We start from the raw sequence: 57,487 nt of genomic DNA, 5'->3' as shown, positions 1-57,487 counted from the left end.
GGGGTATCCACAAACCCCGGTGAGACCAGTGTCACCCCGATCCCCAGCGGGGCAAGCGCCATCTGCTGTGCCTCGGCAAAGCGTTTCAGCCCGGCCTTGGACCCGGAATAGGCGGCAGCGAACGGCAGTGCATGGAAGGCGGCGACCGAACTGATCAGCACGATATGCCCCCGCCCGCGCGTGGCCATGCGTTCGGCCGCCGCCGCCGCCATGGCCGATGGCGTGGCATAGTTGACCAGTCCCAGATGCAGCACATCCTCCGCCCGTTCCACCACGTCACTTCCGCGGCGCATGTCTCCAAGCCCCGCGGCAAGGATGGCGATATCGATCGGATGGCTGTCATCATCCTGACGCAGGGCTTCAATCGCAGCAGCGCCATCAGACAGGTCAAGGATGCGCGTATGCACCGTGACGCCAAGGCTGCGGGCGCGTACAGCCACGTTTTCCAGCCGTTCGGCATTGCGTCCCCACAGGACAAGCGGCCGCCCGCGGGCGGCGTACAGCAACGCCAGTTCCGCCCCGATCCCGCTGGATGCCCCCGTAATCAGCACATATGCACCTTCATCCATGCGTGAACCGGACCTAACCGTCATTGTCTATCTTCCTTTTAAGGGTCCTTCTGTGCCATCAGCACAACAACAGGACGGACCACCGAATCATTTCTTTCAACCCCTGCCTGCATAGCCTGCCCCGTTCCGTGACGGAATGAAGGTCGATGCGGGTCATGTTCAGGATGCAACGAACCGGTCATGAACGAAACCGATCGTCTTACTATCATACCCGTTTCCGGCTTTCGTCAGATGACCACCTTTATCCAGCTGCCCCGCCGCCTGTACGCCGGGTTGCCGGGGTATGTCCCCCCCCTGGACCTGACCCAGCGTGACCTGCTGACCCCGCGCAAGAATTCCTTTTTTTGCCAGGGACGCGCGCAGTATTTCCTGGCCATGCGAGGCAACCGGGCGGTGGGACGCATATCCGCGCAGATCGACCCGGTTTCCATGGAGCATTATGGGGAACCGGTCGGTTTTTTCGGTGCGCTGGACGCCATTGATGATCTGGAGGTGGTATCCGCCCTGCTGGACGCGGCGGGCACGTGGCTGCGCCAGTATGGCATGAAGCTCATGCGTGGTCCGCAGACACTGGACAGCAATGGTGAGTTCGGGATGATGCTGGAAGGTCACCACGCCATGCCCATGGTGGCCATGCCGTGGCACCCGCAATGGCTGCCGGGCATGATGGATGCCTGTGGCGCCACCAAGGTGCGCGATCTTGTCGCCTACCAGATGCGGACCGGCCCCGATGCGGAGGAAGCCCACCTGGTCCCCGCCAGCCTGCGGCTGGGCGAAGGGCGGCTGGGCAATGTCACCACCCGTGGCCTGCGCATGGACCGCATCGATGAGGACGGGGAGATCCTGCGCACGTTGTACAACGATGCATGGCGCAACAACTGGGGATCGATTCCGCTGGCGCGCGAAGACATGCAGTCCATGATCGTGGAGATGAAGCCCATCCTGCGGCCCGAGCATTTCGTGCTGATCGAACAGGCGGGCAAGCCGGTCTGCGTGGCGCTGGTGGTGCCCAATGTGTTCGACATCTCCGCCGACCTTAATGGCGATCCGTCGCCGCTGGGGTGGCTGAAACTGGGCAAACGGCTGCTGCGACACGAATTCCATTCCGCCCGCGTCATCCTGCTGGGCGTCAGTTCCGCGCTGGACGGCACGGCGCTTGGGGCAATCATGCCCGCCCTTGCCATTACCGAACTCATGAAACGCGGTCGCAGCCTGCCCTACCGCACGATCGAACTGGGCTGGGTTCTGGAAAACAACCTGCCCATGCGCCGCCTGATCGAACGTATCACGCCCGAACCGTGCAAGCGCTACCGGGTTTACGACCTGTCGCTGGAAGACTGAGGGAACGGCCCCTCAGCCCCCATCCGCCACGTGGCTCCAGCCACGGCGGGCAAATGCCATTTCGTGGCCTGCCCCATCCATGACCTGCACGCCGTTGCCCGCGACAACCTGCCCGATACGGGTCACTGGCACCCCCGCACGCGCGGCATGATCCAGCAGACCAGCCTCATGCATGGATGGCACGGCAAGCAGCAGTTCATAGTCGTCCCCGCCACTCAGGCAGGTTGGCAGCCATTGGGGACCAAGTGCGCGCACGGCAGGGGACAGCGGCACCTGATCCGCGTGAATCACGATTCCCACCCCGCTTTCACGCGCCATGTGCCCCAGATCCTGCACCAGTCCGTCGGACACATCCATCCCGGCGGACGCGACATTCCCCAGTTCCAGCCCCAGCCGGGGACGTGGCAGCTGGTAACGGCCCGCCAGAAAGCCATCGGGATCGGCCACCTGCCCGCGTCGTGCCAGCAGGCCCATCGCACCATCACCAATCGTGCCCGTGACCCATATGCCGTCGCCCACGCACGCGGTACTGCGCCGTAACGCCCGTCCCGGTGCCACATGCCCCAGCACGGTCAGCGACAGCACCAGCGGCCCGGACGTGGATGTCGTATCCCCACCCAGCAGCGTAATGCCGAACTGGCGCTGGTCACACACAAGGCCTGATGCAAAGCCTGCAAACCATGCCTCATCGCGCGCGGGCGGCATGGAGACCGTCATGAGGTAGCCCAGCGGAGTCGCATCCATGGCGGCAAGGTCCGACAGGTTGCAGCGCAGCAACTTGCGGCCAACGGTATCGGATGGGTCATCGGGCAGGAAATGCACGCCTTCGACCATGGCGTCGGCTGCGATGACCAGTTCACGCCCGGGCGGCGGCATAAACACCGCCGCATCATCGCGCAGGTCAAGCGCCCCGTCCCCCGCAAGCGGCCGGAAAATACGGGCAATGAAGCCGAATTCCGCTGGCAGGCCATTATCCGACAGCGTGTCCTGTCCCATGGCCGTCATGCCTTTCTTTCGGGTTCAGGCGGGCTTGCTGTCGGGGGCGGCATCGGCCACCGGGGCATCGTCCACAACGACAACCGTTTCACTGCCCGTATCCGTCACGGGTGCTTCCGGTTCGTTGATCCGTCGCGACAACGCGTCGAGCACGCCGTTGAGCATGCGCGGCTCATCCCCGGCCAGGAAACCATGGGCAATATCCATGTATTCATTGATGATGACACGGGCCGGTATGGGATCCGCCCCCGTCATCTCGCCCCCTGCGGCATGCATGATCGCCCGCAGGACCGGGTCCAGCCGGGCCAGCGGCCATGACGCGGGCAGGATCTCATGCAGCAGCGTGTCAATGCGTTCCTGCCGGGCCATGGCACCACGCACCACGATACCGAACAGCCGTGCATCGGCGTCGGGTACATGCCCTTCGGCATAATCGCACTGGTCGGATGCGGACGTGCCCAGCCGGTGGCGCATGAACTGGTTTATGACGCGCTCCGGGCTTTCGTTCCCCTGTTCGATCTGGAACAGGGCCTGCACCGCCGCGACACGCGATGCGGTGCGGGAACGGACCTTGTGCTGCCGATCACCGTCTGTCTGTGTCATGGCGCGTTACTCCTGCTGTGGCATTGCTGCGAATTCTGCGTTTCATCGCCTCTTTGCGTGGCGGGGTCCAGTTCAATCTTTATCCCCGGAGCCAGATGGGGGCAGGTCTTCGCCCTTATCGCCCGAGACGGAGGCTGAAATCGTCTCCAGAATATCCGCGAAATCCTTGGTTTCCCGAAAATCCCAGTGCACGCTGGCGAAGCGGATATAGGCCACGGAATCAATTTCACGCAGCGTTTCCATAATCAGCCGGCCGATATCGCGTGAAGGGATATCCGTCTCCCCCGTGGCCTCCAGATGACGGACCAGTCCATTGACGATCCGTTCGATCCGGTCCGCCTCGACCGGGCGCTTGCGCAGCGCAATACGGACCGAGCGCGCCATCTTGTCACGCTCGAACGGGACGCGGCGGCCATCTGCCTTGACTACCACAAGGTCACGCAACTGCACGCGTTCGATGGTGGTGAAACGCTGCCCGCACGACCCGCATATGCGCCTGCGCCGGATGGCCGCGCCATCTTCATGCGGGCGGCTGTCCTTCACCTGCGTATCGTCATTTCCACAAAAAGGGCAACGCATGCAAAACCGTTTCCTGATTACGCGATGAAACAGAACACCCCGTGTAAACCGGGCGCGACAGGCTAGGCACCGACATCGGCCAGTACATCCAGCACCGCCGCACCATAGCGGGCCAGCTTGGAGCCACCCACCCCACGGATCATGCCCAGTTCATCCAGAGTGGTCGGGCGTTCAAGGGCAATATCATGCAGCACGGCATCATGGAAAATGACATAGGGCGGAATTTCCTGTTCCCGTGCCTCACCCAGCCGCCACTGCCGCAGGGCTTCATACCGTGCCGCGGCTTCCGGCGTCAGGTCAGCCATCTGGGGACGTTGCCCGCTGCCTGACACGCGCCCTGCCGTCTTCAGGTCCTCGGTCGCGTCCTCGCGCAGCATGATCTGCTCCTCGCCACGCAATATGGGCCGGGCACGCCCTTCCTCAAGGGCAAGGGCGTTATATTCCCCCGTCACCTTTATCGCGCCGCGTGCGATCAGTTGCCGGATCACGCCACGCCAGAAGGGTTCGGCCCGGTCTTTGCCAATCCCGAACACGCTCAGCTTTTCATGCCCATGACGCGACGCCATGTCCGACGCCTTGCCGCGCAGCACGCCCGCCACATGCACCGCGCCAAAACGCTGCCCGGTGCGATAGATGGCCGACAGGACCTTCTGCGCCGCCACCGTGCCATCAAACGTCGCGACGGGATTGCGGCAGTTGTCACAATGACCACAGGCCGTGGACAGTTCCTCGCCAAAACACGACAGCAGCGCCTGCGTGCGGCAGCCCGTGGTTTCGGTCAGGGCGATCATCGCTTCCAGCCGCGCACTCATGATCCGTTTCTGGGCTTCGGGCGCGTTGGACTGCTCCAGCCAGTACCGGGCACGGGCCATGTCATCGCCGCCATACAGCAGGACGGTCTCGGCCTGTTCGCCATCGCGGCCCGCGCGACCGATCTGCTGGTAATACCCTTCGGGTGAGGACGGCATGTCCAGATGCACCACGGCACGGACATCCGGCCGGTCAATGCCCATGCCAAAGGCGATGGTGGCGACGATCACCACCGGCTCACCCGAACGGAACCGCATGAGGGCGGCGCGCTTTTCCACTGGCGACAGGCCGGCATGGAACGGCAGCGCCGCATACCCCTTGCCCGCAAGCGAACGGGCAATCCGCTCGGTCTTGCTGCGGCTGCCGCAATAGACAATGGAAGCCGCCCCGCGATGGCGGTCCAGTATGCCGGTCAGCTGGCGCAGTTCCGACGTCTTGGGCTTTACGGCAATATCAAGGTTGGGCCGATGGAAACTGGCCTTCAGCACCGTAGCGTCCGGCATGGCCAGCGCGTCGAGGATATCGGTACGCGTGCGCGCATCCGCCGTTGCCGTCAGGGCAATACGGGGCACATTGGGGAAATGCTGCGGCAGGGCCGCAAGTTCGCGGTATTCGGGCCGGAATTCATGGCCCCACGCGGAAATGCAGTGTGCTTCGTCAATCGCGATGACCGACAGCGTCAGCCGTCCCAGCCGTTCCAGCATGCCGGGGGAAAGCAATCGTTCGGGCGAGACATAAAGAATGTCCAGCCGTCCGGCCATAAGGTCCGAACGGACACGGGCGGCGTCATCGGCTTCCTGTTCGGAATGCAGCGCGCCCGCATTCACCCCCAGCTGGCGCAGGGCCGCGACCTGATCGTCCATCAGCGCGATCAGGGGGGAAATGACAAGGCCGGTACCGGGCCGCGCAAGGGCGGGCACCTGATAGCAGACGCTCTTGCCACCACCGGTCGGCATGAGCACAAGGCAGTCCCGGCCTGCCATGACCTCATCCACGGCCTGCTGCTGCAGGCCACGGAAATCGGGAAAGCCGAAGACTTCCGCCAGCACATCACGCGGATTGCGTGATGCGCCGTCACCAGCCATCATATCATCAGGGGATAAGCCGTTATTCAGCGTCCACCAACCTCGATTTCGACGCGGCGGGACGCCAGGGAACCGTTTTCGTTGTTCAGCGGGCCACGCGGCTGCTGGCTGATACGGCTGGCGTCCACACCATCAACCGCCAGCTGGCGGGCCACGATCTTGGCGCGGTCGATCGCCAGCAGTTCATCAGCCGACAGGTCATGGCTGGCGGCGGCATAGCCTTCGACACGTACCCTGGCATGGGTCGATACCGCACGCTGGGCCGCCTGCGTGATCACCGTCTGGGCCGGCGTATCAAGCTGGGTGGAGTTCTGGGTAAAGAACACGACATATTTACCCGGATGGCCACCAGCACATCCTGTCAGCAGACCGAGACCAAGAAGAAGGGACAGGCGACGCATGATGGATTTACTCCTGATTCAGGGATTCAAGACGGATCGCTATCACCCTTCTGGCATGCCCGATCCGGTTTTCCGCTACTTCGTGCCCTGTGGGACTAGCCGCGTCAATCCTTTCCACCGGCATGGCCACCCCGTCATGAATGGGCACTGACCACTTTCCCGCCAGAAATATGCCATATCTTATCCAGATTTTCGACACCTGTCAGGCGATGCGCGATCAGGATGACGGTGCGGCCCCGTGTCACGTCATTCAGGGTCTGGAGGAATTCCTGCTCGGTGCGTGCATCCAGCCCGGTGGCTGGTTCATCCAGTATCAGGATCGGCGCGCGTGACAGCAGCACGCGCGCCAGCGCCAGCCGCCTGCCCTGCCCGCCAGACAGGCTCGCCCCGCCTTCACCCAGCCAGCTATCCAGCCCATCAGGCAGTTCGCGCACCACATCCGCAATCCGGGCCTGTTCCAGCGCGGTCCACAGATCGGCCTCACTCGCGTCGGGGCGGCCAAGCAGCAGGTTGGCGCGAATCGTATCGGCAAACAGGTGCGTGGCCTGCGACAGCCATGCAATCCGTCCCCGCAGATCATCGTCGCGGATGGTTGCGATATCCCGCCCACCCAGCGTGATGCACCCGGCCTGAGGTGCCACCGCCTTCAGCAGTAGCGCCGCCAGCGTGGACTTGCCCGCACCCGACGGTCCCAGCACCGCAATGCGCTGGCCCGCCGGGATGTCCAGGTCCAGGTCATCCAGCACCGAGGCACGGTCAGCACTCCAGCGAAAGGATACATGCCGGAAGCTGATGTCAGTGCCCGCCGGCGCGGGTTCCGTGCCTTCGGGGGGCGCGTGTTCGGGCATTTCGCTCACGGCCACGACCCGGGCCGCAGCCCGGGTAATGCTGCCCGCCAGCGCGCCCGCGCGGGTCAGGCCGCCCACCGTTTCAAACGCCGCGACCGTCAGGAACAGCACCGCCGCCGCAGGCAGCGGGGCAATGCGTGGCAGGCCCAGCCCCAATGCGGCAGCCAGAACCGCCACCACCGCCGCCTGTCCGCACAGATAGGACGCAGCCCCCGCCATGGCCAGCATCCGAGCCTGTTTCATCTGCGCGCGATACAGGGCGTCATCACGGTCACGGACATGGGCCAGCATGCGCCCTTCCGCCCCGAAGGTCGCGATTTCGCGCAGGCCACCCACCATGTCCAGCACACCGATACGCAACTGCGCGCTGGCATGGTTGACCAGCCCGCCCTCGCGCCGTCCCATCATGGCGGCGATCAGGGGCAGGACAAACGCACCGCAGGCAAACAGTCCCGCCACGACAACCGCCAGCACGGTGCTGACCATGTTGATGGCGATGAACAGGAACGGCAGCACCAGGCACGCACCCAGCAGCGGAATGATGATGCGCAGGTACAGCCCGTCCAGCGTCTCGACATCGGATACCAGCCGCGACAGCAGGTCACCCGCGCGACGAAAGCCAAGACCCGCCGCCGCACCACGCGCCAGGTTGCGAAAGAACCACACCCGCACATCCGCCAGCGCACGGAACATGGCGTCATGCGTGACCAGACGCTCGGTATAACGCAGGATGACCCGCGCACCGCCGAAGATACGCAGCGCCCCGGTCGTCACCACGATCATGCCCAGCGTCATCGCGGCCACCCGCATGCCCGCCTCGCGCATCAGCACAAGACCGATCAGCACGGCCAGCAGGGACAACAGCGCACCCGCGGTCAGCAGCGGGGCGCGACGCTGCCATATATGCAGGATCTGCAGCACCGGCCCCATCACGCCTTCACGCCGTGCCTGCCGTGCGAATTCCCGGTTTTCCGAGGATTTCACGATGCATTCTCCCCACTGGTGACAATCCGGCCATGATCAAGGTCCACCCTGTGCCCGCCGAACCCTTCCGCCGCCACGGAATGGCTGGCGAGGATAACCGTGCGATTGGCCGCAAGCGCACGCAGGCTGCTGAACACGTCGGCTTCGGTCTGCGGGTCAAGGTGGGATGTCGGTTCATCCAGCAGGAGCAGCGGCGCGTCCTTGAGGAAGGCGCGCGCGATCGCCACACGCTGCGCCTGCCCGCCCGACAGGCCGAACCCGCCTTCACCAATCAGGGTTTCAAGCCCGTGCGGCAGGTTGGCGATGAACCCGTCCGCCGCCGCCGCCCGGATGGCGGCCTGCAACTGCGCGTCCGTCGCATCAGGACGGGCGAACAGGATGTTTTCGCGCAGGGTGCCCGCGAACAGGACCGGCTTCTGCCCGATCCATGATGTCATGGCCACCAGTGCCGTGGGGTCAATGGTGGTCATGTCAACACCGTTGATGGTGATGCGCCCGCTTTCGGGCTGGATGAAGCCCAGCAGCATTTCGATGATGGTGGACTTGCCCGACCCCGACGGCCCCCACAGCACCACCGTCTGCCCGGCAGGTGCTATAAACGAGACATCATCGAGTGTCGCGCCACGCGCGGGATCCCATGTGAAGCCCACATGCTCGAACGCGACACTGATGCCCTGCCCCGTTTCACATACGGCCTGACCCGCCGCCCGCACCGTCGTGGCATCCGGCAGGATCCGCATGGCCGCAGCCGCACCCGATGCATGAGCACGGTCCTGATACGCCAGCGCAAGGCTGCGGAAGGGGGCGAAGAATTCGGGCACCAGCAGCACGACAAACAGACCGCGCGCCACATGGACCGCCATGATGGCTGCAGGCACGCCCTGATCATGCAGCGCCATAAGCTGCGCGCCATTGCGCAGCGCCACCAGCACAAGGGCCACAACCATCGCACAGTCAATGGAGGCCGAGGACAGGAACGCAACCCGCAGCACCTTCATGGTGCGTACGCGCAGTTCCTCCGCCGCGGCGGCAAGGCGGCGGGTTTCATCTTCCGTCCGGCCCGACAGGACAATGGTGGCGATCCCGCGCACGCGGTCAAGGAAGCGGGCCTGCAGGCGGGTCATGGCCAGGAACTGATTGCGTGAGGCAACCGCCGCCCCGATCCCGAACAGCGCCTGTCCGAACGGCACGGCAATGCCGCATATCGCCATGATCAGCGCCGAACCGGGCTGCACGAATGCCGCAAGGACACCGATGACAAGCGGGGCCGCGATCCACAGCACGGAAGCGGGCAGCCAGCGGGCGAAGAAACCGTCCAGTGCCTCGATCCGGTCAACGGCCAGTGCCGTCAGTTCCCCCGTATGATGGCGGCGCAGCAGCCCCGGCCCGCCACGCAGGATGGCGTCCAGCACCCCGCCACGCAGCCGCGCGCGTGCCTTCATGCCCGCGCGGGCGGCAAGGATGTCCGACCCCATCTGCAAGACAGCGCGCACGATGGCCAGCACCACCAGTCCCGCCAGCGACCACGTCACCGCTGCTTCCCCGCCAGGCACCAGCACGCTGGCCAGTACGCTGGCAATGCACCAGACCTGTCCCACCGCGGTCGCAGACAGGGCCAGTCCCAGCAACACAACCGGCATGGCCTGCCGGCGCCCAAGACGCGACTGTGCCTTCGTCCACGCCTTCATCACTGTCTTGTCATCGTTCATGACCGCTCCCTATACCGAAGGACACGACACAGGGACAGCCATCATCCACGGCTGAAAACCGTCCAGACCATAACTCTGCCATGCATTTTTGCATGGATTCAGCCTGCCGTTTCATCCTGTTCGGGCTGCTTTAGTGGAAAAACAAGGACATACCGTGTCCCGTTTTCCTCAAACATCTGCAGTTCACCGCCCAGTTGCCGGGCAAAGCCACGGATCAGCTGCATGCCGATGCCGCTGCGCCCTTCCTCCGTCCCGGGCTGGTTGCGCACCGCCGCCATGCCCACACCGTTATCAGCGATCCACAGGCATGCCCGACCGCCGGACAGCGCGCGCAGGCCGACTTCCAGCGTACCATGCTGCCGATCGGGGAAAGCATATTTGATCGTGTTGCTGACCGCTTCCGTCACGATCAGCGCAAGGGGCACCGCCTGGTCGGGTACCATCAGCAGGTCATCGACGCGGATATCCAGCGTGATGCGGCTTTCATCGGATTCACCAATGGCATGCATGATCTGGCCACACAGTTCACGCACGAAGCTCTGCATGTTCAGGCTGTACAGTTCGCCATCGGCGTAAAGATAGCGGTGAAGGGTGGCCAGCGCGCGCACGCGGTCACGCGCCTGCGCGAATTCCTCACGCGCGGCGGGCAGGCGGATGCGCCCTGCCTGCAGGTTCAGCAGCGACGCCACGATCTGCAGGTTGTTCTTGACGCGGTGATGCATTTCCTTGAGCAGCAGTTCCTGCCGGGCCTGCGCGCGTTCCAGCCGTTTTTCGTGCCGCGCCAGCTTGCGGGTGGCCTTGCTGAAAGCATGGGCAAGCTGCCTGACCTCCAGCGGCATGGCCCAGTTGGAACGCACATCATACATGCCGCCCAGCTGCCACTGGTTGACCGACGTGGTCAGCTGGCGCAACGGCGTGATCACCAGCACGTCGGCACTCTTGGATGCGCCCAGCAGCCCCATCAGCAACAGCAGTCCGCTGCTGACCAGCGATATGGCGAACATCACCACCGCGTGCCGTTCACCCGCGTTGCGGCGCGTCATGCTCAGCACATGGACGCCATCCTGCACGCGGCCGATCGAAAACGACCCGTCAGGCAGGGTGATGTGGGCATGTTCCTCCCCCATCGCCAGCGTGCCACGCGCCCACTGCATGATACGTTCGGGCGGATGGGTGGCCCAGTTGCAATCCGAACAAAGGGGGGCGGACGCCCGGGCATGACTGTCCAGCAGCCATATCTCGACCGGGCCGTTCTGCTGCACCAGGTCCAGGCGCGGGTCACTGGCCTGCAGTATGGCGCTGCGCCATGACAGCGGCATGATGGCCGTAAGATAGCCGGGGCGGGCGGGCCTGCCGGCATCATCATAAATGGTGGTGGAAACCGTAATGCGGAAATAACCGGGCACATGGGTCACCGGATCGTTCAGCGCGACGATCCCCACATCCCCCTGGAAACGGGGCATGGCGTCCATGGTCAGCGGGGCCGACCCGCCCTGCTGCCCGACAGCGGTCAGGATGTTGCCACGGTCATCCGCCAGCGCGATCTGGCTGTAATGCCGTCCGGTCAGCGACTGCACCAGTTCAAGCATATGGCGCAGGCCCGCATCATCCAGCCGCATGCGTGAGACGGCCTGCAGTAGGGAGCTGAGATGTTCGGCTTCATGACGCAGTTCAAGGTCGATGCGCGATACCGTGAGGTCGGTACGGTCACCGGGCGCCTCAAGCGTGAAACGGTAACTATGCCATGCCTGCACGGCCCCGATCAGGGCAATCGGCATGGCGGCCAGCAGAATGATCGCCATCATCCGGCCACGCACGGCATCGAATACGCGGCCCACACGACTGAACAGGCTCCGATGACGGACCTGCCTGCCGTGGCCGGAAGATGGGAATACGGACATGCGTTATTTTGTCCGTTTCCGGTCTTCCTCAATCAGACGCAGGAGTTCCTCGGGAACGGGCTCTTTCGTCACATCATCAAACAACTGATGCAATCCACGCTTCAGCCATAGCTCGAACGCATCATCCGATCTGGTTATGGACTTCTTTCCTGGTTGCCTGGGAGGACACTTGTCCTTCAGAGCCATCGCATTATCCCGAAGTAAATTCCCACTTCACACAATCCCTGTCTATGTCAGGGCTGCATCTTACCCTGCAGATTCCAAGATACTGATGAAGACATTACTGTCAGTGCCATATTCGTGCCGTAATTCAAAGTGGGAATCCACCCGATCAGACCGGCGCCGCAGGACGGGCCTGTACCCGTGTGCGCAGGCGCTGCACCGCGCCACGCAGTTCGACCGTGGAAATATCGCGTTCCTCACCATAAAGCCATGCAGCCAACTGGCGACGGGCGCGGAAGACACGACTCTTGGCGGTACCGACGGCGCAGCCGGTTGCCGCAGCCAGTTCATCATAGCTCATGCCCTGCATCACCACCAGCACCAGCGCCTCGCGCTGATCGTTGGGCAGGCGGTTCATGGCTTCGGCCAGTTCCTTGACCATCAGGCGTTCGTCATGCGCGCCGCTGCCAGCCATGGCTGATGCGGGCACATCCTCGATATTCCCGGTTTCACGCTTCTTGCGCAGGTCCGAGATGAAACGGTTGCGCAGGATACGGTGCATCCACGCGGAAAAATTGGTGCCCGGCGTAAAGCTGTGCTGGGCAGCCAGTGCATTGCACACGGCGTCCTGCACCAGATCATCCGCCGCTGCACGGTTGCGTGTCAGTGACAGGGCCTGAACGCGCAGACGGGGCAGGATTGCAATCATCTCGTCATGAAAGCTGTTGGTCATGTTCTTCTCCCCTATGTTGTCGTTCATGCCAGTGCAATGAACGGCAGGGGCAAAAGGTTACATCCACCCACATAACGAAAACGCGAGCAGGCGACCGATGGTTCCCTCAGCCGCCATCGGGGCGGGTGTTCATGTATTCCATGATCTGCGCGCGTGCGCGGGAAACGCGGGCCTTGATGGTGCCGACCGTGACCCCGCAGACATGCGCCGCCTCCGCATAGGTCATTTCCTGCACGCCAACCAGCACCAGCGCCTCACGCAGGCGGGGGGACAGCTGCCAGATCGCGCCGTTGAGGTCACGCAGCACGTCCGCCTCCCCTTCCCCCGTGCCGCTTTCGGGCTGGTCGGGACGATGGGCATAGTCGGACAGGACATCACGTTCGCGCTGGCCATGGCGGCGCTGTTCGTAAAAAAGGTTGCGTGCGATCGTGTACAGCCACGCCTTCATGCTGCTACCCGGCGTGAACTGGTCCAGGGCAGCCAACGCGCGCAGCACGGTTTCCTGGACAAGGTCGTCCGCCTGCGCGGACTGCCCGGTCAGAAAACGGGCAAAACCACGTAATTGCGGCAGAAGGGACAGGATCTCCCCACGCAAGTGCGTGACCGCTGACGGATCGAGTGGTATTCTGGATTCCAGTTTGTTTACTCTTCAACTCTTGCAGCACAGTCTAACGCTGTCATGATCCGGAGTGTAACAGTTTATCTGGGGAGATGAATGCCTCATGCCGCTATCACGGCGTCAAGACCTGCTTCGCGCCCTGCCCTATGCCCGGCGTTACGCCCGGGCGTTATGTGGCAGCCAGTCGAGTGGCGACCTGCTGGTTGCCGAAAGCCTGCGCGAACTCATGGCGGTGGATGATCCATCCCTGCCACCAAGGCTGCGCCTTTACCAGTGGATATCCCGCCACCACGCCGAACATGGCAGCAGCGGGGACGCCGCGGGCGGCATGCCGCCGCTGGGGCGCAAGCTGCTGCTGCTGACCTCGCTTGAAGAACTGTCGGTCAATGACGCCGCCCGCGTCCTGTCACTGTCCCCCGAACAGGCCGCCACCATACTGGAGGACGCCCACGCCCGCCTGCGTTCATGCGCGCAGACCAGCGTGCTGATCATCGAGGACGAGCCGATCATCGCGATGGATATCGAGGAACTGGTGCGCCAGTGCGGCCATACCATCGCAGGCGTCGCCAGCAGCGAGGCGGAGGCCATAAAGCTGGCGCGCGAAACCCGGCCCGGCCTGATCCTGGCGGATATCAACCTTGGTGACGGTGGCGACGGGATGAAGGCGGTATCGAGCATCCTGCAGCATCAGGACATTCCCATCATTTTCGTGACCGCCTACCCCGAACGCCTGCTGACGGGGGATACGATCGAACCGGCATTCGTCATTACCAAGCCCTTTGAACCGCTTACGCTGGCGGTCTCCACCTATCAGGCGGTTTCGGGTGGCGTATCCCTGAACTGACACCGCCGCATGCCAGTCCCGCGCCTGCGCCATCCCCCCTGCCTGACCCGGCGTGTATGGTGCCTGTCCTGGCCGCACGGCCGGATGGGGCTGGTCCGCCACGCGGCAGCTTATCAGAGAGGGCAGTAATGAAACGGCTGGTCATCGTATCCAATCGCGTTCCCGTTCCCAAGGAGGGGCTGCGCCCCGGTGGCCTCGCGGTTGTGCTGAAGGACCTGCTGGCGCGCAAGGGGGGCATGTGGTTTGGCTGGAACGGCACCTGCCATCCCGACGCGGCGCACCTGCCGCCCGAGATCCAGCAGGCGGAAGGGGTGGAATACGCCACCATCGGCCTGACGCCGGCCGAACATCGCAATTACTATACCGGCTTTTCCAATTCCACGCTGTGGCCGCTCATGCATTCCCTGCCCGAGCATATCCATTTCGAGCGACGGGAACTGGCCACGTACTGGTCGGTCAACGAACGGTTCTGTGAAAACCTGCTGCCGCTGCTGCGTGCGGAAGATGTCATCTGGATCCACGACTATCACCTGCTGCCGCTGCCTGCCCTGCTGCGCCGCCATGGCGTGCGCCAGCCCATCGGCTTTTTCCTCCATACCCCCTTTCCCGCACCTGACATGCTGGCCACGGCGCCTGATGGCGGCACTTTCCTGCGCGACCTGATGAAGGCGGACCTGCTGGGGTTCCAGACGGCGGACGACACGGCCAATTTCATCTTTGCCGCCACCCGCAAGGCCGGGGCCATTGCGGAAGATGACAGCACCCTGACATTCGAGGGACGCCGCGTGCATGTCGGCACCTTCCCCGTGGAAATCGACCCCCAGACCTTTGCGCAGACCGCCGTTACCGCCGCCGGATCAGCGGACCTGCGCCGCATGTCGGGTTCGCTGGCGGGACGCAAGCTGGTCTTTGGCGTGGACCGCATGGACCCGACCAAGGGGCTGGACCACCGGCTGGCCGGTTATGAACGCCTGCTGGAAACCTATCCCAGGCGGGAACGGCAGGTGACGTTCCTGCAGATCGCGGCCGAAAGCCGGACGGACGTGCCGTCCTATCAGGCGCTGCGCAACAAGCTGGAACACCAGATCGGCAAGCTGAACGCCCACAAGGGACAGGCCGACTGGACCCCGCTGCGTTTCCTGACACGCGGCAGCCCCCGTCCCACCGTGGCCGGTTACATGCGGCTGGCGGATATTGGCTACATCACCCCGCTGCGCGATGGCATGAACCTTGTGGCCAAGGAATTCATCGCGGCCCAGGACCCCGAAAATCCCGGCGTGCTGATCCTTTCGCGCCTTGCCGGAGCGGCAAAGCAGCTTGAAGCCGCACTGCTGGTCAACCCGCTGGACCATGACGGCATGGCCGATGCGCTGGAACGCGCGCTGGCCATGTCGCCCGAGGAACGGCGCGAGCGCTGGCAGGCATGCTGGGACAGCATCGCCAACCGCACGGCCCTTGGCTGGGGGCTGTCATTCCTGAATGTCCTTGAAAACGCGAAGCGGCATTAAGCCCCCGCACCAGCCTTGCGCACGGAGTGGTTGAGAATACATAAGTGGGCATGGCCTCACCTCCCCTTCTTCTCCTTCAGGACATCACCCTGACCCTCGGCGGCGCGCCGCTGCTCAATGGCGCGGGCTTTGGCGTCGGACCTGGCGAGCGCGTCTGCCTTGTCGGGCGCAATGGCTGTGGCAAGTCCACCCTGCTGCGCATCGCGGCGGGTGAGATACAGGCCGATGACGGCACCGTTTTTGTCCAGCCCGGCACCACCGTGCGCTACCTGCCGCAGGAACCGGACCTGTCGGGCTTTGACACCACGCTGGATTACGTCCGCGCGGGCATGGGGCCGGGCGACCCGGAATACCGCGCCGAACTGCTGCTGACCGAACTGGGGCTGAACGGCACCGAAAACCCGGCCACCCTGTCGGGCGGGGAAGCACGGCGCTGCGCACTGGCCCGTGCCCTTGCGCCCGAACCCGACCTACTTTTGCTGGACGAACCCACCAACCATCTGGACATGCCCACCATTGAATGGCTGGAGCGTGAACTGCTGTCACTGTCATCGGCCATGGTCATCATAAGCCATGACCGCAGGCTGCTCGAGACGCTGTCGCGTTCGGTCGTGTGGCTGGACCGCGGTGTCACCCGCAGGCTGGATCAGGGCTTCGCCCGGTTCGAGACGTGGCGCGAGGAAGTGCTGGAGCAGGAAGAGCGCGACAGCCACAAGCTGGACCGCCAGATCGCGCGCGAGGAAGACTGGATGCGTTACGGCGTGACCGCGCGGCGCAAGCGCAATGTCCGCCGCGTGGCCGAACTGGCCGAACTGCGCAATACCCGTCGCACCGCCATAAGGCAGCCCGGCGGCCTGAAGATGGAAGCCCGCGAAAGCGACCTGTCAGGCAAGCTGGTCGCGGTGGCGGAAGACATGTCACGCGCCTATGATCCTGCCCACCCGGTCGTCAGCCATCTGGACCTGCGTGTCCTGCGCGGGGACCGGCTGGGGATCGTGGGGGCCAATGGTGCGGGCAAGAGTACCCTGCTGCGCCTGCTGACGGGGCTGGACAAACCGGATTCCGGCACCATCAACATCGGCAGCGCGCTCAATGTCGTCACACTGGACCAGCAGCGCCGTTCACTTGATCCCGACACCACGCTGGCGGATACGCTGACGGGGGGCGGTGGCGACATGGTGCAGGTCGGCGATGAAAAACGCCATGTCATCGGCTATATGAAGGACTTCCTGTTCCGCCCCGAACAGGCGCGCACCCCGGTGGGCGTACTGTCGGGGGGCGAGCGCGGGCGGCTCATGCTGGCCTGCGCACTGGCGCGGCCGTCCAACCTGCTGGTACTGGATGAACCGACCAACGACCTTGACCTTGAAACGCTCGACCTGCTGCAGGACATGCTGGCCAGCTATTCCGGCACGGTGCTGCTGGTCAGCCATGATCGTGACTTCCTCGACCGGGTCGCATCCTCCATCCTGATGGCGGAAGGCGGCGGGAAATGGGTGGAATATGCCGGTGGCTACAGCGATATGCTGGCCCAGCGGCAGGATGCCACACTGGCCGCCCGCCCCCGGCAGGACCGCGCGGAGAGCACACCGGCCAAAACCGATGTGGCCCCTTCCACTTCTCCCCGGCAACCTGTGCGCAAGATGTCGTACAAGGACAAGCACGCGCTGGAACAGCTACCCAGACAGATGGCAGCGCTGGAGACGGAAATCGCACGCCTGCGCGCCATTCTGTCCGATGGGGGGCTGTATGCCCGCGATCCCGCCGCCTTCACCACGGCCACCACCGCGCTGGAAAAGGCGGAGGCCGACCTGACGGCGGCGGAGGAACGGTGGCTGGAACTTGAAATGCTGCGCGAGACGCTTCAGTCTTCCTGAACGGGGGGGATGATCAGGCCGGACGCCTCCATCCGTGCACGGGTGGCGGCGATTCCCTGCGTCACCGCCAGTGCTGCCGCTAATGCCCGGCGGCCCGCCACGGCGTCCACCAGCACTTTCGCACCATCAAGGCACGACGCGGCAAAGGCGGCATGTTCCGCCGCCAGCGTATCATGGTCGCGCCACGTTACGGATTCGCGCCGGAACCCGCCCGATCCCGGCAGTGGCAGGCCGCGCGTGCGCCCGATCATGGTCAGTTCACGCTTCATGAAATCAGCCGACAGGTAGCCTTCCTGTGAAAAGACGCGCATCCGCCGCTCGGTCTTGAGCGAAATGCGGCTGGCCGCGATGGTGGCCACACAGCCGTTTTCAAAGCGCACGCGGGCGTTGGCAATGTCCTCGAACGGTGAACTAACCGCCGCCCCCAGCGCATCGACACTTTCGATCGGGCTGTCCACGATGGACAGGACCAGATCAAGGTCATGGATCATGAGGTCAAGGATCACCGATACATCCGTCCCGCGCGGCTTGTAGGGCGCAAGGCGCGTGGCCTCGATATAGAGGGGACGGGAAATCCGGTCGGTAATGGCCTGGTGCTCGGCGGAATAGCGCAGCAGGTGCCCGACCTGCAGCACGACGCCATGCACCCGCGCCAGATGCGCCAGTTCATCGGCCTGCGCCAGTGTGGCCGCCATGGGCTTTTCCACCAGCACATGCTTTCCCGCCGCCAGTGCGACGCGGGCGGGTTCGAAATGATGTTCCGCAGGTGCTGCGACAATAATCGCATCCGAACAGGCCAGCAGGTCGGGATATGACAGGACGGGCACGCCCCCGGCTTCCGCCGCAACCTTGCGCGCGCGCGTGGTGTCGGGGTCGTGGATGCCGGTCAGGACCTCCCGCGTGGCGGCCTGCACCTTGAGCGCATGGAAACGGCCAAAGTGGCCCGCCCCCACGATCCCGACACGTAACAACCGCATTCCCGCCTGCGTCATGTCCTGCCCTTCCTGCCTGTTTCGTGTCCGTAGCTGTTTTCCGGATTAGCAGCCCGCCACGCAGGCGCACACCCCCGCTGGCCGCACGGGCGGCATGACAGGGCGGGAGAATTGCGGCAAAACGGCAACGGCGGCGGCCCTGCCGGCGTATCAGCGGTTGCATCATCAGGCAGGGACCGGCATGTTCCCGCCACTGATTTTTCGCACACGCGATACACTGACCGTGCCGGACAGGGAACCGGCCAGCCGGGCGTAGGGAGCACTCCATCAAGTCATGATGTATTACAGTCGGCTCAGAATGGCTTCGGTCATTGGCGTATGTCTGATCGGGCTGGCGCTGTGCCTGCCCAATGTCATCCGCCAGCCCATGGCGTCCCTGCCATGGCGGCAGATCCATCTGGGCCTTGACCTGCGGGGCGGGTCCTACCTGCTGCTGCAGGTTGATATGAACAGCGTGACAGCCGACAGGCTGCGCGGGCTGCAGGATGAAACGCGCCAGACCCTGCTGAAGAATTCGCTGGGTTACCGCAACCTGACCACCACCGCGCATGGCGTGACATTCACGCCCCGCACGCCGGAAGAAGCGCAGCCCGACCTGAAGGCGCTGCGCGCCATGCCGATGAACGTGCCGGGCGAATTCAAGGTGGAACAGGCGGAAGGCGGCCAGATCGCCCTCACCCTGTCAGCCGAGGCCGCGCGCCAGCGCGCCTATGACGCCGTGACCCAGTCGATCGAGATCGTGCGCCGCCGCATTGACGCGACCGGCGCCATCGACCCCGAGATCACCCGTCAGGGCGATGACCGGATCATTGTCGAACTGCCCGGTATCAGTGACCCCGAACGGGTCAAGAACCTGCTGGGCACCACGGCCAAGATGACGTTCCATCTGGTTGCCGATTCCGCCATCGGCTCCGCCGTGCCGCCACCGGGCGTGGAAATGCTGCCCATGACCGACGGGCAGACCAAGCTGCCGGTCTTTTCGCATGTGGATGTGGATGGCGCGGACCTGACCAATGCCAGCGCCTCGATCGACCAGCAGAGCGGCGAATGGGCGGTGAACTTCACCTTCGATTCGACCGGGGCGCAGGAATTCGGTGACGTGACGCGGGCCAATGTGGGCAAGCGGTTCGCCATCGTGCTGGATAACAAGGTGATCGAGGCCCCGGTCATCCGCACCGCCATTACCGGCGGCAGCGGGCAGATCACTGGCGGCTTCAGCGCGCAGCAGGCCACCGACATGGCGCTGCTGCTACGCGCGGGGGCATTGCCCGCACCGCTGAACGTGATCGAGCAGCGCTCCATCGGCCCGTCGCTGGGCGCTGATTCGATCCGGGCGGGTGGCTACAGCCTTGCTGCCGGTTTCGTGCTGGTGATCGCGTTCATGGCGCTGTTCTATGGCCGGTTCGGCTGGTACGCGAACATTGCCCTGCTGGCCAACCTGGTGCTGATGACCGCCATCCTGTCACTGTTCGAGGCGACGCTGACCCTGCCGGGCATGGCCGGCATGCTGCTGACCCTGGGCATGGCGGTGGATGCGAACATCCTGATCAATGAACGCATACGCGAAGAAGTGGCCCGTGGCCGCAGCGCGCTGCAGGCCATGCAGGCAGGCTTCGAACGCGCGACCGGCACGATCGTGGACAGTAACGCCACGGCGCTGCTGGCGCATGTCATGCTGTTCGTTTTCGGGACCGGGCCGGTCCGCGGCTTCGCGCTGACGATCACGATCGGTATCGTGACCACCCTTTTCACCACCCTTCTCCTATCCCGGATGCTGATGGTGCGCTGGTACGCCCGCACACGTCCCAGCACCCTGCCGGTCTGAGGCGCGCCGAATGATGTTTGATCGTCCCCTTCTCCGGTTCGTGCCGCGTGGCACGAAAATCAACTTCATGCGCGGCCGCTTCATCGGGCTTGCGACATCGGCGGTGCTGTCCATTGCCTCGCTGATCCTGTTCTTCCATCCCGGCCTGACACTGGGGCTGGATTTCCGGGGCGGCATCGTGGTGGAAGCGCGCACGCAGGGACCGGCGGATTTCAATGCCATCCGCGCGGCCCTTGCCGCCCAGCACGTGACGGCCGCGGGCGTGCAGTCCTTTGGCGGGCCGGATGACGTGCTGATCCGCCTTGATACGCCGCCCGACAGCGAACCCGATCATGAGGCCCGCACGCAGGCCATGGTCGATTCCGTACGCCATGCCATCGGCACCCTGCCCGGTGCGCAGGTGCTGCGGGCGGATGCGGTGGGCGCATCCGTGTCAAAGGAACTGTTCCGCAACGGCATGCTGGCCCTTGGCATCAGCCTGCTGATGATCCTGGCCTATATCTGGTTCCGTTTTGAGTGGGAGTTCGCGGTCAGCGCAGTGGTGACGCTGGTGCTGGACCTGACCAAGGCCATCGGTTTCCTGGTCATCACGCATTTCGAATTCGATCTGGTGATGGTGGCCGCCATCCTGACCATTCTTGGCTATTCCACCAATGACAAGGTGGTGGTCTATGACCGCGTGCGTGAAAACCTGCGCAAATACCGCACCATGCCGCTGGCGGAACTGATTGACCTGTCGATCAACGAAACGCTCAGCCGTACGCTGGGCACGTCATCGACCGTATTCCTTGCCGCACTGCCGCTGGCGCTGTTTGGCGGGGCCAGCCTGTCGGGATTTGCGTGGGTAATGCTGTTCGGGATTGTGGTGGGCACGTCATCTTCCATCTTCATCGCGGCACCGCTGCTGCTACTGATGGGGGAAAAGCGCCTGCGTCGTGACGCGCGGCCACCCGTGCGCACCTGAAATCGGACATGGGACGCCGACGCAACGGATGCGCGGGACCTGACCTGACATAAAGACGCCGCCTTCTTAAAAAAAAGGCGGCGCCCACAAACCTTTATTTATCAGTACGCTTACTTATGGGCGGGTGTAGCCGGTTGCGGCTGCCCCCGCCCTTTTGCATCAGGGCTGGCAGGACCGTTTGGCAGGCAGCTCGGCGGTGTCCGTCCCCCCAGTGTGGATGGATCGGGCTGATTGGTGCACGCCACCATCAGTTCCACTGCCTGCTGCCCATTACGGCGCGCCTTGCGTGATGGCCTGGTCAGGGCAGCGAGGATCATGCTCTTGCCGTATTTGAGCGAGGTGGCCATGTCATACACCTGCTGGCCCGACAGGCCGCCATCCTGCAGGCGACTGACCATGCCGCCTTCGGCCATGAAATAGGACGTGATCAGCAGGTAATCCTGTGCCGGGGCTGGCAGGCGGGACATGTCCACCCTGCTGGACGAATGACAGCCCGCCAGCAGCGCTACTGCCGACAGGGCCAGCAGTCGTCTGCGCATATATCGTGTCATATCAATCATAAGCCAGCCACCTTCACCATATCGGGGGATATTGGGCAGTCCCGTCCCCCGGCACAAGGGCGGTCAGGGATGCGCCAAAAAAAACGGGCACCCGCCGGGGTGCCCGTTTTGCGTTCCCGCAGCCTGATATGTGGGATCAGGCCTTGGGCGCGGTCGAAGCGGATTTCTGGGCCGCTTCCGTCTTCAGCACATCCAGGATGTCCTGCAGCAGCACTTCGTTGCGCGGCGGTGCGGGCGGCGTCGCGGGCTTTTCGGCTTCTTTCTTCACCGTCAGGCGGTTGATGGCCTTCACCACCCAGAAAATCACGAAACCGATGATGATGAACTGGATCACCGCGTTCAGGAACAGGCCGATATTGATCGTAACCGCCCCGGCCTTCTGCGCATCGGCCAGTGTCGCCATGTGCGGACCACGCAGGGTGATGAACAGGTTGGTAAAGTCGATACCGCCGATCAGCAGGCCCAGTACCGGCGTGAACACGTCCTTCACCAGGCTGTTCACGATGGCGGTGAACGCGGCGCCCACGATCACACCGACCGCAAGGTCAACCACATTGCCGCGCATGAGAAATGAGCGGAATTCTCCCAGCCAACCGGGTACATGAAGATCCTTGACGTGCAGTTCGGGCACGTGGTCCGGCAGTTTCGCCATGAATGCCAATCCTTAGTTTAATGGAATACGCCCTAGCTCTAGCAACATCGCGACATCATGACGACCATATATTATCGTGTGGCCCTTCCATTCCCCCGCATGATGCAACAGGGTAACACCATGGCCTGAAGACGGCAGGGCGGGCTTTTCTTGCCATCGGGTGTTGATCTTGCCGGCACTTGTCGTCTATACGCCTGCCGATACAACGCCCCCGGTCGGCATCGGTGGGCCCAGCGCGAAAGTGTTTGAAATGAAATCCGGCATCCACCCCGACTACCACGAAATCAATGTCATCATGACCGATGGCACCGAATACACGACCCGTTCGTGCTACGGCAAGGCTGGCGATACGCTGCGCCTGGACATCGATCCGAAGTCCCACCCGGCATGGACCGGCGTGCAGCGCATGATGGACACCGGGGGCCAGGTCGCCAAGTTCAACAAAAAGTTCGGCGCACTGGGCCAGCGCAAGAAGGGCTGATACCCCCTTCCTCCCGATCAGGTCTGAAGTCCGTGGCAATGCCCGGCCCCTTGAACAGGGGGCCGGGCATTGCCATGTCTGGACTGCGCCGGATGCCCATAGCGGGTCCATGCGCATTACCCAAAATCGCGGTCCGCCCAACCGGGGGGCCGCATGACACCAGACCTTGCTTCACGGAGGTTTCACATGGCTTATGATTTCGCGCCGCTGTTTCGCAGCGCCATAGGATTTGACCGTCTGGCCCAGCTTGTCGATACGGCGGCACAGAACCCGGTCGGTTCGTCCTATCCCCCCTACAACATCGAAAAACTGTCCGATGCGCAGTACACGCTGACAATGGCGGTCGCGGGCTTTGGCCCCGATGACATTGAACTGACGGTACAGGACAATACCCTGATCGTGTCAGGTCGTGTCAGTGACAGCACGCAGGGCAGGGAAATGCTCCACCGCGGCATCGCCACGCGCGCCTTCGAACGCCGTTTTGTGCTGGCTGACCATGTGGTGGTGGAAAAGGCGGACCTGACCAACGGCCTGCTGCGCATCGCGGTGCGCCACATCGTGCCCGAGGCGCTGAAGCCACGCCGTATCCCCATTTCCTCAGGCCAGGCCATGGCGGGCGATACCACCCCGCAGGCCGAAGCACCTCACCCCGCCATCGACGCGATGGCCGGGACAATCACGGCAGGCGCCGCAGCCCCACAGCCCGCAGGCTGTGCCGCATAAGCGGGCGATCATAGTGTATTTGCCGCAGGGGCAGGCCACCGGCCTGCCCCTGTTTTTATTGATGGGAAACATCCGGGACGGGTGGATTGAAGTCTTGACCTTTGCCGCCCGCAACCGTCATATCACTTCCACGAGTGTTTTCTGTTTCTGGCGCGCCAGCAGGTACGCACGGTTCCCGCTTTTTCAGGGACCGTTTCAAACACCCTTTCAGGTGCCTGCGTGTGGCGCCACACGCTGTAGGACCTGAGAATGACTGCCCTGCCCTTAATGCCCAAGGCAACCGCCGTGTGGCTTATTGAAAAGACGGCGCTGACCTTTACCCAGATTGCCGCATACTGTGGAATGCATCCCCTTGAAGTCCAGGCCATCGCGGACGGGGAAGTGGCACAGGGAATCCGGGGCTATGACCCGATTGCCCACCACCAGCTGACCCAGGCGGAAATTACCCGTTGCGAAAAAGACCCCGAGGAACGCCTCAAGGGACTGCCGCCCGCCAACCCGATCAACCGCCGGTCCAAGGGCGCGCGCTATACCCCGGTGGCCAAGCGTAACGACCGTCCGGATGCGATTGCCTTCATCCTGCGCAATTTCCCGCAGCTGTCGGAACAGCAGACCAGCAAGCTGCTGGGCACCACCAAGGACACCATCGAGAAGGTGCGCACCAAGCAGCACTGGAACAGCGCCAACATCAAGCCGCGTGACCCGGTCACACTGGGCCTGTGCAGCCAGACGGACCTGAACGCCATGGTCGCCGCCGCCAATGAACGGCTGGCGCGTGAAGGTCAGGCCGTGCCGCCGCCGCTGGAACTGGATGACGACAGCGAACACGGCATCTGACCAACATCCCGCCACCCGGACAGGCCGGGCGGCGGGTCTGTTGTCAGCCCAGCCGGGCCAGGCGCTCGATCTCTTCCTTCACACGAAGTTTCTCAAGCTTGAGCCGCCGCAGGGCGCCTTCATCGGGCATGGGCCTGCGGTCTTCATCGAAAATGCGGGCATCAAGCCGCGCATGACGGGATTTAAGGCTGTTGATACGTGCTTCGTACGACATGGAACCCTCCAGCGTCTTGACTGCAACCCGATCAGGCTAGACCAGACGATGCTGCAATTTCCATGCTAAAATTGCAGCCCCTGGGGATCATGTCCGGCATTTCGCCTTTTGCGGCGGATATGCTTAGGATACGCCATGCCCACTTAACAGATGAGCCGCCATGCTGACAGATCGGGACACCCTTCTTCGCAAGCTGCACGAACTGCGCAGCGAACATCGCGACCTTGATACGGTCATTAGCCGCATGGCCCAGCAGGTAACGGACCAGTTGCAACTGCAACGGCTGAAAAAGCGCAAGCTGCTGCTGAAGGACGAGATCACATGGCTGGAAAGCCGCATGATCCCCGACAGTATCGCCTGATTCCCTGACGAGAGTATTGCAATCGTGAGCCTTTCCCCCCTTCCGTCCTCCGGCACGAAATCCCCGCGCGTGGGGCTGATCATGGGCAGCCAGTCCGACTGGGAAACCATGCGTCATGCCACCACCGTGCTGGAAGCGCTGGATATCGCGCATGAGGTGCGCATCGTCTCTGCCCACCGCACGCCCGACCGTCTGGCGGACTACGCGAAATCGGCACAGGGGCGTGGCCTGTCGGTCATTATCGCAGGCGCCGGGGGGGCTGCGCACCTGCCGGGCATGTGTGCGGCATGGACGGCGCTGCCGGTGCTGGGGGTACCGGTCGAATCGCATGCGCTCAAGGGCATGGACAGCCTGCTGTCCATCGTGCAGATGCCCGGCGGCATTCCCGTGGGCACGCTGGCCATTGGCAAGGCAGGGGCGATCAACGCGGCGCTGATGGCGGCGTCCATCCTTGCCCTGTCGGATCCTGACCTTGGCGCACGACTGGCTGCATGGCGGGCGAAACAGACCCAAGCCGTGGCGCAGGAACCGGTGCGATGACGCCGCTTGCCCCCGGTTCGGTGCTGGGCATTGTCGGCGGCGGGCAGCTTGGCCGCATGTCCGCCATTGCCGCCGCCCGCCTTGGCTACCGCGCCCATATCCTGACGACGGAAGCCGACGGCCCGGCTGCGCAGGTGGCGCACGCCATTACCCTTGGCCGGTATGACGACCATGACGCCCTGCGCCGCTTTGCCGATGCGGTGGATGTCATTACCTTTGAATTCGAGAATATCAGCGCCGACGGTCTGGACCTGCTATCCAGCATCCGCCCGGTCCACCCCGCCGGTCGTATCCTGCGCATAAGCCAGGACCGTATCGCCGAAAAAACCTTCATGGCGGAAAACGACATTCCGGTGGCCCCCTGGCGGGGCGTGCATGACCGCGCCGATCTGGACAGGGCGGCGGAAGCGCTGGGCTATCCCTTTATCCTCAAGACCACGCGCCTTGGGTATGATGGCAAGGGACAGGCCCGCATCCGTGATGCGTCGGAACTGGACGCCGCATTCGACAGCCTGCGCCCCCACCCGCTGGTGGCCGAGGGCATGGTACGCTTCGCCTGTGAGGTCAGCGTGATGGTCGCGCGTAACGCATGCGGTGACATCGTGACCTTTGACGTAACCGAAAACCGTCACCGCAACGGCATTCTGGACATAAGTCTGGCCCCGGCCCGAATCGCGCCCGACCTTGCGGCGCAGGCCCGCGATCTTGCCCGCCGCATCGCCACGGCGCTGGACCTGATTGGCCTGCTGGGGGTCGAGATGTTCGTGGACCGCGACGGCAGCCTGCGCGTGAACGAAATTGCGCCCCGGCCCCATAATTCGGGCCACTGGACCATGAATGCCTGCCCCGTGGACCAGTTCGAGATGCATGTGCGCGCGGTGACCGGCCTGTCACTGCCCCCCGCAGGCCGCCACAGCGACGCCGTCATGAAAAACCTGATCGGCCCCGATGACATGGCCCTGTGGCCTGAAATCATGGCGGCCCCCGGCCTGCTGGCGCATCATTATGGCAAGGCGGAAGCCCGCCCGGGGCGCAAGATGGGGCATGTGAACGTGCTGTTCCCCAAGGGCGCGCTGCCAGGTGAATTCGGGGTGGAAGCGGCCCTTGGCCCGCTGGCGCGCCCGTCGGCTGATGCGTAACTAGACCAGCAGCCCCGCCGCGCGGAAGCTGTGGGTCCGGCCATTGCCCACAATGATGTGGTCATGCACCGTAACCTGCATGATCTTGCCGATCTGCGCGATGCGCAGGGTCATTTCAATATCAGCGGATGAAGGTTCCGGCTGGCCTGCGGGGTGGTTATGCGCCAGCACCAGCCGCCCTGCCCCCAGTTTCAGCGCGCGGCGCATGATTTCGCGCGGATAAACCGGGGAATGGTTGACCGTGCCGGTGCCCATCAGTTCATCGGCCAGCAGGTGAAAGCCCTCATCAAGGAACAGCACGCGGAACTGTTCAATCACTTCATGCCCCATGCAGGCCTGCAGGTAGGCTTCCAGTCCCGCCTGCCCCGCCAGAAGATCCGTGCGCCGCACACGGGCGCGGTACAGGCGCAGCGCCACCTCCCGTAGCACCGCCAGCAGGGGCGGCAGAACGGTTTCACGTCCCGCCACTTCATCCAGTGCCCCCACATGCGCCGACAGCGCCATGCCCGCCGAGCCGAAACGGGCCAGGAAGCTGGCCGCCAGCCGGTCCGGTGCCGGATGGGCTGGATCAAGCGTGCGGATCAGGCGCTGCAGGAAGGCATGGTCATCCGCCCGGCTGATACCGCCACCAAGGGGAAGTGTGACCGGTTCGGGCGATGTGTGATCGTGCAAACGGTGTTTTCCCAACAATTGCAGGACAAATACCGTCCCGATGGTGCATTATGCGATCAGAACAAGGAGGTTATGAACCTGCATGCCGTTTCATGAAAACCATACCGTACTTTTCGACCTGGACGGAACCATCGTCCGTTCCCGCGATGGCATTGTGGAATCCATTTACGCCGTACTGCGCGACCTTGGTCATGAACCCGACATGTCGATTGACCTGACATGGGTGGTCGGCCCCCCGCTGGAGGAACTGATCGCCCATATCCTCGCGCATTATGGCGATGACCGGGTGGACGAAGCGATGGCGCTTTACCGCAAGCACTACGAATCGGAAGGCATGCACAAAAGCCCGGTTTTCGACCACATGCGCAACGTGATCGAGACCCTGTCCGCTGAAGGGGTGCGGCTGTTTGTCGCGACATCCAAGCCACGCCATCTTGCGCGCAAGATCCTGCACCTGCGCAACCTCGTGCAGTATTTCGATGGCCTGTCGGGCGCGCGCGCCGATGACAGCGGCGCGGAAAAGCCCGAACTGATCGCAGCCGTGCTGCGTGAACATGACATCCGGCGCGAGGATGCGCTGATGATTGGTGACCGGCGCTTTGACATAAGCGGCGCGCACGCCAACCACGTCCGTGCGCTAGGGGTATTGTGGGGATATGGCACGCGGGAAGAACTGACGCAGGCCGGTGCCGATGCGCTGGTCAGCCAGCCATCCGAACTGCTGGACGCCATCCGCCAGCAGTTCGCAGCGGCCGAAGCCCACCCGCACGGCTGATACGCTCTATCGCGCGATCAAGGTCCGCAGGCTTGCATCCTTCCCGCCGCCGCGCACCACGCAGTCATGCACGATCAGGCCCAGCAGGCGGGCATGGGTTTCCAGCATGCGGCCGAAACGCAGGTCGGCATCCTGACCCTCCGCTGGCGGCGTGCGCTGGCCGATATCCCTGATCGCAACCAGGGAGACGGCATGCAGTTCCAGCGCACGCGCCAGCACGGTCCGGCACATATCGGCGGGCGGGGCGATACTGACGGCTTCATCGGCCAGCACGTGCCGCGCGGAATCAAGGTAGAACAGCCGCCACCCGTCGGGATCATGCGCGGGCAGCCTGTCGCAGTACGCCATTACCGCCGCCATATCCGTGAAAATCACCTGCCCCCGCAGGTCGGGATGCGCCAGACGCCGCGCCACCTGCACCGGACACCCCAGCACGGCCACCCCACGTGGCCCAAGTCCCGCCGCGCGCAGGGCGGAAGGGCTGGCATCCAGAACGGCCTCAAGATCACCGAAATGGGCCAGCAGCGCCTTCGCCTGCGGCTTGGTATCGCGCCGGGGCACGGCCGCGAACAGCAGGACCTCCAGCAATTCGTAATCCGCCAGCGAATGCGCGCCTGCCGTGCGGATACGCCTGCGCATGCGCGCCCGGTGACCGCCCGGCCCCGTTCCCCTGAGCGTATTCATGCCATCGCTTCCCCCTGCGCATTTCCCCTGACCATGATTGATAGCATTGGTTACCCGGCGGCGGGATTGCTATAGAAGATAATGTCATGGACAGCCTTATCCCCACCGGCCGTGTGCCGGATTACCTGAACCGCCTCAATCCCGAACAGCGGGCCGCGATCGAGACGACGGATGGCCCGCTGCTGGTCCTTGCCGGCGCGGGCACCGGAAAGACACGGGTGCTGACCACGCGGTTCGCGCATATCCTGCTGTCGGGGCGCGCGCGGCCCAACCAGATCCTGGCCGTGACCTTCACCAACAAGGCCGCGCGTGAAATGCGCGAACGCGTCAGCGCCCTGCTGGGTGAACCGGCGGAAGGGCTGTGGCTGGGTACGTTCCATGCCCTGTGCGCGCGCATGCTGCGCCGCCATGCGGAATATGTCGGGCTGACCAGCAGCTTCACCATTCTTGATACCGATGACCAGCTGCGTCTGCTCAAGCAGGTGCTTGAACCCTACCGCATCGATACCAAGCGCTGGCCGCCACAGGCGATCATGGGCGTGATCCAGCGGTGGAAGGATCGCGGGCTGGTGCCCGACGCCATCACGGCGGCCGAGGACACGGATTTCGCCAATGGACGCTGCGCCGAGATCTATACCGATTACCAGCAGCGCCTGAAACAGCTTAACGCCTGCGACTTTGGCGACCTTATGCTGCACATGACGGAAATCCTGCGCAGACACCCCGATGTGCTGGCGCAGTATCACCGTTTCTTCCGCTACATCCTGGTGGATGAGTATCAGGACACCAACACCATCCAGTACCTGTGGCTGCGGCTGCTGGCCCATCGGGACAACCAGCCATCCAACATCTGCTGCGTGGGTGATGATGACCAGTCGATCTATTCATGGCGCGGGGCGGAAGTGGAAAACATCCTGCGCTTCGAACGCGATTTTCCCGGCGCGAAAGTGGTGCGGCTGGAACGCAATTACCGTTCCACCCGGCAGATCCTTGGCGCGGCGTCGGGCCTGATCGCGCATAACGAGGAACGTCTGGGCAAGACCCTGCATCCCGGCCGCGAGGATGCGGAAGGCGAGAAGGTGCGCGTGATTTCCGTGCAGGATTCGGATGATGAGGCCCGCATGGTCGGCACCGAGATCGAACGCCTGCGCGCCGATGGCCACCCGATGGGCGAAATCGCCATCCTTGTCCGCGCAGGCTTCCAGACCCGCGCGTTTGAAGAACGGCTGATTACCCTTGGCCTGCCCTACCGCGTGGTCGGTGGCCTGCGTTTTTACGAACGCGCCGAAATCCGCGACGCCATCGCCTACATGCGCGTGGTCAACCAGCCTTCCGACGACCTTGCGTTTGAACGCATCATAAATGTGCCGCGACGGGGCGTGGGGACCACGGGACTGCAGAAAATGCACATGCACGCCCGCGAACGCCAGATCCCGCTGACCGCGGCCGTGCTGGAGATGCTGGGCACTGGCGACATCAAGGGCCGGGCGAAGGAACAGCTTGCCACCCTCATGCGCGCGCTGGGCACCACGCGCGACATGCTGGGGCGCGAGGGGCATGTCGTCGCCATTGACCACCTGCTGGAGGACAGCGGCTATATCGACATGTGGAAGGCCGACAAATCCCCCGATGCGCCGGGACGGCTGGAAAACCTGAAGGAGCTGGTGCGCTCGCTGGCGGATTATGAAAACCTTGGCGGATTCCTTGAACACGTTGCCCTTGTCATGGATACCGAGGATAAATCGGGCGAGGACAGCATGAGCATCATGACCCTGCATGGCGCCAAGGGGCTGGAATTCGATACCGTGTTCCTGCCGGGATGGGAGGAAGGCGTCTTTCCGTCCCAGCGCACGCTGGATGAAGGCGGCCTGAAGGGGCTGGAGGAAGAACGCCGCCTGGCCTATGTCGGCATTACGCGCGCGCGCAAGCTGGCCATGATCAGCCATGCCGCCAATCGCCGCATATACGGCAACTGGCAGTCCGCCATTCCCAGCCGCTTTGTCGAGGAGCTGCCCGCGGAACATATCGAGACACGCGGCGACACTGCGAACAGCCGGCGCAGTTTCCTTGGCCGTCCCGCCGTGTTTGGCAGCACGCCCTTCCCGCTGGTGGCGTCCCGGCGGGTGCATGACGTGACACCGTCCACCACCGCCACGTCGGGCATGAAGGTGGGGGTGCGTGTGTTCCACCAGAAATTCGGCTACGGCACCATTACCTCGGTCGAGGGAAACCGGCTGGAAGTCGCGTTTGAAAAAGCAGGCCCCAAGCGGGTGATCGATACATTTGTTGAGCAGGTATAGATGAGCCTTTCCCCCCGGCGTCACGCCACAGAACTGGAAACCATATCGGTCACGGTCCCGCCTGATGCGGTCGAAGCCTATGAATCCGCCCTGTCCACCGTCTGCACCACCATCGGCATTTTTGAAGTCGATGACAGCCAGACCCTGTGGCGCGTGGAAGGCGTCAAGGATACCGGCAGCGGCGAGGACGAACTGCGCGCCGCCCTGATCGTGGCGGGCCTGACCAGTGGCGTGGATGCCGAACTGGAACGCAGCCACACGGAATCCGAAGGCTGGCTGGCGCGCACATACGAATCCTTTCCCGAACAGCTTGCGGGCAGGCGCTTCGCCATCCGCGGCACGCACCTTGAACCGACTACCAGCCCCCAGCGCATCACCATCACGCTGGATGCGGGCGTTGCCTTCGGGTCGGGGGAACACGGCTCGACCCGTGGCTGCCTGCGCGCGCTGGAAATGGTCGCCTATCGCAGGCCACAGCGTATCCTTGACCTGGGCTGCGGGTCGGGCATCCTTGCCATGGCGGCCGCCGCCCTGCTGCACAAACGCGTGCTGGCGACCGATATCGACCCGTGGTCCGTGCGCGTGACGCGCCGTAACGCGGCCATGAACGGGCTGTCCAATCTGGTGGACTGCCATCTGGGCAATGGCTGGGCCACGCCCGCCATCCGCCACCATGCGCCCTATGATCTGGTATTCGCCAACATCCTTGCCCGCCCGCTATGCAGCATGGCGGCCGACCTTGCGCGCAACCTGCTGCCCGGTGGCACCGCCATCCTTGCGGGGCTGCTGAATACACAGGTGCGCATGGTGCTGGCTGCCCATCGCCGCCACGGGCTGGTGCTGGAACGCCACCTGCGTGAAGGGGACTGGGGCACGCTGATCCTGCGCAAACCCAATGGCTGATACCGCGTCCCTGCTGATCCGTGACGCGACGGATGCGGATATTCCCGCCATAGTCGAAATCGTCAATCACGCCATCCGCAACAGCACATCCATGTGGGAAACCCACGAAACCACCATCGCCGCCCGGCTGGACTGGCTGCATACCAGTCAGGCCAGCGGGTTTCCGGTGCTGGTGGCCGAAACGCCCGATGGCCATGTGGCGGGCTACAGTAGCTGGAAAACCTTCCGGCCCTTTTCAGGCTACCGGCATACGGTCGAACATTCGCTGTACATCGCCCCGGCCTACAAGCGCCGTGGCATTGGCAGCGCCCTGCTGCAGGCCCTGTGTGAGCGGGCAAAGACGGAGGAGGTGCATGTCATGATCGCGGGCATTACCTCCACCAACATTGCGTCGCGCAAGCTGCATGAACGCTTCGGCTTCCAGCATGGTGGCCTGCTGCCTGAATGCGGCACGAAATACGGGCGGTGGATGGACCTTCTGTTCCTGTACCGCATCATGTCCGTTTCCTGATCCCTTACCAAAGGATATGCCCATGCCCACCGTCCCGAACCGCCCCGACGCGCTGCGCGCCGTGCTGAAACAGATGGGCGTTGATGGATTTATCCTGCCCCGTGGGGATGAACACTTGGGGGAATACGTGGCCCCCTGCGCTGAACGCCTGGCATGGCTGACCGGCTTTACCGGCAGCGCGGGGATGGCGGCGGTGCTGCCGGATGTCGCCGCCGTCTTTTCCGATGGCCGCTACATCACCCAGATGGACCAGCAGGTGGACAGGCAGGCATGGGAACGGCTGCATATCCGTGACGTCCCGCCCGCCACATGGCTGGCGCGGCACGGGGCGACCTGCCGGATCGGTTATGATCCGCGCCTGATCAGCGAAAGCGCGCTGCGCCCGTTCAGTGATGCGGGGCTGGACCTGGTCGCCCTGCCCGCAAACCCGGTTGACCGGATCTGGGCCGACCGCCCCGCCCCGCCCTGCACGCCCTGCGTCCCGCAGCCCGAGGAATGGGCCGGGCAGTCCAGCCGGGACAAGCGCGCGGCCATTGCGGGCGGCCTGCGCGAGGCGGGCGATGCGGCGCTGGTGCTGAGCGATCCGGCATCAATCGCATGGCTGCTGAACATCCGGGGCCGCGACGTGCCTTACACGCCACTCAGCCTGTCCTTCGCCATCGTGCATGAGACCGGACGCGTCACGTTGCTGATCGACCCGGCCAAGGTGTCCGACACGACGCGGCAGTGGCTGGGGGGTGATGTCACGATCGCACCGCCCGCAGCACTGGCGGAAAGCCTGCGCGCCCTGTCCGGTACACGCGTGCAGGTGGATCCGGCCGGCAATGCCGTATGGTTCATCCAGACGCTGGAAGATGCAGGGGCCACGGTCATCCGCAGGGGCGATCCCTGCCAGTTGCCCAAGGCGATCAAGAACCGGACCGAACAGGAAGGCAGCCGCCGTGCCCACCTGCTGGATGGAATCGCCATCTGCCGTTTCCTGCACTGGCTGGATGAAAACGCAACAGACACGGCGGAACTGGCAGCGGCAGAACAGCTGGACCGCTTCCGCGCCGCCTGCCCTGACTACCGGGAGGAAAGCTTCCCCGCCATTTCCGGTTCCGGCCCGAACGGCGCGATCATCCATTACCGTGTCACGCCCGAAACCGACCGCAGGCTGCAACCCAACGAGGTCTACCTGATCGATAGTGGCGGCCAGTATCCCTTTGGCACTACCGATATCACCCGCACGGTCTGGACCGGGCCGGATGCGCCGGGGGCGGATGTGCGTGATGCCTTCACCCGCGTGCTGCGCGGGCATATCGCGCTGGCGCGCGCGCATTTCCCACGCGGCGTGACCGGCCACGCGCTGGATGCCCTTGCCCGCCATGCATTGTGGGAAGGCGGGCTGGATTATGACCATGGCACCGGCCATGGCATTGGCAGCTACCTGTCGGTGCATGAGGGACCGGCAACCATTTCCCCCGTTTTCCGCCCCGTGAAATTGCATGCGGGCATGATCCTGTCGAATGAGCCGGGCTATTACCGACCCGGTGCGTTCGGCATCCGCCTGGAAAACCTGCATCTGGTCCAGCCGTCCCCCACGGCGGAGGCAGGACGCGATTTTCTGGAATTCGAGGTCCTGACCCTGGCCCCGTTCGACCGGCGGCTGATTGATGTGGCCAGCCTGCAGGAAAATGAAATTGCCTGGCTGGATGCCTATCATGCACGGGTTTTTGAAATGATCGCCCCACATCTGGGAAGTCAGGAACGCACATGGCTTGGCGTTGCATGCGCACCGCTGAACGCCGGATAATGTGACTGCAAAACCACGGTCATGGCCCGGTGGCCCGATTGTCACGCGGGGCTGGGGGGCCTAGGACTTTTAACCAGTTCCGACGGGGCACCCGGCAACGAACCGGGTCCGCCAAGCCGGTGCGCATGCTGAAACGCTTTTCAGTAGCAAGCACAAAGGGAGACGTTCGAGAATGTCTACAGAAAAAACAATTCCCGCCACCCTGATTCCGGGTGACGGAATCGGGCCTGAAATCGTCCAGTCCGTGACCGAGATCCTTGATACGGTTGGCGCCCCTTTCAAATGGGAAAAGGCACTTGGCGGTGTCGCAGCCCTTGACGCCACCGGCAGCCCGCTGCCCAAGGAAACGATCGAAAGCATCCGCCGCACCGGCCTTGCGCTGAAAGGCCCGCTGACGACCCCGGTCGGTGGTGGCTTCAAGTCCATCAACGTGACACTGCGTCAGGAGTTCGGCCTGTTCGCGAATGTCCGTCCGACCAAGACGATCGTGCCCGGTGGCCGTTTCGAGAACATCAACCTCGTCATCTTCCGCGAAAACCTCGAAGGGTATTACGCGGCGATGGAAAACTACATTCCCTATGGTGATGACCCGCACGCCATCGCCACCAGCGCAGGCTACACCACGCGCAAGGAATGCAACCGCATTGTCCGCTACGCCTTTGAATATGCGGTCAAGAACAACCGCAAGCGCGTGACCCTGGTGCACAAGGCCAACATCCTGAAGCTGCTGACCGGCCTGTTCCTTGAAGAAGGCCGCAAGGTCGCCAAGGAATATGAAGGCCGCGTGGAAGTGAACGAGCGGATTGTCGATGCCTGCGCCATGCAGCTTGTGACCGATCCGTGGCAGTATGACTGCATCGTCACCACCAACCTGTTCGGTGATATCCTGTCCGACCTGACCGCCGGTCTGGTGGGGGGGCTTGGTCTGGCGCCGGGTGCGAACATTGGTGAAAAGGCAGCCGTGTTTGAAGCCGTCCATGGTTCAGCACCCGACATTGCGGGCCAGAACAAGGCCAACCCGACCTCGCTCCTGCTGGCTGCCAACATGATGCTGGCGCATGTGGGCCGTCAGGACCTGGCCACCCGCATCGACAAGGCCATCGAGAAGGTCATCACCTCGGGTGCCGTGCGCACGGGCGATCTGAGCGGCAAGGCCACCACGACCGAACTGACCGCAGCGCTGAAGCAGGCGCTGGTCTGATACGGTTTTTCCCCATCATGGGGGAATAAAAAAGGGGTCGTGGCAGATCAGATGCCACGGCCCCTTTTCGTTAAGGAAGTTTTTGGTGAAGCTTGTTTCAAAAAGCTCCAGAAAGCGCCGCCTTTTTGAAAAAAGGCAGCACCCAAAAACTTTTTATTTTCAAATGGTTCCCTTAACCCGCTCAGCTACCGCGATAGGTTGAAAACCCGTAGGGCGAGACCAGAAGCGGCACATGGTAATGTCCCCCCTTTTCCCCCCTGGCCACCTGCGCCATGCCAAAGGCGATGGGCACCACGTCAAGGAAGGGCGGGTCCGACAGCGCGACATCCCGGCTGCGGAAATACGCCGCCACACTGAATTCCAGACGATAGGCACCAGCTTTCATGTCCCCGGCCTGCTGGCCCAGTTCCGGGCAACGGCCATCCGCATTGGTCACGCCACGGAACAGGCAGTCCTGACCCGCCCACAGGCTGATCGCCATGCCCGCGGCGGGCTTGCCTGATACAAGGTCGAGAACATGGGTGGAAAGGGTGCTCATGGTTCCTGCTCCAGCCGCGCCAGCACATCCGCCAGCCGCAGCGCGGCAATCTTGTTGATTTCACACAGGGCGGCCTGCTGTTCGGCCTCAGGTGTGTTTTCCAGCCGGGTGCGCATTCCGTTCAGGATGCCTTCCTTGTCCGACCGCCGCACACAGATGATGAACGGGATACCGAATTTGGCGGCATAAGCATCATTCAGGGCGCGGAAAGTCGTAAATTCCTCCGGCGTCAGGCGATCCAGCCCGGCGGATGCCTGCTCGGCCGCGGAAGCCGAGGTCAGGGTCGGGTCTACCCCCATGCGCTGCGCCAGTTCGGGATGGGCGCGGATCAGCGCCATCTTTTCCGCCTCCGTCGCCCGGTCCAGTTCATGGCGCATGGCCGCCAGCATGGCGTCCATGTCCGCAAAGGGGCCATGGGCGCGGGCACGCTGGGCAATCCATGGGGAATGTTCGTATATCGGTCCGAACAGTTCCACAAACCTGACGGCGGAAGCGTCATTGACGCGGTCCATCACGTTTTTCATGCCGGATGCACCGCCTGCCAATGCCGGGCGATATCCAGCCGGGTCGCAACCCAGACCTTCTCCCGCGTGGCGATATAGTCAAGGAAACGCGCCACAGCCCGCGCGCGCCCCGGACGGCCCGCCACACGGCAGTGCAGGCCAACCGACATCATGCGCGGTTTGTCCGCCCCTTCCTCATACAGTTCGTCGAAGGTGTCGCGCAGGTAGTTGAAGAACTGCTCCCCTTCGGTAAAGCCGTTTATCGCCACGAAACGCATGTCGTTCACATCCAGCGTATAGGGCACGATCAACTGCGCACGGCCATGGCTGCGGTCATAATACGGCAGGTCGTCGGCATAGGAATCCGCATCATAGACAAAGCCGCCTTCTTCCGCGATCAGCCGGGCAGTATTGGGGCTGGTACGCCCCTGGTACCACCCCAGCGGGCGTGATCCGGTCAGTTTGGCATGCAGCGCAATACATTCCTGGATATGTGCGCGTTCCACCGCTTCGGGCACGTGCTGGTAATCAATCCAGCGCAGCCCGTGGGATGCGATTTCCCAACCTGCTTCCTTCATCGCAGCAACGGCGGCCGGGTTACGCGCCATGGCGGCCGCCACGCCAAAGACCGTCAATGGCTGCTTACGCTGGGTAAAGATACGGTGCAGCCGCCAGAACCCGGCGCGCGACCCGTATTCATACAGGCTTTCCATCGCAATCGCGCGCGCGCCCGGAATGGACTGCGCCCCGATCATTTCCGACAGGAAGGCTTCGGATCCGCGATCACCATGCAGGACCGAATTCTCGGCCCCCTCTTCATAATTGATGACGAACTGCACTGCGATCCGCGCGCCACCCGGCCATTTCGCATCCGGCGGATTGCCGCCATAGCCGACCAGATCGCGGGGATAGACACCTGTTTCAGACATTACGCCGTATCCCTGTTCTTTATGCATTATAGGCCGCAAGGGCAGCATCGACGCCGCTGCCCGCGGCAAAAGCGTGGCCTTCGTGGCGCAGGACGGTTTCCAGCGCGCCGATGGTCAGCAGCACCTTGTGCTTTTCCGCATTGTAGCCCATGGCCCCGATGCGCCAGATCTTGCCCTGTAGCGGACCGAAGGCGGAACCGATCTCGATTTCGAAATCCTCGCGCATGCGGCCACGTACCTTTTCGCCATCCACGCCCTTGGGAATGTACACGCCTGTGACGTTGGTCATGCGGTATTCGTCGCCACCAAACAGTTCCAGCCCGATGGCGCGCAACCCGGCACAGACCGCGCGCGATGCACGACCATGGCGGGCAAAACGGGCCTGCAGCCCTTCTTCCAGCACCACGCGGGCGGCTTCGCGCGCGCCATACAGCATGGTCGTCGCCTCGGTATGGTGGTTCAGGCGCTTTTCGGACCAGTAATCCATGACCATGGCCAGGTCGAAATAATTGGACGGAATGCGTACGCGCGTGCCGTCATGCGTATCCGCGCCACGGATCCCGGCCTCGACATGGCGGCGGGCGAAGATGTGTTCCGCCGCGCGGTCGGAAATGGTGATGGGGGCCGAACCCGGCGGCCCGCCCATGCATTTCTGCAGCCCGGAACTGACCACGTCCACGCCCCAGCGGTCGGTCGCGACCTCCATCCCGCCCAGCGTCGCGGTGGTGTCAACATAGGACAGCACGTCATACTTGCGGCACAGCGCGCCCACCCCGTCCAGCGGCTGGGCAATGGTGGTGGAGGTATCGCCATGGATACACGCCAGCACATGCGGGCGGTGGGTGACGATCGCGTCCTCGATCTGCTCCAGCGTGGCAACCTCGCCCCACGGAATGTCCAGCGTCACGATTTCAGCACCGATGCGCTGGGCAATTTCGGACAAAAGCAGCCCGAACCGGCCCGCGCGCACGATCAGCAGCTTCATGCCCGGTTCCACCAGCGAGACAAGCGACGCCTCGATCCCCGCGCGCGCCGTGCCATCAACCAGAAAGGTCCAGCGGTTGTTGGTCATGAACACCTGACGGTACAGGTCCATCGTCTGGTTCATGTATTCGGTCATTTCCGGGTCGAACTGTCCCAGCATGTCGGCCGCCATGGCCCGCAGCACGCGCGGGTGTGCATTGACCGGTCCCGGCCCCATCAGCAGGCGGGCGGGAGGATTGATCTGGCCGAAAAAGGTCTGGGTCATCCGAAGTGTCTTTCAAAAAGTCCGATAAAGGTAATCATCGCGCGCAGAGCGGCATCCGTATCGGCATCGGTTACGGATTCCGCCGGGTTGTGGCTGATCCCGCCCGCACACCGGATGAACAGCATGGACACCGGGGCCAGGTGCGCCATGATCATGGCGTCATGTCCCGCCCCGCTGACCAGCACGGGTGCCGGTGCATGGGTCACATCGCGCACCGCCTGTTCCATAAGGTCCGTCAGCACCGGATCACACGGCGTGGCGTCAAGATCCTGCTGCAGCGCCACATCCATTTCCAGCCCGCGCCGGACCGCAACATCGCGGGCAATGTCCAGAATTTCACGCGCTGCACGGTCGCGCGTGGCATTTGTCCCCGCACGGACATCAATGGTGAACACCACCTCACCCGGCACGACATTCGCAGCGCCCGGCATGACATCCAGCGAACCGACGGTCGCCACCAGTCCGTCCGTGCCCGCGCGGCCCACGCGCTCGGCAGCAAGGATGATGTCCGCAGCCCCCGCCAGCGCATCATGCCGCAGCTTCATCGCCACGGTGCCCGCATGGCCCGCCATGCCCCGCAATGTCACGCGGTAACGGTGCTGGGCCGCAATGGCGCTGACCACGCCAAGGGCGCGGCCTTCGGCTTCCAGCGCCGGCCCCTGTTCGATATGCGCCTCGACATAGGCCACGACCGGATCGCCCTTGCGCGACGCGGCATGCATGCGCCCCACATCCAGCCCGAAACCTTCCAGCGCGCTGGCCAGCGTCGCGGTCTCGGCCCAGTCCCGCATGGCCGGGTCCGGGGCTTCCAGCACACCCGCCACGGCATGGGAGGTCAGCATGCCGGAGGGAAAGCGCGATCCTTCCTCATCACCAAAGCCCACGACTTCCAGCGCGAAGGGAAAGCGTTTTCCCGCTTGCGCGAAATGGGCCACGGTCTCGATACCAAGGATTACGCCCAGCATCCCGTCAAAGAACCCGCCATCGCGCACGCTGTCGATATGCGATCCCAGCAGCACCACCGGGGCGTCAGGTACAAGCCCTTCGTACCGGCCAATCAGGTTGCCCGCCGCGTCCATGCGCGTGGTCATGCCCGCATCAGACATCCATTGCGCCAGCCGGTCACAGGTGGCGCGGTAGGACGGGCCGAGATAGGGGCGGAACAGCCCGCCTTCCATTTCCGAATACGGCGCGCGTCCCAGTTCGGTGCAGCGCGCGACCGCACGCGCGCCGGATGGATGATCCATGTTGCCTGCCTGCGTTACCATGCCGCGACACACCCGTCGCTGCGCGGATCGGTCGCCCCTTCCAGCAGGCCGGAGGCATGGCGCACCAGCGCGCCCGCATGGCCCATCTTGGAAGAAAACGGTGCGACGCGTTCCATCTGGTGGCCCGCAGCCTGCATCCGGGCAATCACTTCGGGATCAAAGCGGTCTTCGTATTTCAGGCTGACACTGCTTTCGCCCCATGTGCGCCCCAGCAGCCAGCGCGGCGCGGTGACCGCTTCCTGCAGTTCCATGCCGTAGCGCGCATAACGGGTGAAGATGGCGGCCTGTGTCTGCGGCTGTCCCTCCCCCCCCATGGTGCCATAGACCATGGTGCGCCCGTCATCGAAACGGGCACCGGCGGGGTTGAGCGTATGGAACGGCTTGCGACCGGGGCGCAGGCCATTCCAGCCCTGCGGGTCAAGACCGAAGCTGGTGCCACGGTTCTGCCAGATCACGCCGGTGCGCGGCAGCACGATGCCCGATCCGTATTCGAAATACAGGCTCTGGATCATGCTGACGGCCAGACCGTCGGAATCAATCACGCCCAGCCACACCGTATCGCCTGCCTGTGACGGCCATGGCCACGGGGCGGCCCGGTTGGGGTCGATGCTGGCGGCCATGTGGTCCAGTGCCCTGCGGTCATCAAGGATATCCTGTGCCTGCACGGTCATGTAGGCGGGATCACCCACATGGGTATCGCGGTAACGGAAGGCCTGCTTTGTCGCTTCGACCAGCCCGTGCAGGTAATCGAAATCATCCGCCTTCGCTGCCTTCAGCCGGTCGAACAGCGCCAGGATCAGAAGCGATGCCACGCCCTGTGTCGGGGGCGCCATGTTATACAGGTCCGCCCCGTTAATACGGGCATGCAAGGCTGGCTGGTGGGTGGCCCTGTGTGCCTGCAGGTCCGCAAGGGCCAGCGGGCTGCCAAGGTCATGCAGGTCGGCGGCCAGTTCACGTGCGACATTGCCGCGATAAAAGCTCGACAGGCCTTCATCCGCCAGTTGCCGCAACGTGTTGGCCAGACGCGGATTGTGCAGGATGTCGCCGGGCTGCGGCAGTCTGCCGCCGGGCATGAACAGGTCCGCGAAACCGGGAACATCCTTCAGTTCACCAGCTTTTTCAGCCGTGATCCCGGCTGCGCTGTCGGTAACGGGCACGCCCTGTTCGGCATAGAACATCGCATCACGCAATACGCGGCCCAGTGGCAGGGCGGGCGCCATCGCGTGGCTCCATGACAGTGCCAGATCCCAGCCCGAAACGGTGCCCGCCACGGTATTGGCCGCCAGCGGCCCACGCCACGGAATCGCATCCAGCCCTGCCGCATGGTAAAAACCGGCATCGGCCTTCTGTGCCGCAGCCCCGCAGGCGTCAATGGTTTCCACCCGTCCATCGGGCCACATGGTCAGCCAGAACGCGTCACCACCGATACCGGTCATGTGCGGATAGACCACGGCCAGCGCGGCTGCCGTCGCGACTGCGGCTTCCAGCGCCGTCCCACCGGCCTTGAGCACATCAAGCCCGGCTTGGCTGGCCAGATGGTGGGGGGATGTCACCATCCCCCGGCATGAACGCGGCGTGTTCAGCATCAGCTGTCCTTCCGTGCATATCCCGCATCAAGTGGGCGACAGGCGGCAAGCCCCGCGCGCTGCAGTTCGGCGGCTACGGCAAACAGCTTTGCCTCCCCGCCCGGCGCGCCAATAAGCTGGATGCCCAGCGGCAGGCCGTCCACCGCCAGCGGCGCCGCCAGAACCGGCAGGCCCGCAAGGCTGATCGGCTGCGTAAAGATGCCAAGATTGGCGCGGGCGGAAACCGTCCTGCCATCCACCACGATGGATGGCTGGTCAATACGCGGCGCGACGCCCACCGTAGTGGGTGCGATCAGCACATCCGCATGGGCCAGGGCAGCATGCACATGGTCACGGAACCAGCGACGGAAACGTTGCGCCTGTACGAATGTTGCCGCCGGCAGCATGGCCCCGGCCATAAGCCGCCCGCGGGTTGCGGGATCATACTGCATGGACCGCCGCCGCAGGCGTGCAAGGTGCAGGTTGCCCCCCTCCGCCGCACTGATCAGGAAGGCGGATGCCCGCGCACGCGCGACTTCAGGCAGTTCGATCACCTGGTCCTGGCCCAGATGCGCCATGACGGCATCAATACCCGCCGTCAGTTCCGTGCTGATATTGTTTGCAAACCAGCCACCAAGGCGGGCCACGCGCACATCACCCACATCGGGTTCGCCCACCGGGGCGCCACCGGCCATGATGGTGTAAACCGCCCGCAGGTCCTCCACCGTGTCGGCCATGGGGCCAACCACATCCAGACTGGCCACGAACGGATAGACACCTCCCAGCGGCATCTGCCCATAGGTCGGCTTCAGCCCCCATACCCCGCACAGCGAGGACGGGATGCGGATGGACCCGTTGGTGTCCGACCCCAGCGTGAACGGCAGCAGGCCAGCCGCAACCGACGCCGCCGACCCGCCCGATGACCCACCGGCCAGGCGCGCGGTGTCATGCGGGTTGCGTGTCGTGCCGGTATGGGCGTTTTCGGTGGAAAAGCCGTAGGCGAATTCATCCATGTTCAGGGTCGCGACCGGCACAGCGCCCGCGGCCCGCAGGCGTTGGACCACAACCGCGTCACACGTGGCGGGCAGGTTGTCGCGCAGCACGATGGACCCTGCCGTGGTCACTTCGCCACGAACGTCAAACAGGTCCTTCACCCCAAAGGGCACGCCCGCCAGCGGGCCGGGATCGCGGCCAGCGGCAATGGCCTTGTCCACATCCTCGGCCTGCGCCACGGCGGCGGGACCGAGAATGCGGGTGACACTGTTAAATCGGGTGTCACGGGCTTCGATATCCGCGATCACCTCCGTCACGACCGATACGGCCCTGCGGCGGCCTGCGCGCACATCCGCCGCGATGGCAAGGGCCGCACCCATCTTGTGCCCATGAACGGTCATGGCACGTACTCATAGGCAGGTTCACAGTCATCAGGCAGCGCAAAGCTGCCGACCAGATCGGCATAACCATGCAGCAGGGCGGTATTCGCCACCACATCAGGCATACAGGCGGCCGGAATGGACAGGTCGATAATCCGCGCCATGTCGGCCACGGGGGGAACCTTGCGGTCATCATGCCCCCCCGCGCCGGAAAGACCCGGCGCGGAAGGGGAAAGGCGTGCTGCGCTGCTCATCTACTCAACTCTCTCCCGAATGGATGAATCTACCCGGGATGCATCATGCAACAGGAGGATCGAGACTGACCAGTTCCGGCACGTCATAGGCCAGCAGACTTTCAAGGTGCTGCCTGCCATCGGCTACATACAGGTCACGCCCCAGCCCGTGGGCCAGGCGTTCCACGCCAAAGCGCATACCGCTGATCGACGCCCCCGACAGTCCCATGCTGGGTGTTGCCGAGAACGTGAAGTTGTGGATGTTCGCCAGCATGGGTGCCAGCACGTCATCCGCCCGGCGCGGCAGGAACTGGTAGTTTTCACCCAGGTAGGGATAGCTTTCCAGCACGGCGCTTTCCGACCCTGCTGGCGCGGTATAGCGATCGCCCCACAGGGCGACGGAAGGGGCAAAGGACTGCGTTTCCGGCCGGCGCGACAGGTCGGTCGTGAACCCGGTACCGATGATCACGAAATCGAAACGCATTTCCCCGGTGGGCGAATCGACCACGATCTCATCCCCATCCATGCGCGCGCCCGTCCACGGGCATCCGGTGCGGAAGGAGAAGTTTTCATGCCGGCGGCAGCGCCAGAACGTATCCTGCGGCGGCGGCTGGTTGAGTTCGAATATCCGGCGCATGAAGCCCCAGCGCAGGTCATCCGACAGGGCGGGGTAGTAGGCGAGGAAGCCTGTATTCTCCATCCACCGGTACGGGTTGATGGACGGGATTTCCTTGCGCCGCAGGCACAGCGTCACACTGCCCGCACCATCTTCCAGTGCCGTGGCCGCGTTGTCGAATGCGGAAGCCCCGGCCCCCAGCACGCCAATGCGCTTGCCCTTCAACGCCGCGAAATCGATGTTTTCCGACGTATGGGCATAACGTGCGCGCGGCAGGCCATCACGGATGAAATCGGGCACATGCCACGAACCACAGCCCTCAATCCCGGTGGCCAGCACCAGCTTGCGGGCATAATGCACATGGGTGGACCCGTCCGGACGGCGGAAGGTCAGGCGCAGCAGGCCATCTTCCCATGCAACACCCTGGAAATCATGATCATTGGCGACCGGCAGCTTCAGGATGTCGCGGTACCAGTCCAGATAATCCTGCCACTGCCCGCGCGGGATCTTGTCCAGCTTTTCCCACGCTTCGGCCCCATACTGTGCCTCGTACCACGAACGCGGCGTAAGCGAGGGCACGCCAAGGTCGGGGCCGGTCACGTATTTGGGCGTGCGCAGCGTGATCATGCGCGCGAATGTCACCCACGGACCTTCGCCACCCTTTGCCGCACGGTCGAAAATCCGGACATTGGTGATGTTGTTGCGCTTGAGCGCGAAGGCCGTGGCAAGACCGCCCTGCCCCGCCCCGATAATGGCCACGTCCAGCACGCGCTGGCCGTCACGTTCCATGGGGGGAACCCATTCCTTGCGGGGATAGCGGATGATTTCCAGATCCCGGCGCACCGCCGCATCAAGGGCTGCAAGCCCGCTATCCATCCCGGCATTCGGCGGCGTTGTGGTGTCCATCTGCGGGTTCCCATCATGTTTTACTGTTTGTCGATGCAGCCCGCATGGCGTCCCCCGACGCCATGCGGAATAGTCCCCAACCGCACCATGATGGGTAAATCTAATCAGTCCGCCACGTGTTCCGTCTAGTAGAATGATTCGACCGTTCCGTTGCCTAAAACGCAACGCAAGGTCAGACCACCCGTTCGTCGCTGACCCCCTGCACGCGGCGCAGTTCAAGCCGCAGTTCCTCGATCACGGTTTCCAGCAGGGGCGGCAGCCAGCGCGATTCGCGCACATATGCCCCAAGGTCCGTTACCGCACGCGTGTCACGCAGCGGCACATGGCGCAGGCTGTCCTGTCCCGGCTGCACGCCCACCGCCAGCGGTGACTGGAACGCCAGCCCGGCCCCGGCCCGCACCATACGGTTGGTCAGTTCGATCGACCCGGTCTGCAACACTACGTTCAGCCTGTCCTGCCACGGGCGCAGCATGGGTTCCATGACACGGTACAGCGACAGCGTGCGCGTGGGCAGGATCAGGCGATAGGCGATGCATTCCTCCACCGTGACAGTGCGCAGATGCGCCAGCGGATGGTCCGCGCGCACCACGGCACCCACCGGGAAATGCCCTACCGCCACACGCCGCAGTTCGGGATACAGCGCCAGCGAAAACGCGATGCCCAGATCCACCCGCCCGTCCTGGAGGGCGGATACGATGGTCTTGGGCGCGCCGACTTCCACATGCAGTTCCACGGACGGATAGGCGGAAATGATGCGTTCCAGCAGGGCGGGCAGCAATTGCCCCGCGATCCCTTCCACCGCCATGATACGCAGCCGCCCGTCATGGCGGCCGGACAGGGCGTTGATCTGTTCTTCCGTCCGGGCGGCATCCTGCATCACCGTCACGATATGGCGGGCCATGATCGTACCCACCTCCGTCAGGACCATGCCATCGGGCAGGCGGTCGAACAGGGGCGCGCCGATTTCAGCTTCCATCTGCGCAAGTTGGCGGGTCAGGGCGGATGGCGTGACGTTCAGCCTGCGCGCGGCTTCCCGGATCGATCGGCATTCCCGCACGGCATTGAAATAGGAAATGCCCCGCGCATGCAGCCGCATCATGCGGGGGGTACGGGAAAGCGGATCATTCATGGACTGGTGTCATCCCCGTTTGCATGACCGCCTGCCTGCACCGGATGCAGGAAGCGGGTAACGATTTCCGCCGCGACCAATGCGGCAATGACGGCAGGCCGTTTGTCACGTATGTCACGATCCCCGATCGGGCAGACCATGGCGGCGATCCGGTCCTCGGGCAGGCCGATCTGGCGGAAGCCTGCCTCGAACCGGCGGCGTTTCGTGTGCGAGCCTATCAGCCCGACATATCGAAAATCACCCCGTTCGAGGAGAGATGCAACAATAAGGCTGTCCAGCGCGTGACTCTGCGTCAGCACCAGCGCACCGGAACCCGGTGGGGCGTGGGCGACAAGCGGTTCCCATGCGCCATCATCATGCACCGCAACACCCGGAGGGATGGAGGGACCGAATTCATGCGGGCGCGAATCGCACCATGCCAGCCGCAGCGGCAGCGGGGCCAGCACATGCGCCAGCGCGCGCCCCACATGCCCCGCGCCAAACAGCAGCAGCAGCGGCTGCGTGCGGCGCAGATGCTCAAGCCGCGCCATGATACCATCCAGCCCGGCACAATCCGGCACATCAAGGGTCAGCTGGACCTCACCACCGCAGCACTGCCCCGAATTCCCGCCAAGGCTTATGCGCTGCACCAGTGTCTGGCCGCCCGTCTCCAGTAGCCTGCGGGCCTGATGGATGGCGTTCCATTCCAGATCGCCACCGCCGATCGTGCCGGACTGTTCCGTGGGCGTGACCAGCATGAAGGTCCCGGCCTCACGCGGGGTGGACCCGCGTGCATCCGATACACTGATCCGGGCGACCGGCCGGCCTGACAGCCGCCATCGCACCAGATCCGCACGCATTTCCATGCTCATGGCAGTCAGGCGGCGGGCGGGTTGCCGTGCCGCATGCGTTCGGCCACGCGCAGGATCATTTCCGGCGTGGCGGGCGCGTCCAGCCGCGGGCACGTACGATAACCATCCAGACTGGCCAGCGCATCGGACACCGCCTGCAGCACCGATACGCCATGCACGAAGGGCGGTTCCCCCACTGCCTTGGAGCGGAAAATGGTGTGTTCACGGTTAGGTGCGTTTTCCAGCAGTTCGACATTGAACACACGCGGGCGATCAGAACAGGCCGGGATCTTGTATGTGCTGGGCGCATGCGTACGCAGGCGACCCGCCTTGTCCCAGACCAGTTCCTCACATGTCAGCCATCCGGCCCCCTGCACGAAGCCGCCTTCGATCTGACCGATATCCAGCGCCGGGTTCAGCGACTGCCCCGCGTCATGCAGGATATCCACGCGGTCGATCTTCATCTCACCCGTCAGCAGGTCGATCACGACCTCCGAACAGGCCGCGCCATAGGCGAAGTAATAGAACGGACGGCCCTGCCCCGTGTCCCCGTTCCATGAAATCTTCGGCGTCTTGTAAAACCCGTTGGCGGACATGGACACGCGCGCGAAATAGGCCTGCCGTGTCAGGTGTGAAAATGCGATGACCCTGTGCCCCACATGCACACCATCGGGCGCGAAGCGGACTTCGTCTTCACCCACATTCCAGTGGCCGGCCGCAAATTCCACCAGCCTGCGCTTGATACGGCGCACCGCGTCCAGCACCGCCATGCCATTGAGGTCCGCGCCGGAAGACGCCGCCGTGGCCGATGTATTGGGTACCTTGCCGGTCGTGGTGGCGGTAATGCGCACCTGATCCGTGCCCAGCCCCAGTTCGCGCATGACGACCTGCACCATCTTGGTATGCAGGCCCTGCCCCATTTCGGTGCCGCCGTGGTTCACCTGCACCGACCCGTCGGTATAGACATGCACCAGCGCACCGGCCTGGTTGTAATGGGTGGCGGTGAAGGAAATACCGAATTTGACCGGCGTGATCGCGATGCCACGCCGCAGGTAGGCGCTGCCGGCATTGAACGCGCGGCAGGCTTCGCGCCGCTTTTCGTAATGACAGCGCCGCGCCAGTTCGGGCAGCAGTTCGGCGGTGATCGAGTCCTCGACCACCATGTTGTAGGGTGTGACGTTGCGGTCATGCGTGCCGTAGGCGTTGCGCAGGCGCACCATGAGCGGGTCAAGGCCGGTGGCGAACGCGATTTCCTCAATTACGCGTTCAGCCGCGACAATACCCTGCGGGCCGCCAAAACCGCGATAGGCGGTGTTGGACTGCGTATTGGTCCGCAGGGGTTCGGAACGCAGCCGCACATCGGGATAGAAATAGGCGTTGTCGGCATGGAACAGCGCGCGGTCGATCACCGGGCCGGACAGGTCGGCCGACCACCCGCACCGCGCCGCCAGCACCATGTCCACCGCAATGATCCGGCCTTCGTCGGTAAAGCCGACATCGTAATCAATGACGAAATCATGCCGCTTGCCGGTCATGGTCATGTCGTCATCACGGTCCAGCCGCATCTTGGCCGCACGTCCGGTGCGCTCAGCCACCAGGGCGGCAAGGCAGGCACAGGCATTGGCCTGCGTTTCCTTGCCGCCAAAGCCACCGCCCATGCGCCGGACCTCGACCGTAACCAGGTTGGCGGGACGGTCCAGCACATGGGCGACCATGTGCTGGGTTTCGGTCGGGTGCTGAGTGGATGAAGTGACATGCATCTCCCCCTCCTCACCCGGTCGGGCCAGCGCGACCTGCCCTTCAAGATAGAAATGTTCCTGCCCGCCCACGGTCACGCGGCCCGACAGCCTGCGGGGCGCGTGTTCAAGGCCCGCCACCACGTCGCCGCGCTTCATTTCCATCGGCCGCCAGACCAGCGGGCTGCCAGCGGCACGGGCCTCGGCCACGTTCAGGATGGCGGGAAGGTCCTCGTATTCCACCTTCGCCAGACGCACTGCCCGGCGCGCGGCGCCACGGGTGGTAGCGGCAACCACGAACAGTGGCTGGCCGTAAAACGAGACCTCGGTCGTGGCCAGAAGCGGTTCGTCCCCCTTGCCCACAGGACTGATCTGGTTGTCACCGGGAATGTCGGCGGCGGTATAGACACCCACCACGCCGTCCGCCTGACGCACGGCATCAAGGTCCATGGACAGGATGCGGGCATGGGCGCGCGTGCCCAGCCCCGGGACCAGATGCAGCGTGCCGCGCGGTTCGGGCAGGTCATCGATATAGGTGGCGCTGCCCTGCACATGCATGGCGGCACTTTCATGCCGCAGGCTGTCTGATGCGCCACCGGCCACAATGCCGCCGCCCGCCGTGGGGGCTGCGTTGGCAAAGCTGTTTCCATCAGCCATGGGCATGTCCTCCCGCATTGGCGCAGGCGGTGCGCACGCTGATAGCGGCGCGTGCGTTTTCCGGCCCGCAATCGGCATAAAGCCGGGTCAGCAGATTGGCCGCAACCGTGCGGCGGTACCAGTCGCTTGCCCGCATGTCGGTAATGGGCGCGAAATCATCCATGATGGCCTGGCGTGCCGCTGCCAGCGTGGTCTCATCCCATTTCCGGCCTTCCAGTGCGGCTTCCGTCCGGCTGGCGCGACGCGGGGTGGCTGCCATGCCACCAAAGGCCACGCGGGCATTGGCAATCATGCCATCAGGGGCAAGTGTGAGGGAAAACGCGCCAAGGATGGCGGAAATATCCTGATCGAACCGCTTGGAAACTTTCCATGCACGCACAACCGTATCCGCGCCGGGACGGGGAATGCTCACACCTTCTACGAACTCACCGGGCGCACGGTCCTGCCTGCCGTAATCAATAAAGAAATCTTCCAGCGCGATGACACGCCGCGCATCGCCGCGCCGCAGGTGCAGTTTCGCCCCCGCCGCAATCAGCACCGGCGGCCCATCGCCAATGGGGGAGCCATTGGCGATATTGCCGCATACCGTACCGCTGTTGCGCACCTGCACCGAACCAATGCGGCGGATAACCTCCGCATCCGGCTGCGGCAGGATATCGGCCAGAACGGCCCGTGCTTCCTGCCATGTGACGGCGGCGCCAAGGTACACACCCTGCGCATCGCATGTGATACGGCGCAGGTCGGGCACCTGCCCGATGGTGACGACATGCGGCAGGTCCCGCATGCCCTTGGTCACCCACAGGCCTACATCGGTTGCCCCCGCCACGATCCGTGCATCGGGATGCGCCATCATGGTCCGTGCCAGTGCGTCAGCATCTGCGGGAATGGTCAGGCGGCCCGCAGGCCCGTCGAGTTCGACCGTCGCCCCGTCACGCAGGGCACGCAGCCGGTCGGCAATCTCTCCCGCCATGGTGTCAAAATGGTCCGGTCCCGCCTGCAGGGCCTGTCGCATGGCCCGCACGATTGGCGCATATCCGGTGCAGCGGCACAGATTGCCGGCCAGCATGTCATCAATCGCGTGTTCATCCTGCGCCAGCCCATCGGCCTTGCGCCCTGCCACCATGGACATGACAAAACCGGGCGTGCAGAAACCGCATTGCGAGCCATGCTGGTCCACCATTGCCTGCTGCACCGGATGCAGGCTGCCATCGGGCGCACGCATGTCCTCGATGGTCAGGACCTGCGCACCGTCCAGCATGGAGACAAACTGGATGCACGCATTGACCGCGCGCCAGACCAGACGGTCCCCTTCCAGCCGCACCACCAGCACGGTGCAGGCCCCGCAATCGCCTTCGTTGCAGCCTTCCTTGGTGCCGGTCAGGCCACGGTCTTCCCGCAGCCAGTCCAGCAGCGTACGCGTCGGCGCGACATTAGCCAACGTATGGCATTCGTTTCCGACATAGAAACGGATGCCGTGTCTGATCCCCGTCAAATCTGTTCCCTCTATCATGGCCACAGGACTGCCTCACCCCCCTCAAGGCAGACAGCCGGAACAGCCTTTCATTCTGATCTGTGTAATATATGGAACCCGGTCCGGTCTTGTCACCCCGGCAAAGATTTCAGGAGACTGCCTGAAAAACCTGCCTCTGGCACATCCTGCCAATCATGCGGAATGCCACCTTTTTAAAAAAGGCGGCCCCATAAAAAATTTTATTGTTTTTTATCATATGGTTATTTTCATACCATCTATCAAATCCGCCGTAACAGGCGACCAGTCAGATAGCCTGGGGATTTTTGATGACGCTTTTTCAAATAAGGACATGAATAATCGTCGCACATAATATTTTATTCATGTTTATCAAAATATTATATTGAAACAATATCCAATGCCACGACGCTATATTTCACCGTCACGCATCGACAGGTGCGCAGCCTTGCGCATGTGTTGCGACAGTTGGGGGCGGAAGGCCGGACATGGCACATAGGCCCCGTATCCGACGCCTTCGCACGGCATGTCATCCTGCCATACCGTCACCCCGCCGCGAATGACCCGCACCGCCCGGCCACCCAGCGTGATCCCGGCATACAGGCCGGACGTGCACGTTTCCTGCGCATCGGGATCCCACAGCACGATATCGGCGTCAGCCCCTGGCATGATCGCCCCCTTGCGGGGATAGATGTTGAAGGCACGGGCTGCCGCCTGCGATGTGACGGCCACGAATTCCTCCACCGTCAGGATGCCCGCGCGCACGCCGTGCTGCCAGACCACGCGCATGCGCTGCGCAAGGCCGCCCATCACCCCGTTTCCTGCAGCACCGGACGGGCGGAAACCACTGGCGACCATGCCGATATTGCCCGACGCCAGCCCACCCCATAACGCCCGCCGATGCGTGCCGTCGCGAAAGGGCGGCAGGGTAATGTAGGGATCCGGGGCCACGTCGCCTTCGGGATCATAGACCGCTTCATCCACCACCAGGTGCGGGGCCAGCACATGCCCCTCCACCCGCTGCCCGCGCAGGCGCGCATGCGCAAGGATGTCCGTGGCGCCAATGGTGGATACCGGCCCCACATGCACCGGCCCACCGGCCAGTCCCGCCAGCATGATGGCACGGCCCACCGCTTCACCCTCGACCTGCGGCGGGGCGGACAGCAGGCAGGCCTCGTTGCCGGCAATGCCTGCATGATCCAGTTCCGTCCGCAGATAGGCCACGGCCTGTGCATTCTGGGCCTCGATCATGCACAGGGCGCCCCGATCGGCGGCATGGCGGGTCAGTTGCAGAATATCATGATCAGACAGTCCGTCCGCCATGGACAGGTGGAAGGCATTCACCCCCCTGTCCGCCACCAGTTCATCCATGCACTGTAGAGCGGATGCACCAGCACCGGGCAGCGCCATATGCAGCCCGACATCGACATGGGCATGGCGTGCGGCATGCCGCCAGTCCCGCCATGCCGCGTCCAGTCCGCCACCGTCGGGACGCATGGTGTCGAGTATGGTGGTGGTGCCACCAGACAACGCCGCCACCGTGCGGGCAAAGCCTGTTTCATCCGCGCCAATGCCGGTCTGCGGGTCCACCCCGCCGGGCAGGACCAGCAGCCCCCCCGCATCCACCACCATGCCGCCGGTCGGTCTGTCCAGATCGGGGCCAACGGCCAGGATCTCGCCCTCGCCGCCGCACAGTACGTCAACCCGAAACGACGCCTGCGCCGTCACCACCGTCCCGCCCCGGATCAGCAGCAGGTCGCGCATGTGTCCATGCCGTATGCCCATGTCGCGTTATGTCCTGCCCATGGCCTGAAGAGACCGTCTGAAAAGCCCGTCTTTGCGCCATCGTGCAAATTACAAAAAAGTTTTCTGGATGCCTCCTTTTTCAAAAAGGCAGCATTCCTTTGAAGCTTTTTTGAAAAAAGCTTCACCAAAAACTTTTATTGTTTTCCAGCGCCAGACAGATCAGTGGTCGCGGATCCGGACCGTCATATCCAGTGCACTGCCCAGGCGTTCCAGCCTGCGGCGCACGCTTTCGCCCTGCACCACATCGCGGCCCGGCGCAAAATGCAGGGACAGGATGCGGTCCTCACATTCCAGCCGGGTGCCATCCAGCAGCGCCTCGGTCCCGCCACTGACGGTATAGGCCAGCCGCAACGCCTGCCCCAATGCCACGGCACGGCCAAACTGCACCTGATCCAGCAACTGGCGCGATGGTTGCAGGTACGCCACCGATAGATCGGCCCCGTACCGCACCGCAAGCGTCAGCGACAGGAACGCCCGGGCCTGATGGGTAAAGCCCACGCCCTGCATACGCAGGATACGCAGATAGGTCTGTTCCGCCCGGTATTCGGGGTGGTCATGCGCGCCCACATCCGACAGCCAGCACGCAACCCCGCGCAGGCGGGTCGCCACATGTCCCTCATCGGGGAACAGGGGCGCGGTCCATTCCGCCAGCCGTTCCGGCAGGGTCACGCTGCGGCCCAGCATGCAGCACATTTCCCGCGCCACGGCATCCTGCGGGTCGTTATCGGCAACGCTTGCGGCAACATTGCGCATGTACCACCCTTCGCGCAGGCCATCGACGCAGAACACCAGCCCCGTCGAACGCGTACGCCGCATGAGCCTGCGCAGCACGGTCGCGGCATAGGGCGCGTCCTCCAGCCGTTTGCGCGGCACGCCGGGCAGGCGTTCAAGCGACCGCTTGCCCGCGCCGATGATCCAGTCCGCCATTTCCCGCCCTGTATCAGGGGCAAGACGATAGAGATGGACGATATTCAGCGGATAGGCCGTGCGCGCGATCTGCATGCGCGCCAGCGCGCGGAATGCGCCGCCCACCAGGTAAAGATCCTGATCCTGCACATCATCCAGCCAGCCCACGCGGGCCAGATCCTCATCCACCAGCGCACGTGCGCGGGCAAGGTCGCCATCAGCCCGGTCGTTCAGCCGGATCACACCCAGCGGCAGCGTGCAGGCATTGAGCTTGCGCCCGTTTTCCAGCCGGATCAGTTCCAGCGACCCGCCGCCGATATCAGCCACCAGGCCGTTGGCGTCCGGTATGCCGCACAGCACGCCGGTGGCGGAATAATCGGCTTCCTCCTCCCCGCTCAGGATACGGATCGGCACACCGGGCAGGCGTGATTTCAGCCCCGCCACGAATTCCGGCCCGTTGCTGGCGTCCCGCACGGCGGCTGTGGCCAGTACCTCAAAGGGGCTTGCCTCCATCCCGCGCGCAATGGCGTTGAAACGGGCCATGACCTCCATCGCCAGCGGTACGGCTTCTTCATTCAGGCGCCCCGTCGCGTTCAGGCCCCGTCCCAGCCGCAGGACCACCTTTTCATTGAAAATGGGGGCCGGATTGCGTGAAATCCCGTCAAACACCACAAGCCGGACAGAATTCGATCCCAGATCTATGACCGCCGAACGGCGAAACCCGCCATTTACCGTCACATCCGGCCCCATACGTCGTCCGCCCATAATGCCATGACCGCACCCATACCGTAATCCTCAGTCCTCAATAGTCTGTTCCGCATGCCATGGCTGCGACGCGCTGACCCGGATCGGGGCTTCCCCCGCCGTGGCGCCACGCCCCGCGTGAACCGGATGTTCCATGAAATATTCATGCGACGAAAATGGCCTGCGCCCCGGCTCCAGACGCCGCCATACACCATTGCGCTGTAGAATCCATGACTGCAGGTTGTCCTTGAGGTCGATCATCATGATCTGGTCCAGCACGCGGGCATGTACCTGCGGGTCCAGCATGGGGACCATGCTTTCCACCCGCCAGTCCATGTTGCGCTGCATCCAGTCCGCCGATGAGATATACAGCTTTGCCTGCCTGCCGGGCAGGCGGTGCCCGTCGCCAAAGGCATAGATGCGCGCGTGTTCCAGAAACCGTCCCACGATCGACTTGACGCGGATGTTTTCCGACAGTCCCGGCACACCGGGCCGCAGGCAGCAGATGCCCCGCACCACCGCCATGACCTTCACCCCGGCACATGACGCGGCATACAGCCGGTCGATCAGGTCGGGATCCACCAGGGAGTTCATCTTGAGCCAGATCTGCCCCGGACGCCCTGCCTGCACATGGGCGATTTCACCCGCAATCAGGTCTTCCAGCGTGCGGCGGATGGTCACGGGCGAAAACGCGATCGCCTCCATCCGCGCGGGCACGGCATAGCCGGTCATGTAATTGAACAGCCGCGCCGAATCGCGCACCAGTTCCGGGTTGCAGGTGAAGAATGACAGATCGGTGTAAATCCGCGCCGTGATCGGGTGATAATTGCCGGTGCCGAAATGGGCATAGGAACGCAACGCGCCGCCCTCACGCCGCACGACAAGGCTGAGCTTGGCGTGTGTCTTGAGGTCGGAAAAACCGAAGACCACCTGCACGCCCGCCGCTTCCAGCGCGCGGGCGAGACGGATATTGGCTTCCTCATCAAAACGGGCGCGCAGTTCCACCATGGCGGTCACGGCCTTGCCGGCCTCTGCCGCCTCGATCAGGGCCTTGACGATGGGACTGTCGCGCGACGTGCGGTACAGCGTCTGCTTGATCGCCACCACGGCCGGGTCAATGGCCGCCTGCCGCAAAAACTGCACCACCACGTCAAAGCTTTCGAACGGGTGGTGGACGATCATGTCGCGCGCACGGATGGCGGCAAAGCAGTCCCCGCCACAATCGACGATCCGTTCGGGAAAGCGTGGGGTATAGGGCGGGAACAGCAGGTCGGGCCGGTCATCAACGATCAGCTGCTTGAGGTCCACCACCCCGATCAGCCCGGACTGCACGAACACCTCATCCGGTGGCGGGGCCAGCCCTTCGGCCATTGACCGGGCCAGGTCCTCGGGCATGCGGGATTCGATATCGAGGTGGATCACCACGCCGCGCCTGCGGCGCTTGAGCGCGCTTTCATACGAACGGACCAGATCCTCGGCCTCGTCCTCGAATTCCACGTCCGTGTCGCGCACCACGCGCATCACGCCCCAGTCCCCCGCCACAAGGCCGGGGAACAGGCGGTCGATGCACATGACAATCAGGCGTTCCAGCAGGATGAAGCGCGTCACCCCCGGCGGCGACAGCGCGTCAGGCAGCCGGATGAAACGTTCGATCCGCGCGGGTAGCAGGATCAGCGCCTCCATCACGAACTGCCCGGTTTCGGCGTTCATCAGCCGCAGGGCCTGCGCAATGCCCATGTTGGGGATGAAGGGCAGCGGATGGGCGGGGTCGATGGCCAATGGCGTCAGGACGGGAAAGACCCGTTCCATGAAGCAGTTTTCCAGCCAGGCCTGTTCTTCTTCGGTAAAGGAGATTTCGTCGCATACGACAATGCCCGCGCCCTCCAGTTCACGCTGCAGGTCGCGCCAGATGCGCTGCTGTTCCTGCAGCAGGCGGCCGGTGCGTTCGCGCACGGCGGACAGCTGCTGTTGTGGCGTCAGCCCGTCAGGCGAGGTCTTGACCAGCCCCTCACGCACCTGCCCCACCAGCCCCGCCACGCGCACGGAATAGAATTCATCAAGGTTGCTGGCGCTGATCGACAGGAAGCGCACGCGTTCCAGCAGCGGATTGCGGGGGTTGTCGGCTTCATCCACCACGCGCTGGTTGAAATCGAGCCACGACAGTTCACGGTTGATGAAGCGTTTGGGCGACGTGGCGTCGGGCATGGGTTCCACCGGCGTGCGCACCGCGACCTGTCGCCCGGTCGCGGCCTTGCGGCTGCGTGTGCGGGTACGGGGCTTGGGGGCAGTACCGTCAGGGGCTTTGCGTGGCGTTCTGGCCAATGGATTCGATCTCCCGTTCGGGGGTAATATTCCTTGTTGCATACGACCCTAGGCCAGCGACACGCCACTTGGCCAGAGCAGGCTGCCCGTTCAGGCGCCGGGTTCCATATCCGTGGCCGCCATGGTGTCCCCCATCAGCATGTCGGCCAGCACGCGCGTGGCCAGGGCGCGGGTCACGGGGCGGCCGGATGCAAGGGCGGCATGGTCCAGCCGGTCCACTGCTTCCTGCATGGCCACTGCCGTGCGCGGCAGGTGGCGCAGCAGCCATTCCACGACCGGCTGCGATACGACAATCTGGCGTTCGGCCAGCAGGCGCAGCAGCAGCACGCGCAAAAGCCCGTCACCGGGCTGGCGTATGGCCACCGCCATGGTCGCCCGCAGCCGGCTTGCCAGGTCGGGCAATGCCACCGGCCAGCGCGCCGGTGACGTGCGCCCGCCCAGCAGCAATGCGATCCCCTGTTCACGCGCCGTGTTCAGCAGGTGCAGCAGCGCGCGTTCGTCTGCGCATTCATCGGCCCGGTCCACCGCCATGGCCATGACCGGCACCCCGGTGGCGCGGGCTGCGAACAGCGCCGTGACATGGGCATGCGACAGGCTACCGCCATGAAGCAGCACCGCATCATGCATGTGCGCCCATATTTCCAGCATGTGAGTCTTGCCCGTTCCGGCCGCCCCCCACAGCGCCAGCCTGCGCTCGGGCCACGGGGTCGGGCCAAGCAGCCAGCTGCGCGCGGCCGCGTTGGAGGCGGAAAAGACAAAATCCCCCGCGGCGAAGCGGGGCGTGTGGGCAAACGGCAACACCAGTTGCCCGATCACGCCCGCAACCGCATTTTCATCCGTTTTCAGCTTCGTGCGCTCAACCACCGCTTTGTGCGTTGCCCCGCCTTGACGTAAGAAGGCCGGAAGTCCCTCTGACCCCGGTCCCGCATGACGGTTTTCATAGCCCGCATGCGGGAGTCCGGGAAAGTGATAGTTTGATTACGGAAAAAAGGC

54 protein-coding genes (1 of these 54 cut by a window edge) are annotated in these 57,487 nt (G+C 63.9%); 19 read left to right on the top strand and 35 right to left on the bottom strand.

What is annotated here, in order from left to right:
• Positions 1–593, bottom strand: the 5' portion of a protein-coding gene (locus F1542_RS15335; RefSeq protein ID WP_193733800.1) for an SDR family oxidoreductase. 205 nt of this gene lie to the left of the window's left edge; the window shows 593 of its 798 coding nt (coding positions 1–593); the start codon lies at positions 591–593; its stop codon lies off the left edge, out of view.
• Between the two features lie 156 nt (positions 594–749).
• Between F1542_RS15335 and F1542_RS15330 the strand changes: the two genes are divergently transcribed.
• A complete protein-coding gene (locus tag F1542_RS15330) occupies positions 750–1,910 on the top strand; it encodes a hypothetical protein (RefSeq protein WP_193733799.1) in 1,161 nt (386 codons plus the stop codon).
• A gap of 12 nt (positions 1,911–1,922) precedes the next feature.
• Here the strand turns inward: F1542_RS15330 and thiL are convergent, their stop codons facing one another.
• From thiL to F1542_RS15280, 11 genes are all read right to left on the bottom strand, one after another.
• Positions 1,923–2,915, bottom strand: a complete 993-nt coding sequence (gene thiL / locus F1542_RS15325) for a thiamine-phosphate kinase (RefSeq protein ID WP_193733798.1) — start codon at positions 2,913–2,915, stop codon at positions 1,923–1,925.
• Between the two features lie 15 nt (positions 2,916–2,930).
• Positions 2,931–3,509 (bottom strand): transcription antitermination factor NusB, encoded by a 579-nt coding sequence (gene nusB, locus F1542_RS15320; RefSeq protein ID WP_193733797.1) that lies wholly within the window; start codon positions 3,507–3,509, stop codon positions 2,931–2,933.
• A gap of 72 nt (positions 3,510–3,581) precedes the next feature.
• A complete protein-coding gene (gene nrdR / locus F1542_RS15315; protein ID WP_193733796.1) occupies positions 3,582–4,088 on the bottom strand; it encodes a transcriptional regulator NrdR in 507 nt (168 codons plus the stop codon).
• Between the two features lie 62 nt (positions 4,089–4,150).
• Positions 4,151–5,986, bottom strand: a complete 1,836-nt coding sequence (recQ, locus tag F1542_RS15310) for a DNA helicase RecQ (protein WP_193733795.1) — start codon at positions 5,984–5,986, stop codon at positions 4,151–4,153.
• A 23-nt stretch (positions 5,987–6,009) separates the two neighbouring features.
• The gene (locus tag F1542_RS15305) at positions 6,010–6,384 is read right to left on the bottom strand and encodes an OmpA family protein (RefSeq protein WP_193733794.1); all 375 of its coding nucleotides are present in this window, start codon (positions 6,382–6,384) and stop codon (positions 6,010–6,012) included.
• Positions 6,385–6,518: 134 nt separating this feature from the next.
• Positions 6,519–8,216: a thiol reductant ABC exporter subunit CydC gene (gene cydC / locus F1542_RS15300; protein ID WP_193733793.1), complete on the bottom strand. Its 1,698-nt coding sequence runs from the start codon at positions 8,214–8,216 to the stop codon at positions 6,519–6,521.
• Positions 8,213–9,925 (bottom strand): thiol reductant ABC exporter subunit CydD, encoded by a 1,713-nt coding sequence (cydD, locus tag F1542_RS15295; RefSeq protein ID WP_193733792.1) that lies wholly within the window; start codon positions 9,923–9,925, stop codon positions 8,213–8,215. The genes cydC and cydD overlap by 4 nt, the downstream gene beginning before the upstream one ends.
• A gap of 98 nt (positions 9,926–10,023) precedes the next feature.
• Complete coding sequence (locus tag F1542_RS15290) at positions 10,024–11,826, bottom strand: sensor histidine kinase (RefSeq protein WP_193733791.1); 1,803 nt, start codon at positions 11,824–11,826, stop codon at positions 10,024–10,026.
• Positions 11,827–11,829: 3 nt separating this feature from the next.
• On the bottom strand, positions 11,830–12,012 hold the full coding sequence (locus F1542_RS17220; protein ID WP_227672783.1) for a hypothetical protein: 183 nt from the start codon (positions 12,010–12,012) through the stop codon (positions 11,830–11,832).
• A gap of 145 nt (positions 12,013–12,157) precedes the next feature.
• On the bottom strand, positions 12,158–12,721 hold the full coding sequence (locus tag F1542_RS15285) for a sigma-70 family RNA polymerase sigma factor (RefSeq protein ID WP_193733811.1): 564 nt from the start codon (positions 12,719–12,721) through the stop codon (positions 12,158–12,160).
• 106 nt (positions 12,722–12,827) lie between these two features.
• Positions 12,828–13,316 carry a sigma-70 family RNA polymerase sigma factor gene (locus tag F1542_RS15280; protein WP_193733790.1) on the bottom strand — a complete coding sequence of 163 codons (489 nt, stop codon included), beginning with the start codon at positions 13,314–13,316 and terminating at the stop codon, positions 12,828–12,830.
• 127 nt (positions 13,317–13,443) lie between these two features.
• Here F1542_RS15280 and F1542_RS15275 point away from each other — a divergent pair, with 127 nt between their 5' ends.
• From F1542_RS15275 to F1542_RS15265, 3 genes are all read left to right on the top strand, one after another.
• Positions 13,444–14,184, top strand: coding sequence for a response regulator (locus tag F1542_RS15275; protein WP_193733789.1), 741 nt, complete (start codon positions 13,444–13,446; stop codon positions 14,182–14,184).
• Positions 14,185–14,312: 128 nt separating this feature from the next.
• Positions 14,313–15,692, top strand: a complete 1,380-nt coding sequence (locus tag F1542_RS15270; RefSeq protein ID WP_193733788.1) for a trehalose-6-phosphate synthase — start codon at positions 14,313–14,315, stop codon at positions 15,690–15,692.
• Positions 15,693–15,742: 50 nt separating this feature from the next.
• On the top strand, positions 15,743–17,569 hold the full coding sequence (locus F1542_RS15265) for an ABC-F family ATP-binding cassette domain-containing protein (protein WP_193733787.1): 1,827 nt from the start codon (positions 15,743–15,745) through the stop codon (positions 17,567–17,569).
• Here the strand turns inward: F1542_RS15265 and F1542_RS15260 are convergent.
• Positions 17,557–18,561 carry a Gfo/Idh/MocA family protein gene (locus F1542_RS15260; RefSeq protein ID WP_193733786.1) on the bottom strand — a complete coding sequence of 335 codons (1,005 nt, stop codon included), beginning with the start codon at positions 18,559–18,561 and terminating at the stop codon, positions 17,557–17,559. The genes F1542_RS15265 and F1542_RS15260 overlap by 13 nt on opposite strands.
• Positions 18,562–18,835: 274 nt before the next feature.
• Between F1542_RS15260 and secD the strand changes: the two genes are divergently transcribed.
• Both secD and secF read left to right on the top strand, forming a co-directional pair.
• Entirely contained in the window at positions 18,836–20,386 is a 1,551-nt protein-coding gene (secD, locus tag F1542_RS15255) for a protein translocase subunit SecD (RefSeq protein WP_193733785.1), read from the top strand.
• Positions 20,387–20,399: 13 nt separating this feature from the next.
• On the top strand, positions 20,400–21,350 hold the full coding sequence (gene secF / locus F1542_RS15250; RefSeq protein WP_193733810.1) for a protein translocase subunit SecF: 951 nt from the start codon (positions 20,400–20,402) through the stop codon (positions 21,348–21,350).
• 110 nt (positions 21,351–21,460) lie between these two features.
• Here the strand turns inward: secF and F1542_RS15245 are convergent, their stop codons facing one another.
• Entirely contained in the window at positions 21,461–21,901 is a 441-nt protein-coding gene (locus F1542_RS15245) for a hypothetical protein (protein WP_227672782.1), read from the bottom strand.
• A 145-nt stretch (positions 21,902–22,046) separates the two neighbouring features.
• Positions 22,047–22,562 (bottom strand): large conductance mechanosensitive channel protein MscL, encoded by a 516-nt coding sequence (gene mscL / locus F1542_RS15240; RefSeq protein ID WP_193733783.1) that lies wholly within the window; start codon positions 22,560–22,562, stop codon positions 22,047–22,049.
• Between the two features lie 250 nt (positions 22,563–22,812).
• On the opposite strand from mscL, the gene rpmE reads away from it, so the two are divergent.
• From rpmE to F1542_RS15225, 3 genes are all read left to right on the top strand, one after another.
• Complete coding sequence (gene rpmE / locus F1542_RS15235) at positions 22,813–23,043, top strand: 50S ribosomal protein L31 (protein ID WP_010507580.1); 231 nt, start codon at positions 22,813–22,815, stop codon at positions 23,041–23,043.
• A gap of 186 nt (positions 23,044–23,229) precedes the next feature.
• Complete coding sequence (locus F1542_RS15230) at positions 23,230–23,766, top strand: Hsp20 family protein (protein ID WP_193733782.1); 537 nt, start codon at positions 23,230–23,232, stop codon at positions 23,764–23,766.
• A 249-nt stretch (positions 23,767–24,015) separates the two neighbouring features.
• Positions 24,016–24,603, top strand: coding sequence for a DUF1013 domain-containing protein (locus F1542_RS15225; RefSeq protein WP_141262305.1), 588 nt, complete (start codon positions 24,016–24,018; stop codon positions 24,601–24,603).
• Positions 24,604–24,646: 43 nt separating this feature from the next.
• Here F1542_RS15225 and F1542_RS15220 read toward each other — a convergent pair whose 3' ends face one another.
• Entirely contained in the window at positions 24,647–24,817 is a 171-nt protein-coding gene (locus F1542_RS15220; protein ID WP_193733781.1) for a YdcH family protein, read from the bottom strand.
• Positions 24,818–24,977: 160 nt separating this feature from the next.
• Here F1542_RS15220 and F1542_RS15215 point away from each other — a divergent pair, with 160 nt between their 5' ends.
• The 3 genes from F1542_RS15215 to F1542_RS15205 are packed head-to-tail and all read left to right on the top strand — an operon-like array spanning position 24,978 to position 26,857.
• Complete coding sequence (locus F1542_RS15215) at positions 24,978–25,178, top strand: YdcH family protein (RefSeq protein WP_010507587.1); 201 nt, start codon at positions 24,978–24,980, stop codon at positions 25,176–25,178.
• 24 nt (positions 25,179–25,202) lie between these two features.
• Positions 25,203–25,718 (top strand): 5-(carboxyamino)imidazole ribonucleotide mutase, encoded by a 516-nt coding sequence (gene purE / locus F1542_RS15210; protein WP_408886258.1) that lies wholly within the window; start codon positions 25,203–25,205, stop codon positions 25,716–25,718.
• Positions 25,715–26,857 (top strand): 5-(carboxyamino)imidazole ribonucleotide synthase, encoded by a 1,143-nt coding sequence (locus F1542_RS15205; protein WP_193733780.1) that lies wholly within the window; start codon positions 25,715–25,717, stop codon positions 26,855–26,857. Before purE ends, F1542_RS15205 begins: the two co-directional genes overlap by 4 nt.
• Here the strand turns inward: F1542_RS15205 and F1542_RS15200 are convergent, their stop codons facing one another.
• On the bottom strand, positions 26,858–27,529 hold the full coding sequence (locus F1542_RS15200; protein WP_193733779.1) for a RadC family protein: 672 nt from the start codon (positions 27,527–27,529) through the stop codon (positions 26,858–26,860).
• Positions 27,530–27,611: 82 nt separating this feature from the next.
• On the opposite strand from F1542_RS15200, the gene F1542_RS15195 reads away from it, so the two are divergent.
• The gene (locus tag F1542_RS15195) at positions 27,612–28,304 is read left to right on the top strand and encodes an HAD hydrolase-like protein (RefSeq protein ID WP_193733778.1); all 693 of its coding nucleotides are present in this window, start codon (positions 27,612–27,614) and stop codon (positions 28,302–28,304) included.
• A 6-nt stretch (positions 28,305–28,310) separates the two neighbouring features.
• On the opposite strand, the gene F1542_RS15190 is transcribed toward F1542_RS15195, so the two are convergent.
• Entirely contained in the window at positions 28,311–28,988 is a 678-nt protein-coding gene (locus F1542_RS15190) for a JAB domain-containing protein (protein WP_227672781.1), read from the bottom strand.
• Between the two features lie 86 nt (positions 28,989–29,074).
• Between F1542_RS15190 and F1542_RS15185 the strand changes: the two genes are divergently transcribed.
• The 5 genes from F1542_RS15185 to F1542_RS15165 all read left to right on the top strand — a co-directional run bounded on the left by F1542_RS15185 (position 29,075) and on the right by F1542_RS15165 (position 35,698).
• Entirely contained in the window at positions 29,075–31,288 is a 2,214-nt protein-coding gene (locus F1542_RS15185) for an ATP-dependent helicase (RefSeq protein ID WP_193733777.1), read from the top strand.
• Complete coding sequence (locus F1542_RS15180; RefSeq protein WP_193733776.1) at positions 31,289–32,191, top strand: 50S ribosomal protein L11 methyltransferase; 903 nt, start codon at positions 31,289–31,291, stop codon at positions 32,189–32,191.
• Positions 32,184–32,702: a GNAT family N-acetyltransferase gene (locus F1542_RS15175; RefSeq protein WP_193733775.1), complete on the top strand. Its 519-nt coding sequence runs from the start codon at positions 32,184–32,186 to the stop codon at positions 32,700–32,702. Before F1542_RS15180 ends, F1542_RS15175 begins: the two co-directional genes overlap by 8 nt.
• Before the next feature lie 22 nt (positions 32,703–32,724).
• The gene (locus tag F1542_RS15170; RefSeq protein WP_193733774.1) at positions 32,725–34,497 is read left to right on the top strand and encodes an aminopeptidase P family protein; all 1,773 of its coding nucleotides are present in this window, start codon (positions 32,725–32,727) and stop codon (positions 34,495–34,497) included.
• Positions 34,498–34,669: 172 nt separating this feature from the next.
• On the top strand, positions 34,670–35,698 hold the full coding sequence (locus F1542_RS15165; protein ID WP_193733773.1) for an isocitrate/isopropylmalate dehydrogenase family protein: 1,029 nt from the start codon (positions 34,670–34,672) through the stop codon (positions 35,696–35,698).
• Between the two features lie 181 nt (positions 35,699–35,879).
• Here F1542_RS15165 and uraH read toward each other — a convergent pair whose 3' ends face one another.
• From uraH to xdhA, 13 genes are all read right to left on the bottom strand, one after another.
• Positions 35,880–36,236, bottom strand: a complete 357-nt coding sequence (uraH, locus tag F1542_RS15160; RefSeq protein WP_193733772.1) for a hydroxyisourate hydrolase — start codon at positions 36,234–36,236, stop codon at positions 35,880–35,882.
• Positions 36,233–36,748, bottom strand: a complete 516-nt coding sequence (uraD, locus tag F1542_RS15155) for a 2-oxo-4-hydroxy-4-carboxy-5-ureidoimidazoline decarboxylase (RefSeq protein ID WP_193733807.1) — start codon at positions 36,746–36,748, stop codon at positions 36,233–36,235. Before uraD ends, uraH begins: the two co-directional genes overlap by 4 nt.
• 8 nt (positions 36,749–36,756) lie before the next feature.
• Positions 36,757–37,668 (bottom strand): allantoinase PuuE, encoded by a 912-nt coding sequence (gene puuE, locus F1542_RS15150; protein WP_193733771.1) that lies wholly within the window; start codon positions 37,666–37,668, stop codon positions 36,757–36,759.
• 19 nt (positions 37,669–37,687) lie between these two features.
• Positions 37,688–38,917 (bottom strand): alanine--glyoxylate aminotransferase family protein, encoded by a 1,230-nt coding sequence (locus F1542_RS15145; RefSeq protein WP_193733770.1) that lies wholly within the window; start codon positions 38,915–38,917, stop codon positions 37,688–37,690.
• Entirely contained in the window at positions 38,914–40,185 is a 1,272-nt protein-coding gene (locus F1542_RS15140) for an allantoate amidohydrolase (protein ID WP_193733769.1), read from the bottom strand. Before F1542_RS15140 ends, F1542_RS15145 begins: the two co-directional genes overlap by 4 nt.
• A complete protein-coding gene (locus tag F1542_RS15135; protein WP_193733768.1) occupies positions 40,179–41,771 on the bottom strand; it encodes a gamma-glutamyltransferase family protein in 1,593 nt (530 codons plus the stop codon). Before F1542_RS15135 ends, F1542_RS15140 begins: the two co-directional genes overlap by 7 nt.
• Positions 41,771–43,144: an AtzE family amidohydrolase gene (locus F1542_RS15130; protein WP_193733767.1), complete on the bottom strand. Its 1,374-nt coding sequence runs from the start codon at positions 43,142–43,144 to the stop codon at positions 41,771–41,773. Before F1542_RS15130 ends, F1542_RS15135 begins: the two co-directional genes overlap by 1 nt.
• The gene (locus F1542_RS15125; RefSeq protein WP_193733766.1) at positions 43,141–43,377 is read right to left on the bottom strand and encodes a DUF4089 domain-containing protein; all 237 of its coding nucleotides are present in this window, start codon (positions 43,375–43,377) and stop codon (positions 43,141–43,143) included. The genes F1542_RS15130 and F1542_RS15125 overlap by 4 nt, the downstream gene beginning before the upstream one ends.
• 43 nt (positions 43,378–43,420) lie before the next feature.
• Positions 43,421–44,878 (bottom strand): NAD(P)-binding domain-containing protein, encoded by a 1,458-nt coding sequence (locus tag F1542_RS15120; protein WP_193733765.1) that lies wholly within the window; start codon positions 44,876–44,878, stop codon positions 43,421–43,423.
• A gap of 172 nt (positions 44,879–45,050) precedes the next feature.
• Positions 45,051–46,007 (bottom strand): LysR family transcriptional regulator, encoded by a 957-nt coding sequence (locus F1542_RS15115; RefSeq protein WP_193733764.1) that lies wholly within the window; start codon positions 46,005–46,007, stop codon positions 45,051–45,053.
• On the bottom strand, positions 46,004–46,858 hold the full coding sequence (gene xdhC, locus F1542_RS15110) for a xanthine dehydrogenase accessory protein XdhC (RefSeq protein WP_193733763.1): 855 nt from the start codon (positions 46,856–46,858) through the stop codon (positions 46,004–46,006). The genes F1542_RS15115 and xdhC overlap by 4 nt, the downstream gene beginning before the upstream one ends.
• A gap of 5 nt (positions 46,859–46,863) precedes the next feature.
• Positions 46,864–49,230 (bottom strand): xanthine dehydrogenase molybdopterin binding subunit, encoded by a 2,367-nt coding sequence (gene xdhB, locus F1542_RS15105; RefSeq protein ID WP_193733762.1) that lies wholly within the window; start codon positions 49,228–49,230, stop codon positions 46,864–46,866.
• The gene (gene xdhA / locus F1542_RS15100; protein WP_227672780.1) at positions 49,223–50,740 is read right to left on the bottom strand and encodes a xanthine dehydrogenase small subunit; all 1,518 of its coding nucleotides are present in this window, start codon (positions 50,738–50,740) and stop codon (positions 49,223–49,225) included. The genes xdhB and xdhA overlap by 8 nt, the downstream gene beginning before the upstream one ends.
• Between xdhA and F1542_RS15095 the strand changes: the two genes are divergently transcribed.
• On the top strand, positions 50,739–51,071 hold the full coding sequence (locus F1542_RS15095; protein ID WP_193733761.1) for a hypothetical protein: 333 nt from the start codon (positions 50,739–50,741) through the stop codon (positions 51,069–51,071). The two genes, xdhA and F1542_RS15095, sit on opposite strands and share 2 nt — an antisense overlap.
• A gap of 56 nt (positions 51,072–51,127) precedes the next feature.
• Here F1542_RS15095 and F1542_RS15090 read toward each other — a convergent pair whose 3' ends face one another.
• From F1542_RS15090 to F1542_RS15075, 4 genes are all read right to left on the bottom strand, one after another.
• Positions 51,128–52,501, bottom strand: a complete 1,374-nt coding sequence (locus F1542_RS15090) for an amidohydrolase family protein (protein ID WP_193733760.1) — start codon at positions 52,499–52,501, stop codon at positions 51,128–51,130.
• Positions 52,502–52,681: 180 nt separating this feature from the next.
• On the bottom strand, positions 52,682–54,178 hold the full coding sequence (locus F1542_RS15085) for a Ppx/GppA family phosphatase (RefSeq protein ID WP_193733805.1): 1,497 nt from the start codon (positions 54,176–54,178) through the stop codon (positions 52,682–52,684).
• A 45-nt stretch (positions 54,179–54,223) separates the two neighbouring features.
• A complete protein-coding gene (locus F1542_RS15080) occupies positions 54,224–56,377 on the bottom strand; it encodes an RNA degradosome polyphosphate kinase (RefSeq protein ID WP_227672786.1) in 2,154 nt (717 codons plus the stop codon).
• A gap of 207 nt (positions 56,378–56,584) precedes the next feature.
• A complete protein-coding gene (locus F1542_RS15075; protein ID WP_193733758.1) occupies positions 56,585–57,358 on the bottom strand; it encodes an HdaA/DnaA family protein in 774 nt (257 codons plus the stop codon).
• Positions 57,359–57,487 lie beyond the last annotated feature (129 nt).

Origin of the sequence: Komagataeibacter sp. FXV3 (assembly GCF_015155755.1) — a bacterium.
Taxonomy (GTDB): Bacteria; Pseudomonadota; Alphaproteobacteria; order Acetobacterales; family Acetobacteraceae; genus Komagataeibacter.
Note: the sequence above shows the minus strand (reverse complement) of the source record. Positions and strands in the feature narration are given on the sequence as shown.

What these genes read in the sequence shown, in the direction of transcription:
- F1542_RS15330 (WP_193733799.1), top strand. Translation starts at nt 750, where the DNA reads ATGAACGAAACCGATCGTCTTACTATCATACCCGTTTCCGGCTTTCGT.
- thiL (WP_193733798.1), bottom strand. Translation starts at nt 2,915, where the DNA reads ATGACGGCCATGGGACAGGACACGCTGTCGGATAATGGCCTGCCAGCG.
- nusB (WP_193733797.1), bottom strand. Translation starts at nt 3,509, where the DNA reads ATGACACAGACAGACGGTGATCGGCAGCACAAGGTCCGTTCCCGCACC.
- nrdR (WP_193733796.1), bottom strand. Translation starts at nt 4,088, where the DNA reads ATGCGTTGCCCTTTTTGTGGAAATGACGATACGCAGGTGAAGGACAGC.
- recQ (WP_193733795.1), bottom strand. Translation starts at nt 5,986, where the DNA reads ATGATGGCTGGTGACGGCGCATCACGCAATCCGCGTGATGTGCTGGCG.
- F1542_RS15305 (WP_193733794.1), bottom strand. Translation starts at nt 6,384, where the DNA reads ATGCGTCGCCTGTCCCTTCTTCTTGGTCTCGGTCTGCTGACAGGATGT.
- cydD (WP_193733792.1), bottom strand. Translation starts at nt 9,925, where the DNA reads ATGAACGATGACAAGACAGTGATGAAGGCGTGGACGAAGGCACAGTCG.
- F1542_RS15290 (WP_193733791.1), bottom strand. Translation starts at nt 11,826, where the DNA reads ATGTCCGTATTCCCATCTTCCGGCCACGGCAGGCAGGTCCGTCATCGG.
- F1542_RS17220 (WP_227672783.1), bottom strand. Translation starts at nt 12,012, where the DNA reads ATGGCTCTGAAGGACAAGTGTCCTCCCAGGCAACCAGGAAAGAAGTCC.
- F1542_RS15285 (WP_193733811.1), bottom strand. Translation starts at nt 12,721, where the DNA reads ATGACCAACAGCTTTCATGACGAGATGATTGCAATCCTGCCCCGTCTG.
- F1542_RS15275 (WP_193733789.1), top strand. Translation starts at nt 13,444, where the DNA reads ATGCCGCTATCACGGCGTCAAGACCTGCTTCGCGCCCTGCCCTATGCC.
- F1542_RS15270 (WP_193733788.1), top strand. Translation starts at nt 14,313, where the DNA reads ATGAAACGGCTGGTCATCGTATCCAATCGCGTTCCCGTTCCCAAGGAG.
- F1542_RS15265 (WP_193733787.1), top strand. Translation starts at nt 15,743, where the DNA reads ATGGCCTCACCTCCCCTTCTTCTCCTTCAGGACATCACCCTGACCCTC.
- F1542_RS15260 (WP_193733786.1), bottom strand. Translation starts at nt 18,561, where the DNA reads ATGACGCAGGCGGGAATGCGGTTGTTACGTGTCGGGATCGTGGGGGCG.
- secD (WP_193733785.1), top strand. Translation starts at nt 18,836, where the DNA reads ATGATGTATTACAGTCGGCTCAGAATGGCTTCGGTCATTGGCGTATGT.
- secF (WP_193733810.1), top strand. Translation starts at nt 20,400, where the DNA reads ATGTTTGATCGTCCCCTTCTCCGGTTCGTGCCGCGTGGCACGAAAATC.
- F1542_RS15245 (WP_227672782.1), bottom strand. Translation starts at nt 21,901, where the DNA reads ATGACACGATATATGCGCAGACGACTGCTGGCCCTGTCGGCAGTAGCG.
- mscL (WP_193733783.1), bottom strand. Translation starts at nt 22,562, where the DNA reads ATGGCGAAACTGCCGGACCACGTGCCCGAACTGCACGTCAAGGATCTT.
- rpmE (WP_010507580.1), top strand. Translation starts at nt 22,813, where the DNA reads ATGAAATCCGGCATCCACCCCGACTACCACGAAATCAATGTCATCATG.
- F1542_RS15230 (WP_193733782.1), top strand. Translation starts at nt 23,230, where the DNA reads ATGGCTTATGATTTCGCGCCGCTGTTTCGCAGCGCCATAGGATTTGAC.
- F1542_RS15225 (WP_141262305.1), top strand. Translation starts at nt 24,016, where the DNA reads ATGACTGCCCTGCCCTTAATGCCCAAGGCAACCGCCGTGTGGCTTATT.
- F1542_RS15220 (WP_193733781.1), bottom strand. Translation starts at nt 24,817, where the DNA reads ATGTCGTACGAAGCACGTATCAACAGCCTTAAATCCCGTCATGCGCGG.
- F1542_RS15215 (WP_010507587.1), top strand. Translation starts at nt 24,978, where the DNA reads ATGCTGACAGATCGGGACACCCTTCTTCGCAAGCTGCACGAACTGCGC.
- F1542_RS15205 (WP_193733780.1), top strand. Translation starts at nt 25,715, where the DNA reads ATGACGCCGCTTGCCCCCGGTTCGGTGCTGGGCATTGTCGGCGGCGGG.
- F1542_RS15195 (WP_193733778.1), top strand. Translation starts at nt 27,612, where the DNA reads ATGCCGTTTCATGAAAACCATACCGTACTTTTCGACCTGGACGGAACC.
- F1542_RS15190 (WP_227672781.1), bottom strand. Translation starts at nt 28,988, where the DNA reads ATGAATACGCTCAGGGGAACGGGGCCGGGCGGTCACCGGGCGCGCATG.
- F1542_RS15185 (WP_193733777.1), top strand. Translation starts at nt 29,075, where the DNA reads ATGGACAGCCTTATCCCCACCGGCCGTGTGCCGGATTACCTGAACCGC.
- F1542_RS15180 (WP_193733776.1), top strand. Translation starts at nt 31,289, where the DNA reads ATGAGCCTTTCCCCCCGGCGTCACGCCACAGAACTGGAAACCATATCG.
- F1542_RS15175 (WP_193733775.1), top strand. Translation starts at nt 32,184, where the DNA reads ATGGCTGATACCGCGTCCCTGCTGATCCGTGACGCGACGGATGCGGAT.
- F1542_RS15170 (WP_193733774.1), top strand. Translation starts at nt 32,725, where the DNA reads ATGCCCACCGTCCCGAACCGCCCCGACGCGCTGCGCGCCGTGCTGAAA.
- F1542_RS15165 (WP_193733773.1), top strand. Translation starts at nt 34,670, where the DNA reads ATGTCTACAGAAAAAACAATTCCCGCCACCCTGATTCCGGGTGACGGA.
- uraH (WP_193733772.1), bottom strand. Translation starts at nt 36,236, where the DNA reads ATGAGCACCCTTTCCACCCATGTTCTCGACCTTGTATCAGGCAAGCCC.
- uraD (WP_193733807.1), bottom strand. Translation starts at nt 36,748, where the DNA reads ATGGACCGCGTCAATGACGCTTCCGCCGTCAGGTTTGTGGAACTGTTC.
- puuE (WP_193733771.1), bottom strand. Translation starts at nt 37,668, where the DNA reads ATGTCTGAAACAGGTGTCTATCCCCGCGATCTGGTCGGCTATGGCGGC.
- F1542_RS15145 (WP_193733770.1), bottom strand. Translation starts at nt 38,917, where the DNA reads ATGACCCAGACCTTTTTCGGCCAGATCAATCCTCCCGCCCGCCTGCTG.
- F1542_RS15140 (WP_193733769.1), bottom strand. Translation starts at nt 40,185, where the DNA reads ATGGTAACGCAGGCAGGCAACATGGATCATCCATCCGGCGCGCGTGCG.
- F1542_RS15135 (WP_193733768.1), bottom strand. Translation starts at nt 41,771, where the DNA reads ATGCTGAACACGCCGCGTTCATGCCGGGGGATGGTGACATCCCCCCAC.
- F1542_RS15130 (WP_193733767.1), bottom strand. Translation starts at nt 43,144, where the DNA reads ATGACCGTTCATGGGCACAAGATGGGTGCGGCCCTTGCCATCGCGGCG.
- F1542_RS15125 (WP_193733766.1), bottom strand. Translation starts at nt 43,377, where the DNA reads ATGAGCAGCGCAGCACGCCTTTCCCCTTCCGCGCCGGGTCTTTCCGGC.
- F1542_RS15120 (WP_193733765.1), bottom strand. Translation starts at nt 44,878, where the DNA reads ATGGACACCACAACGCCGCCGAATGCCGGGATGGATAGCGGGCTTGCA.
- F1542_RS15115 (WP_193733764.1), bottom strand. Translation starts at nt 46,007, where the DNA reads ATGAATGATCCGCTTTCCCGTACCCCCCGCATGATGCGGCTGCATGCG.
- xdhC (WP_193733763.1), bottom strand. Translation starts at nt 46,858, where the DNA reads ATGAGCATGGAAATGCGTGCGGATCTGGTGCGATGGCGGCTGTCAGGC.
- xdhB (WP_193733762.1), bottom strand. Translation starts at nt 49,230, where the DNA reads ATGGCTGATGGAAACAGCTTTGCCAACGCAGCCCCCACGGCGGGCGGC.
- F1542_RS15095 (WP_193733761.1), top strand. Translation starts at nt 50,739, where the DNA reads ATGGCCACAGGACTGCCTCACCCCCCTCAAGGCAGACAGCCGGAACAG.
- xdhA (WP_227672780.1), bottom strand. Translation starts at nt 50,740, where the DNA reads ATGATAGAGGGAACAGATTTGACGGGGATCAGACACGGCATCCGTTTC.
- F1542_RS15090 (WP_193733760.1), bottom strand. Translation starts at nt 52,501, where the DNA reads ATGGGCATACGGCATGGACACATGCGCGACCTGCTGCTGATCCGGGGC.
- F1542_RS15085 (WP_193733805.1), bottom strand. Translation starts at nt 54,178, where the DNA reads ATGGGGCCGGATGTGACGGTAAATGGCGGGTTTCGCCGTTCGGCGGTC.
- F1542_RS15080 (WP_227672786.1), bottom strand. Translation starts at nt 56,377, where the DNA reads ATGCCCGACGCCACGTCGCCCAAACGCTTCATCAACCGTGAACTGTCG.